General features: G+C 69.5%; 45 protein-coding genes, 2 tRNA genes and 3 pseudogenes. 17 read left to right on the forward strand and 33 right to left on the reverse strand.

Features of this window, described 5'->3' with window-relative positions; genetic code table 11:
• From DZF91_RS18160 to DZF91_RS18180, 5 genes are all read right to left on the reverse strand, one after another.
• A partial coding sequence (locus tag DZF91_RS18160; protein WP_147341198.1) for an AMP-binding protein occupies positions 1-822 on the reverse strand: 822 nt, incomplete at its 3' end.
• A gap of 559 nt (positions 823-1,381) precedes the next feature.
• Complete coding sequence (locus DZF91_RS18165; protein WP_117358650.1) at positions 1,382-2,053, reverse strand: DUF1444 domain-containing protein; 672 nt, start codon at positions 2,051-2,053, stop codon at positions 1,382-1,384.
• A gap of 46 nt (positions 2,054-2,099) precedes the next feature.
• Positions 2,100-3,641 (reverse strand): cobyric acid synthase, encoded by a 1,542-nt coding sequence (locus DZF91_RS18170; RefSeq protein ID WP_117358651.1) that lies wholly within the window; start codon positions 3,639-3,641, stop codon positions 2,100-2,102.
• Positions 3,638-4,588 carry a cobalamin biosynthesis protein gene (locus tag DZF91_RS18175; protein ID WP_117358652.1) on the reverse strand — a complete coding sequence of 317 codons (951 nt, stop codon included), beginning with the start codon at positions 4,586-4,588 and terminating at the stop codon, positions 3,638-3,640. Before DZF91_RS18175 ends, DZF91_RS18170 begins: the two co-directional genes overlap by 4 nt.
• A complete protein-coding gene (locus DZF91_RS18180) occupies positions 4,572-5,408 on the reverse strand; it encodes a phosphotransferase enzyme family protein (RefSeq protein WP_235834386.1) in 837 nt (278 codons plus the stop codon). The genes DZF91_RS18175 and DZF91_RS18180 overlap by 17 nt, the downstream gene beginning before the upstream one ends.
• 84 nt (positions 5,409-5,492) lie before the next feature.
• Between DZF91_RS18180 and DZF91_RS18185 the strand changes: the two genes are divergently transcribed.
• Together DZF91_RS18185 and DZF91_RS18190 are read left to right on the forward strand one after the other, a co-directional pair.
• Positions 5,493-5,569 (forward strand) — tRNA-Arg (locus DZF91_RS18185).
• Between the two features lie 277 nt (positions 5,570-5,846).
• Positions 5,847-6,845, forward strand: a pseudogene (locus tag DZF91_RS18190) (IS630 family transposase); the annotation flags it as partial.
• Between the two features lie 104 nt (positions 6,846-6,949).
• Here DZF91_RS18190 and DZF91_RS38965 read toward each other — a convergent pair.
• The 5 genes and pseudogenes from DZF91_RS38965 to DZF91_RS18210 form a co-directional block, all read right to left on the reverse strand.
• Complete coding sequence (locus DZF91_RS38965; RefSeq protein WP_147341199.1) at positions 6,950-7,594, reverse strand: helix-turn-helix domain-containing protein; 645 nt, start codon at positions 7,592-7,594, stop codon at positions 6,950-6,952.
• A 111-nt stretch (positions 7,595-7,705) separates the two neighbouring features.
• Positions 7,706-8,245 (reverse strand): transposase, encoded by a 540-nt coding sequence (locus DZF91_RS18195; RefSeq protein ID WP_158587970.1) that lies wholly within the window; start codon positions 8,243-8,245, stop codon positions 7,706-7,708.
• A 145-nt stretch (positions 8,246-8,390) separates the two neighbouring features.
• Positions 8,391-9,652: pseudogene (locus DZF91_RS18200) on the reverse strand (IS701 family transposase).
• A 47-nt stretch (positions 9,653-9,699) separates the two neighbouring features.
• Positions 9,700-10,395 carry a RibD family protein gene (locus DZF91_RS18205; RefSeq protein ID WP_117358655.1) on the reverse strand — a complete coding sequence of 232 codons (696 nt, stop codon included), beginning with the start codon at positions 10,393-10,395 and terminating at the stop codon, positions 9,700-9,702.
• Entirely contained in the window at positions 10,392-11,261 is an 870-nt protein-coding gene (locus DZF91_RS18210) for a hypothetical protein (protein WP_147341201.1), read from the reverse strand. The genes DZF91_RS18205 and DZF91_RS18210 overlap by 4 nt, the downstream gene beginning before the upstream one ends.
• A 209-nt stretch (positions 11,262-11,470) precedes the next feature.
• Here DZF91_RS18210 and DZF91_RS42700 point away from each other — a divergent pair, with 209 nt between their 5' ends.
• From DZF91_RS42700 to DZF91_RS18230, 5 genes are all read left to right on the forward strand, one after another.
• Positions 11,471-11,593, forward strand: coding sequence for a hypothetical protein (locus tag DZF91_RS42700; RefSeq protein WP_268915952.1), 123 nt, complete (start codon positions 11,471-11,473; stop codon positions 11,591-11,593).
• Between the two features lie 9 nt (positions 11,594-11,602).
• Entirely contained in the window at positions 11,603-12,793 is a 1,191-nt protein-coding gene (locus DZF91_RS18215) for a cupin domain-containing protein (RefSeq protein WP_117358657.1), read from the forward strand.
• The gene (locus DZF91_RS18220; RefSeq protein WP_117358658.1) at positions 12,793-13,698 is read left to right on the forward strand and encodes an aldo/keto reductase; all 906 of its coding nucleotides are present in this window, start codon (positions 12,793-12,795) and stop codon (positions 13,696-13,698) included. The genes DZF91_RS18215 and DZF91_RS18220 overlap by 1 nt, the downstream gene beginning before the upstream one ends.
• Before the next feature lie 349 nt (positions 13,699-14,047).
• Positions 14,048-14,530, forward strand: a complete 483-nt coding sequence (locus DZF91_RS18225) for a hypothetical protein (RefSeq protein ID WP_147341202.1) — start codon at positions 14,048-14,050, stop codon at positions 14,528-14,530.
• A gap of 560 nt (positions 14,531-15,090) precedes the next feature.
• The gene (locus tag DZF91_RS18230; RefSeq protein ID WP_117358660.1) at positions 15,091-16,005 is read left to right on the forward strand and encodes a phosphotransferase enzyme family protein; all 915 of its coding nucleotides are present in this window, start codon (positions 15,091-15,093) and stop codon (positions 16,003-16,005) included.
• Between the two features lie 278 nt (positions 16,006-16,283).
• On the opposite strand, the gene DZF91_RS18235 is transcribed toward DZF91_RS18230, so the two are convergent.
• On the reverse strand, positions 16,284-16,847 hold the full coding sequence (locus DZF91_RS18235; protein ID WP_147341203.1) for a hypothetical protein: 564 nt from the start codon (positions 16,845-16,847) through the stop codon (positions 16,284-16,286).
• A 690-nt stretch (positions 16,848-17,537) separates the two neighbouring features.
• Here DZF91_RS18235 and DZF91_RS41205 point away from each other — a divergent pair.
• Positions 17,538-17,675: pseudogene (locus tag DZF91_RS41205) on the forward strand (IS5/IS1182 family transposase); the annotation flags it as partial.
• A gap of 191 nt (positions 17,676-17,866) precedes the next feature.
• The gene (locus tag DZF91_RS18245; protein WP_147341204.1) at positions 17,867-18,136 is read left to right on the forward strand and encodes a hypothetical protein; all 270 of its coding nucleotides are present in this window, start codon (positions 17,867-17,869) and stop codon (positions 18,134-18,136) included.
• A gap of 799 nt (positions 18,137-18,935) precedes the next feature.
• On the opposite strand, the gene DZF91_RS43180 is transcribed toward DZF91_RS18245, so the two are convergent.
• Together DZF91_RS43180 and DZF91_RS43250 are read right to left on the reverse strand one after the other, a co-directional pair.
• Positions 18,936-19,193 (reverse strand): RHS repeat-associated core domain-containing protein, encoded by a 258-nt coding sequence (locus DZF91_RS43180; protein WP_117358663.1) that lies wholly within the window; start codon positions 19,191-19,193, stop codon positions 18,936-18,938.
• A 102-nt stretch (positions 19,194-19,295) separates the two neighbouring features.
• Complete coding sequence (locus tag DZF91_RS43250) at positions 19,296-19,691, reverse strand: DUF7919 family protein (protein WP_456236650.1); 396 nt, start codon at positions 19,689-19,691, stop codon at positions 19,296-19,298.
• Between DZF91_RS43250 and DZF91_RS18255 the strand changes: the two genes are divergently transcribed.
• Both DZF91_RS18255 and DZF91_RS18260 read left to right on the forward strand, forming a co-directional pair.
• Positions 19,680-20,957: an MFS transporter gene (locus tag DZF91_RS18255; RefSeq protein WP_158587971.1), complete on the forward strand. Its 1,278-nt coding sequence runs from the start codon at positions 19,680-19,682 to the stop codon at positions 20,955-20,957. The two genes, DZF91_RS43250 and DZF91_RS18255, sit on opposite strands and share 12 nt — an antisense overlap.
• Before the next feature lie 190 nt (positions 20,958-21,147).
• The gene (locus DZF91_RS18260; protein ID WP_117358665.1) at positions 21,148-21,471 is read left to right on the forward strand and encodes a MazG nucleotide pyrophosphohydrolase domain-containing protein; all 324 of its coding nucleotides are present in this window, start codon (positions 21,148-21,150) and stop codon (positions 21,469-21,471) included.
• A 316-nt stretch (positions 21,472-21,787) separates the two neighbouring features.
• On the opposite strand, the gene DZF91_RS18265 is transcribed toward DZF91_RS18260, so the two are convergent.
• Together DZF91_RS18265 and DZF91_RS18270 are read right to left on the reverse strand one after the other, a co-directional pair.
• Positions 21,788-22,789 carry a transcriptional regulator gene (locus tag DZF91_RS18265; RefSeq protein ID WP_147341205.1) on the reverse strand — a complete coding sequence of 334 codons (1,002 nt, stop codon included), beginning with the start codon at positions 22,787-22,789 and terminating at the stop codon, positions 21,788-21,790.
• Between the two features lie 1,012 nt (positions 22,790-23,801).
• Positions 23,802-24,311, reverse strand: a complete 510-nt coding sequence (locus DZF91_RS18270) for a winged helix-turn-helix transcriptional regulator (protein ID WP_117358667.1) — start codon at positions 24,309-24,311, stop codon at positions 23,802-23,804.
• 71 nt (positions 24,312-24,382) lie between these two features.
• Between DZF91_RS18270 and DZF91_RS18275 the strand changes: the two genes are divergently transcribed.
• Together DZF91_RS18275 and DZF91_RS18280 are read left to right on the forward strand one after the other, a co-directional pair.
• Positions 24,383-25,147, forward strand: coding sequence for a class I SAM-dependent methyltransferase (locus tag DZF91_RS18275; protein ID WP_117358668.1), 765 nt, complete (start codon positions 24,383-24,385; stop codon positions 25,145-25,147).
• A gap of 223 nt (positions 25,148-25,370) precedes the next feature.
• A complete protein-coding gene (locus tag DZF91_RS18280) occupies positions 25,371-26,033 on the forward strand; it encodes a DUF6461 domain-containing protein (RefSeq protein WP_117358669.1) in 663 nt (220 codons plus the stop codon).
• 340 nt (positions 26,034-26,373) lie between these two features.
• Here the strand turns inward: DZF91_RS18280 and DZF91_RS39880 are convergent, their stop codons facing one another.
• The 6 genes from DZF91_RS39880 to DZF91_RS18300 all read right to left on the reverse strand — a co-directional run bounded on the left by DZF91_RS39880 (position 26,374) and on the right by DZF91_RS18300 (position 29,376).
• On the reverse strand, positions 26,374-26,526 hold the full coding sequence (locus DZF91_RS39880; protein WP_158587972.1) for a hypothetical protein: 153 nt from the start codon (positions 26,524-26,526) through the stop codon (positions 26,374-26,376).
• Positions 26,523-26,969 (reverse strand): hypothetical protein, encoded by a 447-nt coding sequence (locus DZF91_RS18285; protein ID WP_117358670.1) that lies wholly within the window; start codon positions 26,967-26,969, stop codon positions 26,523-26,525. The genes DZF91_RS39880 and DZF91_RS18285 overlap by 4 nt, the downstream gene beginning before the upstream one ends.
• Positions 26,966-27,340 carry a PadR family transcriptional regulator gene (locus tag DZF91_RS18290; protein ID WP_235834387.1) on the reverse strand — a complete coding sequence of 125 codons (375 nt, stop codon included), beginning with the start codon at positions 27,338-27,340 and terminating at the stop codon, positions 26,966-26,968. The genes DZF91_RS18285 and DZF91_RS18290 overlap by 4 nt, the downstream gene beginning before the upstream one ends.
• A 270-nt stretch (positions 27,341-27,610) precedes the next feature.
• On the reverse strand, positions 27,611-27,745 hold the full coding sequence (locus DZF91_RS42705) for a hypothetical protein (RefSeq protein WP_268915953.1): 135 nt from the start codon (positions 27,743-27,745) through the stop codon (positions 27,611-27,613).
• Between the two features lie 17 nt (positions 27,746-27,762).
• Positions 27,763-28,200 (reverse strand): DUF4265 domain-containing protein, encoded by a 438-nt coding sequence (locus DZF91_RS18295; protein WP_158587973.1) that lies wholly within the window; start codon positions 28,198-28,200, stop codon positions 27,763-27,765.
• 216 nt (positions 28,201-28,416) lie between these two features.
• Complete coding sequence (locus DZF91_RS18300) at positions 28,417-29,376, reverse strand: DMT family transporter (protein ID WP_117358672.1); 960 nt, start codon at positions 29,374-29,376, stop codon at positions 28,417-28,419.
• Between the two features lie 26 nt (positions 29,377-29,402).
• On the opposite strand from DZF91_RS18300, the gene DZF91_RS18305 reads away from it, so the two are divergent.
• Positions 29,403-29,945 (forward strand): CGNR zinc finger domain-containing protein, encoded by a 543-nt coding sequence (locus tag DZF91_RS18305; RefSeq protein ID WP_117358673.1) that lies wholly within the window; start codon positions 29,403-29,405, stop codon positions 29,943-29,945.
• A gap of 72 nt (positions 29,946-30,017) precedes the next feature.
• Here the strand turns inward: DZF91_RS18305 and DZF91_RS18310 are convergent, their stop codons facing one another.
• Positions 30,018-30,812 (reverse strand): SDR family NAD(P)-dependent oxidoreductase, encoded by a 795-nt coding sequence (locus tag DZF91_RS18310; RefSeq protein WP_117358674.1) that lies wholly within the window; start codon positions 30,810-30,812, stop codon positions 30,018-30,020.
• Between the two features lie 136 nt (positions 30,813-30,948).
• Positions 30,949-31,590 carry a TetR/AcrR family transcriptional regulator gene (locus DZF91_RS18315; RefSeq protein WP_117358675.1) on the reverse strand — a complete coding sequence of 214 codons (642 nt, stop codon included), beginning with the start codon at positions 31,588-31,590 and terminating at the stop codon, positions 30,949-30,951.
• A 55-nt stretch (positions 31,591-31,645) separates the two neighbouring features.
• Between DZF91_RS18315 and DZF91_RS18320 the strand changes: the two genes are divergently transcribed.
• Positions 31,646-33,136 (forward strand): MFS transporter, encoded by a 1,491-nt coding sequence (locus DZF91_RS18320; RefSeq protein WP_199486715.1) that lies wholly within the window; start codon positions 31,646-31,648, stop codon positions 33,134-33,136.
• Positions 33,137-33,211: 75 nt separating this feature from the next.
• Here the strand turns inward: DZF91_RS18320 and DZF91_RS18325 are convergent, their stop codons facing one another.
• The 4 genes from DZF91_RS18325 to DZF91_RS18335 all read right to left on the reverse strand — a co-directional run bounded on the left by DZF91_RS18325 (position 33,212) and on the right by DZF91_RS18335 (position 36,729).
• Positions 33,212-34,147: an NADP-dependent oxidoreductase gene (locus tag DZF91_RS18325; RefSeq protein WP_199486716.1), complete on the reverse strand. Its 936-nt coding sequence runs from the start codon at positions 34,145-34,147 to the stop codon at positions 33,212-33,214.
• A 9-nt stretch (positions 34,148-34,156) separates the two neighbouring features.
• Positions 34,157-34,759 carry a TetR family transcriptional regulator gene (locus DZF91_RS18330; RefSeq protein WP_117358677.1) on the reverse strand — a complete coding sequence of 201 codons (603 nt, stop codon included), beginning with the start codon at positions 34,757-34,759 and terminating at the stop codon, positions 34,157-34,159.
• A complete protein-coding gene (locus DZF91_RS42710; protein WP_268915954.1) occupies positions 34,759-34,881 on the reverse strand; it encodes a hypothetical protein in 123 nt (40 codons plus the stop codon). The genes DZF91_RS18330 and DZF91_RS42710 overlap by 1 nt, the downstream gene beginning before the upstream one ends.
• Before the next feature lie 87 nt (positions 34,882-34,968).
• Entirely contained in the window at positions 34,969-36,729 is a 1,761-nt protein-coding gene (locus DZF91_RS18335) for a B12-binding domain-containing radical SAM protein (protein WP_117358678.1), read from the reverse strand.
• 364 nt (positions 36,730-37,093) lie between these two features.
• Here DZF91_RS18335 and DZF91_RS18340 point away from each other — a divergent pair.
• Positions 37,094-37,181 (forward strand) — tRNA-OTHER (locus DZF91_RS18340).
• Positions 37,182-37,302: 121 nt separating this feature from the next.
• Here DZF91_RS18340 and DZF91_RS18345 read toward each other — a convergent pair.
• The 6 genes from DZF91_RS18345 to DZF91_RS18370 form a co-directional block, all read right to left on the reverse strand.
• Positions 37,303-38,646 (reverse strand): glutamate-cysteine ligase family protein, encoded by a 1,344-nt coding sequence (locus tag DZF91_RS18345; RefSeq protein ID WP_158587974.1) that lies wholly within the window; start codon positions 38,644-38,646, stop codon positions 37,303-37,305.
• Between the two features lie 573 nt (positions 38,647-39,219).
• Complete coding sequence (locus DZF91_RS18350) at positions 39,220-39,690, reverse strand: hypothetical protein (protein WP_199486717.1); 471 nt, start codon at positions 39,688-39,690, stop codon at positions 39,220-39,222.
• Positions 39,691-39,830: 140 nt separating this feature from the next.
• Positions 39,831-40,712: a M56 family metallopeptidase gene (locus DZF91_RS18355; RefSeq protein WP_117358680.1), complete on the reverse strand. Its 882-nt coding sequence runs from the start codon at positions 40,710-40,712 to the stop codon at positions 39,831-39,833.
• Complete coding sequence (locus tag DZF91_RS18360; protein ID WP_117358681.1) at positions 40,709-41,158, reverse strand: BlaI/MecI/CopY family transcriptional regulator; 450 nt, start codon at positions 41,156-41,158, stop codon at positions 40,709-40,711. The genes DZF91_RS18355 and DZF91_RS18360 overlap by 4 nt, the downstream gene beginning before the upstream one ends.
• Before the next feature lie 82 nt (positions 41,159-41,240).
• The gene (locus DZF91_RS18365) at positions 41,241-42,500 is read right to left on the reverse strand and encodes a hypothetical protein (RefSeq protein WP_117358682.1); all 1,260 of its coding nucleotides are present in this window, start codon (positions 42,498-42,500) and stop codon (positions 41,241-41,243) included.
• Positions 42,497-43,024 (reverse strand): SigE family RNA polymerase sigma factor, encoded by a 528-nt coding sequence (locus DZF91_RS18370; protein WP_117358683.1) that lies wholly within the window; start codon positions 43,022-43,024, stop codon positions 42,497-42,499. The genes DZF91_RS18365 and DZF91_RS18370 overlap by 4 nt, the downstream gene beginning before the upstream one ends.
• A 428-nt stretch (positions 43,025-43,452) precedes the next feature.
• Here DZF91_RS18370 and DZF91_RS38970 point away from each other — a divergent pair.
• Positions 43,453-44,053, forward strand: a 601-nt coding sequence (locus DZF91_RS38970) for a tetratricopeptide repeat protein (protein WP_147341206.1), incomplete at its 3' end; no start/stop codon positions are given.

Consider the following 44,053-nt stretch of genomic DNA (forward strand, 5'->3'; position numbering starts at 1 on the left):
CGGCTCGCCCGCCGACGCCGCCGCGCGCAGCGACCCGAACGCGCGCCGCACCCCGGCCGCCCGCTCCGGCGCCGCGACCAGCCGCGCATACCAGGTCGGGACGGTGAACAGCAGGGTCGGCCGGTGCCGCCGCGCCTGCTCCGCCGCGCCCTCCACGCTCGGCTGCGCCGCCCACAGCACCGCCGCCGCCCCGCAGAACATCGGGAACAGCACGGTCGCGCCGAGCCCGTACGGGTAGCACGCCTTGGCCAGCGAGAACACCACGTCCGACCGCCTCATCGCGAGCGCCCGGTCCCCCATCGCCGCGAAGTACGCCGCCGCGTCGGCGTGCCGGTGCACCGCGCCCTTGGGCTTTCCGGTCGTCCCGGACGTGTACTGGACGTAGGCCGGATCGTCCGCGTCCACCGGCACCGCCTCCGGGACGGACGCGGGCTCGTCGGCCAGGTCGTCCCCCGTCAGGACCTGCACCGACCGGAACCGCCCGGCCAGCTCGGGCGCGCAGACCACCGCGCGCGGCTCGGCGTCCGCCTGCACGTAGGCGTGCTCCCGCTCGCCCTGCTCGGGCCCCGCGAACACCGCCACCGCCCCGATCCGCAGCGTCCCGAACAGGGCCGCGACCAGCGGGACCGAGTCGGGCAGCGCGAGCAGCACCCGGTCCCCGCGCCGGACCCCGGCCGCCCGCAGCACCCCCGCCGCCCGCGCCGCCGCGTCGTGCACCTCGCCGTGGCTGATCGTCCTGTCGCCGGCGTAGAACAGGGGCCGGTCGCGCCATCCGCGGGTGTCGGCGCGACGGGCCAGCACGGACGCGAGGTTGCCTTCCATGTCGTGTCTCCTTCCGCCTGGGAACGACAAGCGGAGGCTACGCCGGGTAGGCATACCGACACGGCCGGTTCATGGCGTTTCGGTCTGAGTCGGTCCGGAATTAGGTCATACCTACAGACGCCCCACCCTGCCCACCCTTGCCCCGGAACGCCGCAGTATGACGCCGCCTCACGGGCCCCGTCCGTCCGGGTTTCGGCCGTCAACCCGTCCGAGACCACCCGGTATTCGGCCCACCCCCACCGCCGTCCGGCGCACGGTTTCGGCCCCTTCCGAAGCCACCGGACACCGACCCCGGCCACCCGCGCGGGCGGACGTGGCGGCCGGACGACGGCACGCGAACGCCGCCTACCGGAGCGGGCGGCGCAGGCGGCACGCGCAGACCCCGCAGGTCCGCGCAGGCGGCACACGCAGGCCGGGCGCAGGTGGCACGCGCAAGCCGCGCAGGCGGCACACGCAGGCCCCGCAGATGGCGCGCGGACGGCACGCGCAAAACGGTCGCGCGCAGGCGGACGTCCCTACCGGGACCGGGTGGACGGCCCTACCGGAGCGGCCGACGGGGTCAGGCGGGGAGGGGTTCCCAGCCGGTGGGGCGGCGGACCAGCAGGTCGCGGGTGAGGAGCGAACCGGCCGGGACGTCCCAGCTCGCGGGGACGTCCGGCTCGGCGGAGCGCTCGGCCGCCCAGACCTGGTCGACCGCCCAGCGCAGCTTCGCCAGCCCGTCCGGATGCCCGGTCCCGGTGGCGACGAAGACGTCGCGCGCGGGGGCGGCGACGACCAGGTCGCCCTCCACGTCCTGGGCGAGCTTGTCGCAGAAGCCCTCGTCCAGCAGCAGGCTCGCCTCCAGCCCGCCGCGTCCGGACGGGTCCTTGGCGTCGGCGGAGCCGAGCGTCACGGTGACGGCGCGCGCGTCCGGGTACCAGCCGAAGCCCAGCTCCGGACGCAGGTCGCGCAGGTTGATCGACGCCTGGCGGGCCAGGTCGCGCGGGTCGATGCCGAGTTCGGCGCAGTGCCGCCGCGCGACGTGCTCGTAGCGGCGGCCGGCCCCCGCGCCGGGCAGCGTCACCGTCCCGGGCTCGGCGGGCAGCTCCAGCGCGTACGTCACGTACACCTCGGCCGCGAACGGCTCGCGGATCGGCTCCTCGCCCGGCGGCAGCGGGAACTCCAGCTGCACGTCGCAGGGGACCTTCGCCCTCATGAGCGGCACGACGAGTCTGCTCCGCGGCTCGGTCACCGGCGAACCTCCTTGCACGGCGGGGTCGGCTGGACACGCAAGTCGATCACCTTACCGGGACGTCCGGGTCCCGGGGGCGGGACACGAGGTCCGGCGGGCCGGCGGGCGGGACGACGGGGAGTCCCGCGGGCGCGCCGTGCTCCAGCAGCGCCATGATCGCGGCGGTGTCCAGGTGCTCGTCCACGAGGTCGGCGACGGTGTCGAGGGCCTGCTCGCGGAGCGCGGCGAACACGACGTCGGACGCGGGCGTGAAGTCGCGTCCGGCGCGGGCGGCGACGTCGGCGAGGAACGCCCGCCGGAACCCGTCGTTCTCCAACGCGCCGTGCCACGTCGTGCCGTAGGTGGCGCCCGCGCGGCAGCCGTCGAGGAACGGCTCCCCGCCGTCCACCGCGACGATCCCGTGGTGGATCTCGTACGCCCGGACGGGCTGTCCGTATGCGGTGCCGGACGGCCGTCCGAGCGTCTTCTCCGGCCCGAAACGCACGGTCGTCGGCAGGAGCCCGAGCCCCGGGACGGTGCCCGCGCCGGACTCGTACGCGTCCTCGATCGTCCGGGCGAGCATCTGGTGCCCGCCGCAGATCCCGAGGACGGGCCGGCCCTCGCGCGCCCGCGCGGTGATCGCGTCGGCGAGGCCGCGCTCGCGCAGCCACGCCAGGTCGGCGACGGTCGCCCGCGAGCCGGGCAGGACCACCAGGTCGGCGTCCGCCAGCTCCCCCGGCGTCGTCACATACCGGACGACCACACCGGGTTCGCAGGTCAGCGCGTCCACGTCGGTGAAGTTGGAGATGCGCGGCACCCGGACGACCGCCACCCGCAGCGTCTCCCGCCCGACCGGCGGCGCGGCCTGCGCGCGCGGACCGTCCAGGGCGAGGGAGTCCTCGGCGTCCAGGTTCAGCCCCGGCCGCCACGGCAGCACGCCCAGCGTCGGACGGCCCGTCAGCGCCGCCAGCTGCGCGAGGCCGGGCGCGAGCAGCTCCGCCGCGCCCCGGAACTTGTTGATCACGAACCCGGCGACCAGGGCCTGGTCGGCGGGCTCCAGCAGCGCGAGCGTGCCGAACAGGGACGCGAACACCCCGCCCCGGTCGATGTCCCCCACGATGATCACCGGCAGGTCCGCGGCCCGCGCGAGGCCCATGTTCGCCAGGTCGCCGCGCCGCAGGTTGATCTCCGCCGGGCTCCCCGCACCCTCGCAGACCACGACGTCGTGCGCGGCGCGCAGCTCGGCCAGGCTGTCGAGGACGACCTCGCGCAGCCGCTCCTTGTGCGCGCCGTACTCCAGCGCGTCCACCTCGGCGACCGGACGCCCGAGCAGCACGATCTGGCTGCGCCGGTCGCTGCCCGGCTTCAGCAGCACGGGGTTCATCAGCGCGGACGGCTCGACCCCGGCCGCGAGCGCCTGGGTGTACTGCGCCCGCCCGATCTCCGCGCCGTCCGCGGTGACCATCGAGTTCAGCGACATGTTCTGCGCCTTGAACGGCGCGACGCGCACGCCCTGCCGCGCCAGCCACCGGCACAGCCCCGCCGTCAGGACGCTCTTCCCCGCGTCCGACGTCGTCCCGGCCACCAGCAGTGCCCCGCCGCGCGTCATCGTCCCGTCCGATCCATGGTCTCCCGTATCCCCGCGATGCCGGCGCACAGGACGGCCGCCGCGGCGGTCACCCGTCCCGAGATCCTCACCGCGCGCCGGATGTCCGCGACCTCCGGCGACCGTCCGTCCCCCAGCTCGGGCCGCTTCTCCACCTGCCCGCCGTAGTTGTTCGCCCCGCCGAGCCGGACGTCCAACGCACCCGCGAAGGCCGCCTCGCAGCGCCCCGCGTTGGGGCTCGGGTGGGACGCGCCGTCCCGCCGCAGCACCCGCCACGCCTCGGCCCGCCGTCCGCGCGGCGCGCACGCCACCGCCAGCAGCCCGGTCAGCCGCGCAGGAACCCAGTTCACGGCGTCGTCGAACCGCGCCGACGCCCACCCGAACCGCTCGTACCGCGCGTTGCGGTACCCGACCATCGCGTCCAGCGTGTTCGCGGCCCGGTAGGCCAGCAGCCCCGGCACCCCGGCGACCGCGCCCCACACCAGCGGCGCGATGGACGCGTCGGAGGTGTTCTCGGCGACCGACTCGACCGTCGCCCGCGCCAGCTCGTCCGCTCCTAGCCCGGCGGGATCACGCGCGCACAGGTGCCCGAGCCGTCCCCGCGCCGCCTCGAGATCACCGTCCTCCAGGTAGCCGCTCATGACGCGTCCCTCACGCCCCAGCGACGTCCCGCCGAGGACGGCCCACGTCGCGAGCGCCGTCACCCCCGCACGCACGAGCGGCCTCTCCCGGACGCCCCGCTCGACAACACAGCCCCCAGCGACCGTCCCGCCCACCAGCACCGCGGTGTACACGACCCCGCGCGCACGAGAGTCGGCGTACACCTTCTTCTCCAGCGCGGAAGCGACCCGTCCGAACGCCGCCACCGGATGCCCACGCCTCGGATCACCCAGCACGGCGTCCAGCGCCACCCCGGCGAGCAGCCCCACGGCCCTAGACGAGACGCGCATCGAGCTCATCCCAGTGGACGTCCAGCCAGTCCTGAGCCCGGCGGATCCGCGCCCCCGCGCCGCCCCGCCACAACCGCGCCCAGGCGCCGCCGCTCTCGGCCCGCGCCCTCATCGCCCGGTAGGACCGCTCGAACCGCAGCCGCGCCGCCGGCAGCAACTCCCGCCGCTCCCCCGCCGAAAGCCCGTACGCGTCGGCGAAGACCCGCATCCGCCGTCCCGCGTCCACGTCGTACAAAAGATCGTCCCGGTCGGCGGGATCGGAGATCGGCGCCCAGTGCCGCAGCGCCGTCACCACGTCGTACATCCGCGTCGTCGGCCGGGCGAGATCGAAGTCGATCAACGCGACCGGCACACCGTCCCGGAAGACCACGTTCTCCGGCGTCACGTCGCAGTGCCCGATCAGCTCCGGCGGCCCGTCCAGGTTCGACGCCGCCACGTCCCACGGATCGTCCGGCCGCGTCCCGTACGACACCACGGCCTCGTGGTACCGCCGCAGCAGCCGTCCGACCCCGGCCAGCGCCTCGTCGCTCACCGCCCACCCGGGCATCGGCCGGTGCGGACACTCGCCGTCCACCCAGCTCAGGATCTCCCGCCCGCGCTCGTCCACCCCGAGCATCCGCGGCGCCCCGTCGAACCCGACCGCCTCCAGATGCCGCAGCAGCCCGTGCACCGCGGGACTGTGCGCCCCCATCACCCGCCGCACGGTCTCCCCGGCGCGCACCACGCCCTCGGTGACATCCCCGCCCTCGAGCGGCACCTCGATCTCCAGCACCACAAGCCAGAACGATATGACCTGTTCGCCCATCCCCAGGCCGTCCACGCCCCGAACCCCCCCAAGGTGACCACACCCCCCGGCCCGACAGTGCGAACACCCCCCGCCTCGCTCTAGACTCCTCTTCCACAAGCGCCCATAGCTCAGCCGGATAGAGCAGCAGACTTCTAATCTGCCGGTCGGGGGTTCGAATCCCTCTGGGCGCGCCACCCACTGACCAGCCAAATCCCCACCCCAGTCAAGATCAACTCCCGCCTACTTCGCCCCGGTTCGCCGCCATGGTTGCTCCGTGGTCGCTCGGCGGCCATCCAAGGCCCCGACCGCACCCGCTGTGACCCACGCCACCCCACGCGACCCGCCACACCACACCACGCCCGTAGGGCCATCTGACGGGCCCGGCGGGAACCCGAACCCGCCCCCACACGTTCAGTCGTGTAAGCGCACGTCAGCCCCGCCGGGACGGCACATCCGGGCGGGCCGACGGGGTCGTCGCAGGCGTTGGTGTTGCGGGCCCGGATCGTGTTGCTGTGCGCTGAGGGCGAGACGATCGCGCGGGTCGCCGAGCGGGTCGGGGTCTCGCGGAACACGGTGTCGAAGTGGCGGTCGCGGTTTCTGGCCGACCGGCTGGACGGCCTGGCCGACCAGACGCGTCCGGGGCGGCCTCGCACGATCACCGATGCGCAGGTAGAGCGGGTGGTGACCGCGACACTGCAGGACACTCCGGGGTCCGACACGCACTGGTCGACTCGGTCGATGGCGGCCTCGACGGGGATGTCACAGTCGACGATCTCGCGGATCTGGCGGGCGTTCGGCCTCAAACCCCGCATCGTCCAGACCTGCAAGCTGTCGAGCGATCCGCAGTTCGTCGACAAGGTCCGCGACGTGGTCGGGCTGTACATGAACCCGCCCGACAACCCGCTGGTGCTGGCGGCGGACGAGAAGTCGCAGATGCAGGCGATCGACCGGACCGCCCCGATCCTGCCGATCATGCCGACCACCCCGGCCCGGATGACCCACGGCTACATCCGGCACGGCACCACCAGCCTGTTCGCCGCGCTGGACCTGTCGTCGGGATCGGTAATCGCCCAGCACTACCGCCGGCACCGCCACCAGGAGTTCCTGCGGTTCCTCAAACTCATCGACGACGCCGTCCCCAAGGACCTGGACCTGCACCTGGTGCTGGACGACTACGCCACCCACAAGACCGAGCCGGTCAAGAAATGGCTGATCCCGCTCCCGCGGTTCCGCCTGCACTTCACCCCGACCAGCTCGTCCTGGCTCAACCTGGTGGAGCGCTGGTTCGCCGAACTCACCAACCGCAAACTCCGCCACTCGGCCCATCGCAGTGTCGTCGAACTCGAACGCGACGGCTGGATCAACTAGTGGAACAAAGACCCCAAACCGTTCGTCTGGACCAAACCCGCCGACGACATCCTCGAAACCCTCGCCGCATACTGCCAACGAATTAACGACTCAAGACACTAGCGAAAATTCTGTCCCCGCCCGGACCTGTCCATGTAACCGCGACGGTCGGTGGCGCTGCTTCTACCACCGGAGCATAAGTTTCCAGAATTCTTCTACACCTTGCACTATGATTCCGCCTCTTCAATCAACTGCTGCATCTGCCCCAGATTAAGAGCTCGAGCCTCCCAAACCATCTCGGCAACATGGTTGAGTATTGGATCCTGCACCACGTCAGCGAGAGCAATTCCGGTCAACGCTGACATCTGCCTTACGGGCAACCCAAGCGCAACACTGCTCCCGACGAGAAATTCGGAAGTCAATTCCCTATCCCCCCTCTCGATCCGAGAAATGGTTGATGGTGAAATATACAGAGCCCCTCCAGTCGTCCGGTGCAGCATTTTAGCCATCGCACTTAGGTCCATATTTCGGACCTCAAACAACTGCACAATAAGGGAAGGTATAGTTGTCTGACCACTTTCACCATAAGAGCTAATTTGAGATAGACCTTCCACTACTTCCAGCGGAAAAGAGCGTACTCGCCTGCGCAGCTGGAGTATTCGATCAAGCGATAGGCCCATAGAAATGCCCACCAGGACGGAAATCCATGGCCTAACCCTCTCATCCATCGGAAGTAGCAGGTCTTCAGGAATTTTAATACCGGCAATCAGCAATAGGTCGACCTCATGAAAATTTAGAACAGGGGCAATTTGACGCACGATCGCCGAACTTGGCGTTTCACCTTCCAACACTGCCCGGAGCTCTACTTCCAACACTCCAGACAAGCACGATAGCGACCGCGCGTCCAGTTCACTGCACGCCATCAGACGTGGCAACACTTTCGAGAAATTCAGATACATAACGAACCGTTCCCTGGCCGTGCATTAGTCCCTCCCCGACTCAAATCGGTTAAAGTAATCCCATTTAGCTCCGCTCATATCCACACCGTGCCGAGAAAATACAGTCCGAGCAACATCCTCCAGGGGCATGTATCCATCGGCATTATAAGGCCAATAATGCCCAGAGAAATGTCGCGAGGAAGACCGCTCGGCGGTGAGGCAGGCGGTGATGGGATCGGGGCGGTACTGGATCGTGCGTAGTCCGTGGCGTAGTGCGCGCATGAGGTGGTCGGGGCTGGTGAAGTGGGTGTTGGCTTGGCTGCTGCGGCGTAGCAGGAACCAGATTCCCTCGACCGGGTTGAGGTTGGGCGCATAGGGAGGCAGGCAGACGACGGTCAGCCAGTCGCTGGCTTCGATGATGGCTCGCAACTGACCGGTCTCGCCCGGATCGGGGCGAGACATATGCGCGCCAGCAGCGCCGACGGCGTCGTTCTCGCACGACGTGCCCGGACGGCTCAGTCTGACGTACCTCAGTCGGGGGTTCGAATCCTCCTGGCCGTGCCACCCTCTGAACTGCGACAACACAAACGCAGTCGTGATTGAGTCCTGTCGACTTTGCCGGGCCGCCCCCGTCATCACGACGGAGGCGGCCCGGCGGTTTTCCGCGTTCTCCGCCTAGTACTACAGCCTGATTTTGTGATGTGGGAGCCAGCGTCGCCAGTAGTGGCTGCTACGGGCTCGGGTCTGGTGTCGGCGGCGTTGTGTGGACCAGGCCAGGACGAAGTCCACGGGGCGGCCGGGGGTGGTCAGGTGTGCCAGGAGACGGCGGATCTCTGCTGGTGAGAGGCGGACCAGGCCGTTTGTGCTTTTGGGGCGTGGGCGGCGGTGACGGCGAGGTAGGCGTGGGCGAGCATCGCCAGCGTGATGTGCCGGTGCCAGCCGTCGAAGCGGCGGACCTGATACTGGTCCAAGCCGACCTCGTTCTTGGCCGACTGGAAGCACTCCTCGATCGCCCAACGTGCTCCGGCGACACCGACCAATTCCTCCAGCGCGGTGCCGGCGGGGCCATGACACAGGTAGTAGGCCAACTCGAGTTCACCCTTGGTGTCTGGGATCAGGCTCCGGCGCACCAGGAGCCATCGCCGGTAACCGGGCTCGGCCTCAAAGTGCACATCGGCCAGCGCCCAGTCATACATCCTCGGGCCCTTGGCGCCGTTTCCGCAGGACAGACGCTTCCATGCCTCAGGCGGAGCGCTAGCAGCCACCGTGTCGGCACGCACATCCCCGGCACGCAGACTCATCGCGACGCTCTGGCTCTTGGGCACCGCGACCACATAGTTCACCCGGCGTTGCTCCAGGAAGCGGCGGAACTTGAAGTCCATCCCATACGCCTCGTCGGCAGTCGCCCACGACGCCGACACTCCGGCGTCCAGCGCCCGGGCGAGCATCGCCTGGGCCAGTACCGGCTTGGTCGCGAACTCGATACCGGCGGGAATGCCAGCCTGGCCGCAGCGCGCCGGGTCGGCCAGCCAGGACTTGGGCAGATACAACTCGGCATCGATCAGCGCCCGCCCCAGCGGAGAGGCGAAAGCCAAGAACACTCCCAGCTGGCAGTTCTCCACCCGGCCCGCCGTGCCGGAGTACTGGCGCTGCACCCCGGCCGACTTGGCGCCCTTCACGGGCGAACCCGGTCTCCACGATCAGCACCGCGTCCCGGTGCCCGAGGTTCTCCACCACATAATCGCGCAGGTCATCGCGCATCCGGCGAGGGTCCCAACGGGCACTGGTCAGCAACCGCTGCATCCGCCCCGGCGACAGATCACCCGCGGCCTCGGCCAACTGCCAGCCGTTCTTGCGTTCTACCGGCGCCAGTAAACCCCTCACATACGCCCTCGCCTGCCGCCGCGGCTCCACCCGCCCGAACCGGTCAACCACCCGCGCCAACAACGCATCCAGCCCCGACACCCACACCTGCAGATCATCAGCAGCCACCACACCCCGAAACTACAGACCCCACATCACGAAATCAGGCTGTAGTACTAGGCCACGACTGATTTCTCGGTGGTCATCAGGTAGCGGGCGAGGATGACGTCGCCGATGGGACGGACTTCGGCCAGTGCCATCCGGTTGGCAGAGTGGTGATGGAAGACGCCTGGGCCCACAAAGCGCGGGGCGTTGGTGTCGCCGACGAAGAACGGGGCGATCACGAGCTGGAGTTCGTCGGCAAGGCCGGCGGTGAGGAACTGGGTGTGGACGGTTCCGCCGCCCTCGACCATGAGTCGCTCCACGCCGCGGGAGGCCAGGTCGTGAAGGATCGCGGTCACCTGGACCGGGTCGCCGGCGTCGACGACGGTGGCGACCCCGCCGAGCGTGTCGCGGCACTTGTCGACCGCCGGGGACGCGCAGTACACGATCTTTTCGACATCGCCGGCGGTGAAGAACTTGGCGGCCGGGTCAAGGTCGCCGCGTGCGGTGAAGGTGACCTTGATGGGGCTTTCCGGCAGGCCGCGCTCGCGGCGTCCCTGGCGGCGGGCTTCGCTGCGGACCAGCAGGCGTGGGTTGTCCTGGCGGATGGTGTTGGCTCCGACCAGGATGGCGTCGACGCTGGCTCGGACGTCGTCAACGCGGTCGAAGTCTTCGTCATTGGACAGCAGCAGACGCTGGTCGGTCGCGTCGTCGATGTATCCGTCCACCGACGCTGCACACGACAGCAGCACGTACGGGCGTTCACTCATGTGAGATCTCCATGTTCGTTGGTGATCAGCTGTTCGACGATCCGGACGAAGTCCTCAGCCGGGTCTGTGGTGACGTTGAGGGCAGTGAAGTCCTGCTCGGAAATCCAGGACCGTAGACGTGGATCCTGAGCGGCGCGGTGGTAGAAGCGGCGTGCCGTCCCACCCGAGCCCGGTAGCGGGATGACTTTCTTGCCGACGGCCAGAGCGAGGTCGATCTCGGTTTGGGTGCCGGCGGCGCCACCGAGGACCAGGACGTACTCGGCATCGTGGATGACGTTGCGGTGTCCGAACAGTCCGAAGGCTTGGGCGATTTCAGGTGGGCGGTACTGGTCGGCGATGTAGGTCACGACCTCGATACCGACCCCGACGGGGCCGTGGCTGACCTGGTAGCCGTTGCTCATGACGAGCCTGGCGAGGCACCGGATGGCCGCGTTGATCACGCTGGCGTCGGTGTCGTGCGCACGGCTTCCGCAGATCGCCACCTTCACACCTCGTGCGGGTTCGGCTTGTTCGGTGGGGCGCGGGCTGCGGTCGTGCTGGGCGGTCCGCAATGCCTCGGGGTTGGTCGGCGCGAGGCCGAGCAGGAGGCGGGCCTGGTCGGGCATTTGTAACCCGTCGGCGATGCGGGTGAGGACTTCGATGTCGGAGACACGGCCTTGGCGGACACCACGGATCCAGTTGGAGATGTCGGATCGGTCGTGCTGAGTCAGCAGTGCCAGTTGGGTCTGGGTGCAGTGGGCGAAGGTGTCCAAGAACAGGCGGAGAAGGTCGGCCACGTCCCGGCAGGCCAGGGCACGTTGGATGTCTTCCCGGCCCCAGAACGCCACCGGGACACTCCCCGGATCGAACACCTTGCGTTTGGTCACGTCGGTCGCGCCTTCGGCTCACACGTGGTCCCGCCCGCGAGCGTAGCGCCGTCAGCCCCAGGCGCAATCCCAAACGGTTGACGGGTCCCGTGGACTGGTTCCACGGGCTGTGGCCACGGGCTCGTTCACTGGGCCGAACGGCCGAATCACCGGAAGGTAGGGCTCAGTAGGCAGCGTCACAAGGTGTGGCGGGCCGGGAAGGAGTCCTGATGGACGCCCAGAACAGCGGGGGCCTGGTGGTGGCCGTCGAGAAGATCGTCGCGGCACGCGGCAGGGCGACCCAGCCGTCGGACGGCGGCTCGTCCGGCAAGTCCGACATCAACGACGGCTGACCGAACCTCATGATCGACGATCTCATCGTCGAGGTCCTGGGCGGGGACGACTTCCTCGCCCAGGACCTGGGCCGCGCGCACCGCGTCTACCCTGCTCCCAAGGATGAACAGGACCGCTTCGCTGGCCTGCTCACCTGGAGAGCGCTGAACCAGCTCCTCGATACCCACCGGTTGGAGCCGCCCCGGTTTCGGCTGGCGATCGATGGGACCACGGTTCCGACCTCGGAGTACTGTCAGCGCCGCACCTACCGGCGGATGCAGCCATGGGAGGCTCCCCAGCCGCATCTGGTCGCCGAACAGCTCCGCGCCGGTGCCACCCTGGTCCTGGACGCGATCGAGGAAATGCACCCGCCGATCCGCAACCTGGTGTGCGGACTGGAGCGGCACCTGCGGACCGGTGTGCAGGTCAACTCCTACGCCTCGTGGACGGCCACCGAGGGCTTCGGCGTGCATTGGGACGACCACGACGTCATCGTCCTGCAGATCTCCGGCGCCAAGCGGTGGCGCATCTACGGACCCACCCGGCCCGCGCCGATGTACCGGGACGTCACCTTCGAAGACCAAGCACCCAGTGAACCCATCGACGAGTTCACCCTGCGCGCGGGAGATGTGCTGCACGTCCCCCGCGGCTGGTGGCACGCCGCCGCAGCCTCCGCCGGCAAACCGTCCCTGCACCTGACCTGTGGCCTGGCCACCCACACCGGAGTCGACCTGCTCGCATGGCTGGTCGATGAGCTCCGCGCCGAGCACGCCATCCGCCAAGACCTTCCGCGGCCAGGCGACCAGCACGGCCAAGACTCCTGGCGGGCCCAGGCCGCCAAGCTCGTGCAGGAGCGCCTGAACGACCCGAAACTGATCAGTGCCTACTTCAACAGCCGCGACGCCGCCTACGGCGCACATGGCGGCTTCTCGCTCCCCCACGCCGTCGCCGAAGCCCTGCCGACCGACCCGAGCCTGTCGGTGCAACTGGTGACCCCACGCGCCGTCACCCGAACGGGCGGCGACACGGTCACGCTCGAGGCAGCGGAACAACGCTGGATCCTCGACCAGCGCGCCGCGCCTGTCCTGCGCATTCTCACCACCGGCCAGCTCACCACGCTGGGCTGCCTCGCCGAACGATCCGCAACCCCTCTGGAGGACATCGCCGGCCTCATCGATCAGCTGCTTCGGGCCGGGGTCTTGGCCGTGTGGGAGCCGTGATGGCGCTGCTCGGCTTGGGAACCTACCGCTGCCGCGATGTGTCCGCCGCTGCCCAGGCGGCCATCGCGGCAGGGCTTCCCCTGATCGATACCGCACCCGTCTACGCTCACGGCACCGCCCAAACCCACCTGGGGCGCCACCTGATCAACCATTCCCAGGTGCGGGTGTCGAGCAAGGTCGGGCACATGACCCGTTCACAGGCAGCCGCCGCGCGAGTCGCGGGCGTCGTCACCGTCCAGCAGGCCGAGCGCGGGCACTGCCTCACGCCCGACTACATCGACCATCAACTGGCCCAGAACCTGGCCGAGCTTCGGCGAAGTCGGCTGGACCTGCTCTATCTCCACAACCCTGAGCACGACATCCACACCGACCGGCAGCATCTCATGCACCAGATTCGTGATGCGTTCGAGGCCTGCGAACGAGCCGCCCACCAGGGCCGCATCACCGGATACGGCATCGCTACCTGGAGTGGCTTCTCAAGCAGCGCCTTCACCGTCCCGGAACTGCTCGCCGCTGCACGGCAGGCCGCCGGCGGCCCCGACCATCACCTCGCCGCAATTCAACTTCCGGTCAATCTCGTGCAGCTCGCCCCGCTCTCCCAGTCCCTGAAGGGAGGGGGCCCCGTCGCGCAGGCAAGCCATGCGGGACTTGAAGTTTGGGCGTCCGCGCCGCTCAACGGTGGTGAACTCACCACCTTGGTCAGCCAAGAACTGGCCGAGCTGATCGGACCAGGGCTGTCGCCCAGCGGAGCCGCACTGACCGTGGTCGCCTCCACCCCAGGTATCACCGGCGCCCTCCTCTCGGCCTCGACTACGGCACACTTGCAGGACGCACTCGTCACCTTCCAACGCCCACCGCTCCAGCCCGAGCACCTCCGGGAGATCTGCCGTGTTCTCCGAACCTGACGACCCCGCCGTTCGAGAACGCATGCACACCGCCTTCACCACCGCAGCCGGCGAACTCCACTGTGCTCGGCTCCCAGAGGCCCCATGGGCATGGGGGCACGGCGGTCGTACCCTGGGCACCGCCGTCCTCGACGGCCCCAACAAAGCGTGGCTCCGTGTCATGGAGACGCTGGCGCACAAGCGCGGCGGCAAGCTCTGGACCGGTACCGCCCAAGCAGCCGACGCCATCCCCACCGGCATCCCACGCCCCCGACTCCTCCGCAGCCACGAATGGACCCGCGGAGACCACGCCTACCGCGCAGAACTCACCACCTACGTCGCGACGCCAGTGTGCTCGACCACACCCGCCTTGACCGCTCCCCTTGAGCTGCCCGACTCATGGTTCGGACGCCTCCGCGAAGCAGTGGAGACCCTGTCTGCTACCCCCGCACCGCCAGGACGCGGCCCAGTCATCACCCAGGACTACGTCCACCGCGCCCTACCCCGCTACGTCGGGGCGGCAGAAACAGAGACCACCGTCCACCGATGGAGCCTGGCCCACGGCGACCTCCACTGGGCCAACATCACCGCACCAGAACTCAACATCCTGGACTGGGAAGGCTTCGGCCCCGCCCCCCACGGATTCGACGCAGCCCACCTCCACGCCTACACCCTCCCCACACCCGACATCGCCGCCCGGGTACGGGACACCTTCGCCGACACCCTGCACACCGACGAGGGCCGACAAGCCGAGCTCATCGTGGCCGCGATCATCCTCCAAGCCGCCGACCGCGACCCCGTCCACGCCCACCTCGCCCCGCTGCTCAAAGAACACATAGCTAACCTCCGCTGAAACCAGGCTTGGGCGCTCATCCGCCCGACCGAGCGGGCACATACCTTGACGCGTGTCCGAAAGCGGGCGGAGCCCTGTCCTCTGGGTACGACTGGGCTCAAGCCCGACGTTCTCAGCAAAGGCCAGGACACCCAGCTCGCCGCAGTACCTGCCGCCACTCAGGCCTGGTGTCCACCGATACGTCGTCGAACGCGCCGTTGGCCTACTCCACTGGTTCCGACGCTTGCGCATCCGTTGGGTCACCCGCGACGACATCCACCAAGCCCTCACGACACTGGTCGCAGCCATCATCTGCTGACGACGTCTCGTCCGCTACGTAGCCGAGGGGCTGGATGCCTGCGTGGCCGGTGGAGTGGATGTTAGCCGGCACCTGCGTGCTCGCTAAGCAGGCGTTACTGGGCCTTCCGCCCGAACACCGAACCTCCATCGTGTTCGTTCGCGCCCGAGACGTCCGCCGCGCCATCGCCTCAGGCCTCCGCCCGTCCCTGGGAACTGCGTAGGTTGGATGAGGTACTCGGCCCCCGAACCCACCGTTCCTGACGGCCAAAGCGAAAGGCTCCATGGCTGAATCACTGGCCGGCGCCCCCAGCCTCGCCGACCGCGCTCAACAGATCCTGCACACCGCATGCCAAACCGTCGGGCTGGACCACCGTGGTGCTGAACTCCTACGGCTGCGCAGCAACGCCGTCTACAAGCTCAAAGACCCGATCATCGTGCGGATCGCCACCGCACCCACCGCCGCCGAGTGGCTGCCCGCCGTCCTGGCCGTCACGCGCTGGCTCGACCAACACGGCTTCCCCACTGTCCGACCAACCGACCACATCACCGACCAGCCGCTGATGTGCTCTGGCGTCGCCGTCACATTCTGGGACTACGTGCCGGCCAGCGACCTCCCCTCCACCACCAGCGAACTCGGCCGCCTCCTACGCGACCTGCACGCCTTCCCCACCCCACCGATCGCGCTCCGGCGCCTAGTCGATCCGTTGGCCAGCCTCCGCGCCAACCTCCAGCAGCATCCCGACAACCTCACACCCAGCGAACGCGGATGGCTGAGCCACCACATCACCGACCTCACCGAGCAGTGGGAGCAGCTGCCGTTCGTCGGGCCTCCCGTCCTCCTGCACGGCGACGCCTGGATCGACAACCTGTTCCGCCACCGTGATGGCCATGTCATCCTGGGTGACTGGGACAGCGTCGCCCTCGGCCCCCGCGAATGGGACCTGATCCACAGCCACCACGGCCAGACCCGCTTCGGCCTCAACCAACACGACGTGGACGCCTTCACCACCGCCTACGGCCACGACCTACGCGCATGGCCCGGATACGAGACCCTCCAACGCATCCGCGACCTCTACGCCGTCAGCATCCACATCCGCAACGCCCACGGCGACCCCTTCTCCCACCAAGAACTCAGGCGCCGAATGCGCTCCCTCATCGAAGGCACCACCGACCGCTGGTACATGAAACCCACCTGACCGCGAAGCACCCAGGCTCACCCTGAACCTTCAGTGCCTGGGCTCCCTCGTTTCACGGCCACGTGACCTGAAACGACCTGGCGGTCATCTGGGAAGGATCACCTCGCCCTCACCTCATCCGCCGGAGTTTCCGGTGCCGCGCCGTGGAGTTGTTGGATGGTTCCGTATGCGCGTCACTCGCCCCGTGTGCGATCCGAGGGCGAGCGATCTTGGCGTCCGGAACAGATGAGCGCAGTCGCGGCGCGGCACTGTCACCGCAACAATGCTCCCTGCCGCAGCTACCGGTCGTGTACCTCGAACTGATCCACCCGACGGATGGACGGGAAGTCGTCCGGGAAGATCGGACAACGGATCTTGCGTTCCATCACACCTACCAGGAAGTCCACAAAGGTGCCATGGAAGTGCCACCAGTCCCCGCCGTCTGTGACGACAATGTCCCACCGCTCGGGGTCGGTGTCTGTGGTCAGCCAAAGGCAGGAATCCCCGTTCTGGGTCGCGCCCCAATGCAGGAGACCACCTGGCTCCGGAAAGATCGGGAAGCGGGGCGCTTCGCTGGACTGGCCGTAATCGTCCACGAGGTAGATGCTCTCGGAATCGGCCGTCAAAACCCTCAGAGGTTCGAGCGCATCTCCAATGCCAGCGAGCATGGCATCAGCGTCAGGACCGGGGCTGAATACGCCGAGGAAGTTATCGAACTCCAGATTGTCGTAACGATCGAACAGGCGTTTGTAGTCCATTGGAAAACGCAGCCCAAACGCTCTCTCCACCGCCGCCCAGTCCACTGGAGAAGGCGTGATCACTGGCGGTCCGATGATGACCTCGAGATCGGCGAATTCTGCCATTATACACCCTGCCTCTCGGCCTGCTGATTAGGCATTTATCAATGCTTGTACCCGGCATGCCGTGCCGATCTCACCCTCGTGCGATGATGCGGATTCCATCGGGAACAAGATTGCCTCTCCTGCAAACAGGGATCGACCAATAATCGACCCCCTGTCCCTGTTTGACAGCCTTTCGAAACCGCCCCCTCGATAGTCCGCATGTTCGGCGTATTCACTGGATCGTGGATACATGTTACCGCATTTTCGAAAATTTTACCCGAGCCGCCGAGCTGATCCCGAGAAGGTGACAGCGTGCATACTTGTACTTATAGCGCTCCTCAGACGGGTTGGTGCTACGGGGGCCCGGGTGAGCTTCGACGTGACCGCCTCGGCCCCGTCGTGCGGGTTGCACTGTGGGCTGTTATGTCGGGGCCCCAGACGGCCACCCGGTCCCTGTTCACTCGCCTAGAAGACCGCCCCAGCCAACGATTGGACATCAGAGAAGACAAAGGACCCCCGAGCACCAACCGCACGCAGAATCCGCCGACCGTTTTCGCAGGTCAGAATGGGAACGAGTCTCTGCCAACACTCATTTGCGGCCCCCATCTGTGGGCTCGACCTGCGGCGAGGTCCTCAGCCGGCTCTCGGCCTCAGCTCGACTCGACCCCGCTTGAACCTCGTTTCATTTGGCTGGGCCGATAGTGTTTCGCCGTGACGATGGTGGAGCGTCTGGTTCCAGATGAGTCGTGGGAGTTGTTCGAGCGGGTGGTGCCACCTGCACCGACACGTCCGAACGGAGGCGGTCGTCGCCGTGCCGGTGATCGCGAGGTGCTGGCAGCAGCGATGTTCTCAGACGGCGTCTGACCTTCGCTTGACTCGGTTCACTCAATCCGGGCCGCACCAGGTCACATCTCACCTGGGCCACTCCTCTGGCATTTGTGGCTGCCCATGGAACCGCCAGTGATCCGCCCATTGGTCGCCGGACCGTGCTCGAGACCAGAGGGCGCCCGTTCCACCGCTTCCCTCATCCGGAGGACGCCATGACCATCGATCAGGGCACCGCATACCGTTCCGGCGGCGTGTTGGACGCTCTCGAGTCCGCTTTCGCGCCCCTGACCAGCGGGCCCGTCCCGCTCGCCCTGGACGGCACGCTCCTGGGGCAGGAGGTGCCCAGTCGCCCGTTCCCGCTCAGCGAGCTGATCGGGCTCTTGTACGACCGCGCTGATGGCCCCGCGGTCTTACCGAGGACCCGTGACACGATCTGGCGGGCGCTGGTCGACAAGGCCCGCACAGGCGCCCCGCCTGGGTGACCGGGTGCTGCGGTGTCGCGCTGCCCGGTCTGAAGGCCACCGCCTCCCGCGCGGCGGGCCGACACGGCTGCGGCTCACATCGATGGTGCGCAGGCCCTCCAGGAACACCGTGACGATTGGTCCGCACTCTGGATGCCGACCCGACCGACGACGTCACCTCCGAGAATCTTGATTGGTGTTTCTTTGGCCGGGTCGGTGGGAGTGCTGCGCGTGTGGCGCTGGCACGCGTTTGGCGGCCTTGCGCGCCCGGCAGATCACGCTCTAACAGGAGAGTGCTCGCCGAGATCACGGACTTCGACCTGCGCCTGATCCCCAGAGGGGGAGAGGCCGTCCACGCCCGGATCATCATCTTATGTGATGGCCGCCCCCGTTTTCGCTACTGACCCAACCGGAATAATCTGAAATCCATCTCTGACTGCCGATTCGACTGATTAAAATTACCGCCGCCCTCGATTGCTGCAATTGCTCACGAGTAACCCAAAGATGGATATGGCAATCGCGGCCGATCCAATAATCAGAGGTACACAGAAAGCGCGATCGAGCATATTTTGCAGGTAGGAAATGAGTGAGATTGCAAGCAATACCACTCCGGCGAGTGCAGCAACCTTCAATGCACATCGTTGCTATTTGTTGAATTTCACATTCCTCCACCTCGGGGCGGCCGGAGCCGCCCCGAGGTCTTCGGTGAGTCTAGGCTGCTGCCTCTTGAGTTAGCCAGCCAAGTACAAGGCCGGCGCTTCGGTAGCCGAGACAACCCCCTACAATTCTGTCTTTCATGCTTGATCCGCCAAGATAGTCGTCAGTGAATCCTGTAGCGCATCCACCGATTCCCCCGGCGAGGGCCGGGCTTCCGGTCAGGGCGAACGTCATCCCCCCCGAAAGCGCTGCCAGCCCAGGCGGCAGTCCAGTTGCTCCTGATGTCTTTCCCGCTGGAATCGGTGTAATTGATCGGGTTGTCGGCTGCGCAGGCATAGCGGTTGCCGCGCTCTACATTGCCGAGGAAAACGAGAGAGTCCCGCTGTGTGAATCCTCCGAGTGCGGGGACGTAGTAACGCATTCCGAGCGGAAGTTCACGGCCGTCGTGAGTCGAGCCTTCGGACGGCGATGTCGAGCGAAAGGGGGGTGATCGGCAAAGCCGTCCCGTCGAACCACTGAACGGTCAGCGGGTGTTTTTAAGCGTGTCTGATCTGCACGGTCTCGACCGCTCGGAGAGGCGTTTCCAGGTTGGGTCTGATCGCTTCCCGGTTGGTTGTACTGGTTGTTGCGGCTTCTGGGGGACTGCAGTGAGTTGTGGTTGAGAGTCAGGTGAGCGAGTCCGGCCAGGTGTCGGGGTCGTCTGGGTCCAGGACGCTTGCGCCGTCGGGAAGCCAGGGGAAGGCGATCGCAGTCGATGGCCGTTCACGTTCCAGCGTTTGGTGGCCCAGTCCTCCACGTCCGCGTTCTGCACCACTGTGGTGAACTCGGTCGGGGGCTGGTAGTTGTGGGCGGTGATGTAGTGGTTGATCAGGGCGGGAGCCGGATTACGCGCCGAGTCTCGGGCCTGGTGCGTGCCCAGTCCTCTCGGATCACCGCGCCGCTGCGCACCTCCCGCGGGTACCGGCGCTACTACGCCTCCATGGTCGCCAACGCCCTCGGGTCGGGGATCGCGACGGGCGCGGTCTCGATGACGATCCTGGACACCGGTGGCGGGGCGACCGGGATCGCGATGCTGCTGTTGGCGCAGGTCGGGACGCAGGTGTTGTTGATGCCGGTGTCCGGGGCGGCTGCCGACCGGGTTCCGCGCCGTCTGCTGCTGGTCGGGTCGCTGGTGGTGTTCGGAGTGATCGGCGCTGCCCAGACCGTACTGGCCGCCACCGATACCGCGTCGGTTGCCGCGTTGGCGGTGCTGGGGGCGGTGACGTTCGCGGTGTCGTCGTTCATCCTTCCTGCCCAGGAAGGGGTTGTTCGGTCGCTGGTGAGCCTGGAGCACCTGCGGGAAGCGAACGCGTTGGCCAAGCTCACCCGCTACAGCGCGACGATCGTCGGTCCGTCCGTCGGCGGAGTGCTGGTCGCGGCGTTCGGAACCTCGGTCACCCTCGGCGTCGACGCGGTGTCCTACTACGCGGCGGCCGCGCTGATGGCGCGGGTGCCGGTCCCGGCCTTGAAGCGGTCCCCGACCATGTTCCGCACCGATGTCGCCGAGATGTGGACGATCGCGGTCTCCAGGCGCTGGTTGTGGGTGAACGTGCTGGCGGGTGCGTTCGGCGTCGCGTGCTGGCACATCGGCTACGGCATCGTCGGCATCACCTACGTCCGCGCCCACCTCGGAGGCCCGGCCGCCTGGGGCGCCGTCGCCAGCTGCCTGGGCGGCGGGATGGTGGCGGGCGCGGTGGTCAGCCTGGTGTGGCCGCCGGTGCGGGCCGGGTGGCGCAACAACCTGGGCTGCGTACCGATGCTGCTGCCCGACGCGCTCATGGCGTTGCGGGCGCCGCTGTGGGCGGTCGGCGCCGGGGTCGCAGCCGCGGCCGCGGGCATGTCGATCGCGGCGGTCGCCTGGCGCGCGATCCTGCAGCAGGAGTTCCCCGACGCCCAGCAGGGGCGCGTGTCGGCGGTGGCGTGGACGGGAGAGCTCGTCATCGCGCCGCTCGGCTACCCGGTGGTCCCCGTCCTGCTGTCTGCGTTCGGGACCCGGGGAACACTCGCCGTGTGCAGCGCCGGGATGGCCCTGGGCGCGCTCGCGCCGCTGACCGTCCCGTCCTGCCGACGACTACGCCTCCACACCACCACTTCGAAGACGGTCCCCGCGGCGCGAACCGACGGCGCGGGCCGGAACGACCGGTGACCCGCCGCCACACGTTCCCTGCACGCCCCCGGCCCAGGCGAGAGGAATTTGAGTGGCCCGGTACTTGGGCGACGATGGGTGGGTGAGCTGCAGCCCGGCGGCCGATGGGTCACGCGTCCGCCGGTTCCGGCGCTCCCCCGGTCACCCCCCATCACGCGCCTCACCTGCACCGACTAGTCGGAGACACATCGTGCAACTTCGCGAGATCCAGAAACGTGCTTGGGACAACAAGGTCACCCAAGGCTTCAACACGACCGACCTGAACCTGGAATTCGCACTCGCCCACGCCGAGCTGTCGGAGGCGTTCGAAGCCTCCCGCAAACAGCCCGGCAACCTCGGTGAGGAGCTCGCGGACGTGCTGCTGTTCCTGGTGTCGATCGCCGAGATGCGCGGCGTCGACCTGGACACCGCCGTCGAAGCGAAGCTCGCCAAGAACGCGGCCCGCGTCTACCAGCGCAACGACACCGGCATCCTGGTCAAGACCGAAGAGACCATCGCGGCCGAGCGCGGCTGAGAAACGGATGCGGCATGTCGTGGACGCGGAGATGGCCGACGATGCCTATGGCGGCACCGGAGCATCCATCCGCCATGACCGTCGGCCGAGGCTGCCCGCACACGTCGCTGCTCGAGGCGGGGCGTTGAAGGCTGCGGTCAGGTAGAGCTCGCCGACAGCCTGCCCGGCGTCATCATCCCTTCTCCTGCCAGGCCCAGCGGCGGAAGGGGTATCGCATCTGAGGCGCCGGCGCCGCTACAGCGGACCACCGCGCGTCATCTCCAGGAAGTCCTTGACCACAGGTACCCGTCGGTGCTCGCGGAACTTGACCCGCAGGTCAGCAAGCGCGGCGCTCCCGCGCGCGGAGGTCACGCCCCCCCATGTGGCCGACGGCGCGGCGGGCCACCAGGACTGCTGCGTCGAGGTCGTTCAGCGCGAGGTACGCCTCGGCGTTGCGGGCTTCGTAGATCGCCGCTCCGCGTGGGTAGGCCTCTCCGTCGTAGGCTTCGCTGCGGCTGAACATAGCGGCCTGTCCGAAGTGGTGAAGCGCTTGGTCGGGGCGGCCGAGGTTCAGGGCGGAGCTGCCCAGCAGCTGGTGGATCTCGCCGCGGTTGACCCAGTACAGCGAGGCCAGGTCCTCGTTCAGGGGGACCGCTTTGTCGTAGGCGCGCAGTGCGGCGTTGGCGGCATGGTCGGAGGCGCGGGCGTCGTGGGCGCGAGCATAGGCGCGGCAGGCGCGGGCGTGCAGCATGGCGGTCATCCGGGCCGAGCCGGTGGCGGTCCCGTAACGGTGAGCGGTCTCCACCAGGGACGTGGCCGCTTCTGGCTCGCCTGTCGAGTAGCACTTGATCGCCCAGAAGGCGCACGTGTTCGCCAGGACCTCGGAGTTGCCCGATCTCAGTGCCAGTTCGGCTGCGGTCGTAAAGTGCCGTTCCGCGGTGTGGGGTGCGCCGTTGTCGTAGGCGGTCCAGCCTGCGGCGCGTTGGGCGTCGGCGGCGGCCGCCACCAGGCGACGCTCGACCGACTCGCTGTAGGACGCCGACCGCAGCGTCCCGGTGATCATCTCGTACTCGCGGACGGCTCCGGCGTAGACGCGGCCCGATCCCACCTGGTCGTCCATGTGGCGTAGCACGTCGAGCCGCTGCTCATGGCGACGGACGTCGCTCGTCCCCACCCGGCGTCTCGCCGTGGCGCTCACGCCGGGTGTGGAAGGGAAGCCCAAGGCGGCTGAGCCGCTGATCATCGAGAGGAGGATGAAGCGTCGTCGTTGCACGAGGTCACTAGCCCTTTCGTGAGCGTCGGGCAGAGATACCGGTGCCTGGCGCGCGAACAGGATCACCGCGGGGACTGCTTGCTCGCGCCACCTGGGTCAGCCGGGCTGGATGACGTCGAACGCGGGCACGTCGAGCAGGTCGGCGAGAGCCGGCTGCGTGTGCCGGTAGGGAACGGTGCCGTGGTTCCACTGGTCCAGTTTCTGCCGATGGGCCTCAAGCCCGCCATAGCCGAGGCGATTGGTTGTTTCCGTGCCGCACCGGTCCAGACTGTGACCGCATGAGAACTGTCAGTGTCGACTGTGAGGATGCGGTTGCAACCGCCCCACGCATGAGGAGGTTGACCCCAGGTCAGGGCCTGGTCCGGGGGTCCCATTCGGCGAGCGCGGCCCTGCTCCGCCCCTGACGCACCCGATCAACCACCCGCTGGGGGCGGAGGAAGAGATTCCCGCACTTCGGCGGCCAAGGACCTCGGAGGTCAGCCCAGTCACCGGAGCTTTACGTGCATGACGTCCCCGGCATGTGCTGCGGCTGGGCCCGCCATCACCCGCACCGGACGCGCGAGCACCTTGTCAGCGCTTGAAATAATCCCCGCCGCCCCGGAGGTCATCACCAGAACCGAGCATCCGGTGTTCACAAAAGCCTCCCTTGAGATCCACAGGCCAGTCAGAATGATGTCTCGAGATGGAGTCCCCACTCAAATTTCGCATCATTGCATTCCACTGGCCCCTGGAATTCACAGGATCGAGAGAGTGCCTTTTCTTTGAAGGCGGCACCTCTCCCCCGAAGTGTCGCCTTGATGGTGGAGCCGCCAACTAAAGACTGTACCGCGATGGTTTATATCGGCGCCTGGGCGAAGTTCGGCGAAGTACTCCTCGCGGGCCGCGGATGCGGCAAGAAAGAGACAACGGGGCGAGTGCGGCGATTTGGCGGCCTTGCGGAACAACTTCAAGCAGTCGTCAGCGCCCTGAGGCATGGCCAACTCCCGGGAAGAGGGGGCTTGGCATCGGGCCATAATCACGCCCGTACACATGTACGGGCGTGTCCAGAGGCGAGGCGAAGGCTTCTGCTTGCCCGAGGTCAGCGGGGGTGTTGATCGCGGGCGGCGATGAGGGGGCCGATGACGTGGGTACCGGGGCCGATGCGGCCGCCAGGGCCGGGAAGCTGGGTGGTGTTGTCGGCGGTGAGCTCGTGGCCGCAGTGAGCACAGGTGGTGACGGCCTCGGTGTCGTGTCCGCACTCCAGGTGGTGGATGCGCACGGGCGGGCCGGACTCCCCGCACCAGCGGTCACCCCATCGCATGAGGGCGAGCAGGACGGGATACAGCTCCTTGCCCTTCTCGGTCGCCAGGTAGTGCTCGCGGGGTGGATGGTCCTGGTAGCGCTCGCGGGTCAGCACACCCTCCTCCACCAGGCGGGAGAGCCGGGCGGCCAGGATCTTGCGCGAGATGCCCAGGTCTCGGGCGAGATCGTCGAAACGTGTAACACCCACCAGGACGTCCCGCATGATGAGCGCCGTCCATGCGTCCGCGAACAGGTCGGTGGCGCGCGCGATCGAGCACGCGACGTCGGCGAGCGGAGTCCTGGTCACCCCCCGAGATTACCTGAGTTCCCTTAGGGGACTAATGTCAGTTCCCTAAGGGAACCCACGAGGAGGGTGTCATGGAACCGACCATCGAACTGGACTCGGATGCGGCCGGCGTCATCGACGGGCGCCACATCCGGGCCCTCACCTTCCAGGACGTGCGGCTGGAGTACGTGAGTTCGGTGCTGCGCCGACTCGGGATCGACCCGGCCGGGCGTACCGCTCTGGTCGTCGGCAGCGGACGCGGGCTGCTCGCCCGGGGGCTGGCCGGGCTCGGCATGGACGTCGTCGCACTGGATCCGTCCCCGGAGGCGACCGCGATCGCGCGGGAGGCGGACGCGGAGGCCGCCGAGTACGTGACCGCGCCCGCGGAGAATCCCGGATTCGCCGACGCGTCCTTCGACGTCCTCTTCTACGCCGACACCTTCGAGATCACCGACGATCTCGACGGCGTCGTCGAGCAGGCGGCCAGACTGCTGCGGCCTGACGGCGTGCTGTTCTATGACACCGTCAACCGGACGCCGGTCTCCCGGTTGATCTACCTGGGCGCCTTCCAGGCGTTGCCACAGACCCGGATCATGCCGCGCGGTCGCTACACCGCCGCGCGGTTGCGGACTCCCCAGGAGGTCGCGGCGGCGTTCGCCGCTCACGGGCTACAGAACGAGGACGTCTGCTCCTTCAAGCCCGCGAACGTTCTCGACCTGGTCCGGGCCGTCGTCGCACGTCGGAAGGGAAGGATCGACGACGAGGCAATCCCGGCAATGACGGGCTTCGTGCTCGAGCCGAATGGCAAGCCGATCGTCACCTATCTCGGTCACGCTCTGGCGCGCAAAAACGCATGAAGCTAGCGAACTCCGTCCATGGCTTGTGGGCGCTCTGAGCTCACCTCAGCCAACCTCCGGAAACGTGTACCTTTCTGGGCTTCCCGGCGACCTGGGGCGATCGCGTCCAGAAACCCCCGTCCAGGCCGGTCGCTCTACTTTGGGGCCGGGGCCACGTTCGGGAGGAGGACGCCTCTTCCGGTGACACGCCACCTCTGTCGTACCCGACGGGCGCAATCCCGCCATGACCGCCGCGATATCCCCGTTCCGCTGGCTCAGCGGGAACTCCGCCCTGGGAGAGATCTTCTGCGTCTCGTTCTTCCGCGGCCTGACACCGGCCGAGGTCCTGCGGCGTTTCGGCCCCGAGGGCGCGACGAACCGGGCCATGAACATGCGGGACCTGTGGGAGCTGGTCGACGAGTACACCCACCTCTCCCGGGGCGGCAACGGCGGCGGGTACGTCGGGGTCCTGCAGGCCGGCGAGTGGAGCGTGGCCCTGGAACCGCTCGGCTGGTACGCCGTGCTGAACCAGTTCTGGCTCAGGCTTTCGCGCGGATGCGAGATGGTGGCGGTCTCGCGGCACGACTACGCCGAGGACGACTTCGTGCACGTCATCGACGGTGAACTGTTCACCCGCTTCAGCCCTCGACAGTCAACCCACCGATGGGGCCGTGTCCCGGACGCGCTCAACCCGGCCTTGAGCAGAGCCGGGCTCCCCACCGAGGATCTGGACGGGGTGGTATCGGCGGCGTGGGACCGGAGCTATGGGGATCGGATCGCGCGCGCCTTCGCGGTGGCGGCCGAGGTCACGGGCGTGACCTTCACCCGTGAGCTGCTCGATGGGCCGCTCCTCGTCGGTCCAGTCGACCAGTCTCCCCTGTCGGGACCGCAACCCGAGAACGTGTAACCACGACCCAACGGGCCAGCCCGCCGGCCCCCTCCTCGAATTCGTTCATTCGGCCGTTCACCAACCGGTGCCGTCAGACGAACGATCGCTCAGCAGTCACAGGCTTCGCGACCCCGCTCAGGTACTGGTCACCGCGCAGGCGATGCACTCCAGGCCGATCCGCCCGGAGCACCTGGAGGAGCCGGCCCCGCAGCGCATGCGGGCACGATGCTCACGTGCTGATCCTGGATCCCCGTCACGGTTATGGAGTACTTGCAGCAACTGGAGCGCAAGTTCGACATTCTGCTCAAGCGGGCACTGCGGCAGCGCACCCCAGTGGTGCATGGCAGGGCCTGGAAGATCACTTCCAGGCGATCGTGAGCAGCAGATGGTGGGGCAGGAAGTCGACGGTAAGCCAAACGATCAGCGACGCGATCACTCCGTAGAAGACCGCGCCCCAGCTCGTGGTGGGGTCGGGGCGGGTCCATCGGCGGTTCCCCCGGTGCGGGTTCATGCGCGTTCGCTCCTCTTCCAGCGCAGGATCACGGTCAGCTTGGCGATGCTCACGCACTCGGCGCACACCCACTTCGCGCGGGACCGGGAGGTCGGAAGATCCCACAGGTAGGCCCGCTGTTCTTCGAGGTAGTCCAGCCGCTGAGGCAGCAGGAACATCAGCGCGACCGCCCCCAGGACGGCAATGCCCCATCCACGTCCATCGCGCGACTTCGCCTTCGACCGCCCCCGCGAGCAGACACCAGACAAACCGGAAAGCCAGCGGTCCCCTCTGCCGCGCCAGATCATCAGACGGACGGCCACTATCAGCGCCCTCCGCTCCGTTCTTTTCCGGAGAACGGTCGTCCGGACTGCCACATCGATGTGCCTGGACATGTCCTCCAAGGCAGAGAGCATCGCCGCTCTTATAGAGAGGATCCCTGCGAGGTCGGTGTAGACCATCATGAGGCGGCCCGGGGAACGTGCCGCGTCCGCCGGGGAAGAGCTCCCTCGGCGGCGTGTTCTGCCATCGCGTGGGCCAGCGCGAGCGGAGCCCTCTCGGCCCCCTTGGACGTGAGTCGGAAGTAGCGGCGGCGCGGTCGGCCTTCGGCTTCGGCGGTCTCGTCGTCCTCCCAGTACCGCTCGACCCAGTCGGCACGACGCAGCCGCTCCAGCAGCGGAAACAGGGTGCCGTTCGGCAGGCCGGAGAGGTTCGCGAGCTCAAGACCGTAAATGCCGTGCGTGAGCGCCGTCGGGATGCGTTCGCCGTCGGGACCTCGGCCGAGCAGGATCCGGAGCACCGTCTGCGTGTGCTCGGTCATCTTCGGATCGGTCATACCACTGAATCTACCTAGGTCGAAGCCATCCATCTACCTAGGTCGAGAACTTTCCGAAGAGGTTCTCCGGGGGCTCCCCCGTGCCCGTTCATACGGCGACCGAGAGCCACGGCGGTTGATGCGTGCGCGCGGCGCGACGGCCACGTGTGCGCGTGTACGGGCACGAGACCGGCACGGGCGTCCGCCGTCCGCGTGCGTTGGTCGTCGTCGCCCGGTGTCCCGCTTCTCGGAGCGTTCACGAGGCTTGGTTCTGGATTGTCGGGAAACCGTCTAATCCTCACTGAGCATGTCCAGATGCGACGCAGCTTCTTCGACGCTGACGCGCCGCTCGCGCCAAGGTTCTGCCGAGATCGACTGTGGGCGGGCCGGGTAGCGCAGATCACGGTCCTGAAGCGACAGCGCCACCAGAGCTTGGTATCCCTCTATGGTTCGCAGTCGTGCAGGTTGGAGATCACACCCTCGTCGAACTCCCAGAGTCCCCGTGACTCCCCTTCGTCCAAAGCGGCGCGCACAGAACCATAATTGACCTCGCCGGGAATGTCCGCGGAGATCATTCCATCGTACGTGGTCTCATGAATATTGACGCCAAGGCGATCGAGCTCACGTCTGAGTTCGTTCTCAGGCTCCCGACCGGCCGCCCGAAAGAAGATCACGCGTACTGTCGAATGGCCGCTCGGCTCGATCAGGGAATCGACCCACACCTGCTCCGGCGACCCATGATGGACGACACGGACGACATCCCCGACCGCCAGCCGGTGGGCGAAGACAGGCGGGGACGCGAGTTCGTACCGGTGATCACCTCTGGGTCTTGCCTCCAACTCCTCGAAGGCGACCGGCGGCCAGCCGCCCTCGACGGTCAATCGAACGTGCACCTTTGACGCATTCATCATAGGAGCGCGGATCCTAGCGCGATACGTCAAACATGTTCAAGCCTTGTCTGCATTACTTGCACGGGCGACAACGTTTGCCTATTTGCTGGGTCTCCTCGCGCTTCCAAAGAGTTATTGGCCAGGTTGCAGGCATCGGGTGTTGCGGCGACAGAGGGGGATTACTCGCCGACACCGGGTCGCCCGATTTCATGTGCTTGGCATTTTGGCAGGTCGTTGGGCTGCCCAGGCGATGGTTATTCCGGCTACCAGGACGGCGCCGCCGGCGAGGCTTGCCGAGGACAGGTGTTCGCCGAGGAGGACGAGGCCTCCTGTGACGCCGACCAGGGGTTCCAGGAAGAGCAGGAGCCCGGCGCGGGTGCTGTCTATGCGGGCGACGGAGAAGTTCCACAGGAGGATGCCCGCCACGCTGGTGCCGAGGGCGAGGAAGGCCAGTTCACCCCAGGCCGCGGGCGCGATGGAGGTCAGGCGTTGCGGAGTGAGGGTGCCGGCGAACAGCAGGTAGGGGACGGCGCCGATCGTCGTGGAGATGGCGGTCGCGGTGCCGGCGCCGTGGGTGGTGCTGAGCGGGCGCAGGACGATCGTGTACGCGCCGAACAGCAGCGTCCCCAGGAGGACGAGTGCGATTCCTTCGAGGGCGCGGGTGCCCGAGTCGCTGGGCAGGGCTTCGGGACCGGCGATGACGGCGACGCCGCTCAGGGCGACGGCGGAGCCGGCCCAGGCCCAGCGGGGCGTGCGGCGGCCGAGGAACAGGCGGGCCAGCAGCAGGATGCACACCGGTTCGGTGGCCAGGACGAGCGCGGCCGTGGAGGCGGGGAGCCACTGGACGCCGAGGGCCACGGGCACGTTGTAGCCGACAGTTCCGAGCAGGCCGCCCGCGATCGCGCGGAGGAGTTCGGCGCGGTCGAGGCGGCGTAGTCCGCGCACGCACCAGGGGAGGCAGACGAGTGCGGCCATCAGCGCGCGCAGGACGGTCAGCGGCAGCGGCGCGAGCTGGGTGACCGCCGCTCGGGTCGCCACGGGAGCGAGCCCCCACATGACGACCGCGGACAGGCCGCTGATCGTCGCGAGCATGGCCGGCCGCGCCGCGCTGGGAGGCCGCGCGGCCTCGATGGTGTTCACGACGTCCGTCGTCGGGGGCGAAGTCATGGCACCAACGGTGCTGTAATGACCTTGTGCAGTTCAACACTTACACGACGGCCGGGGCCATCGTCGCGGCGGAACTCGTCAACCAGCCCTCGGCCTCGGCGGCCTGGATGTCCGATCTGCTGGAGCGCTACAAGATCTACCGGCCGACCCTGGACCAGGCGGCGGCGGAGGAACTCCGCGACTGGGCCGACGGGCTCCGGCTGGCCTTCGAGACGACCGGGGCCGAGCAGGCCGCCGCGGTGGACGCGCTCTTCGTCGCCGCCGACTGCCGTCCCCGGCTGGTCACCCACGACGACCTGCCCTACCACCTGCACTACGCGCCGCTGGACGCGAAGGTCACCACACGGGTCAAGGCCCTCACGACCGCCGGGCTCGCCCAGGTGATCGCCGACGGCGCGGCTGGACGGCTCGGCTGCTGCACGCGCGAGGGCTGCGACATCGTCTTCGTGGACACCTCCCGCAACGGGCGGCGCGCGTTCTGCAGCGTGCGCTGCGCGAACGCGGTCAACGTCCGGCGTCACCGTGCCCGGCGCCGCTACGGCGACCCGGTGCCGGCGAGCGGCAGGTGAGCCGGTTCCCGGCTTCGCGCGCTCCGGCCTTGTGTTGAAGATCACTGCCGACGGTGAAGGGACCGCCCCCGGCTACGGCAGGATGGCGTCGACGTAGCCGCCGTCCACGCGCAGTGCGCCGCCGGTGGTGGCCGAGGCGTACTCCGAGCTGAGGTAGACGACCATGTTGCCGATCTCCTCGGGTTCGATCAGGCGCTTGAGCAGGGAGTTCGGGCGGTGTTCGGCCATGAAGCGGCGCTGCGCGTCCTCCCAGGGCAGATCGCTGCCGACCAGTTCACCGACGAAGTTCTCCACGCCCGCGGTGTGGGTCGGCCCCGCCAGGACGGTGTTGACGGTGACGCCCGTCCCGGCGGCGGTCTTGGCGTAGCCGCGCGCCACCGCAAGCAGCGCGGTCTTCGTCATGCCGTAGTGCACCATCTCCTCCGGGATGACCACGGCGGAGTCGCTGGCGATGAACTGCACCCGTCCCCAGCCCCGCTCCATCATGCGCGGCAGGTAGAGGCGGGTGAGCCGCACCCCGGACAGGACGTTGACCTCGAAGTAGCGCCGCCATTCGTCGTCGTCGATGTCCAGGACGGGCCGGGCGCCGAAGATGCCGAGGTTGTTGACGAGGATGTCCACCTCCGGCACCTGGTCGTGCACGGTCCCGGCGCCCTCGGCGGTGGCGACGTCGGCCGCCACTCCGCGCACGTCCGTTCCGGGCGCGTCCGAGCGCAGCGTTTCGAGGGCGCGGGCGACGCTTGCGTCCGAGCGTCCGTTGACGACCGTGGTCGCCCCGGCCCGTGCCAGTCCGGTGGCGATGGCGAGGCCGATGCCCTGGGTGGAGCCGGTGACCAGCGCGGTCCGTCCCTTGAGATCGATGTCCATGGCGGTGATCGTTCCCCTCCCCGGCCCGGGTCAAAGACCAGGTGGGGGAACGCTTGCCGGACTCGGCGCGGCCCGCGAGGCGCGGCGCTCCCCTCCGACTGCTCCGCTCCTACCGCTCGCCTCCCACCGCCCCCGCCTACTGTTCGGCGTGCTCGCTCCGCCAGTGCTCGGTGGCGACGCCGGCCATGATCACCGAGACGACGGACTCGGCGAGGTCGGGCGTGATGGGGAGGTGTCCGAACAGGACGCGGTAGTAGGTGGTCGAGGCGAGCATGTCCAGCAGGAGGTCGATGTCGGCGTCGGGCCGGATGTCGCCGCGGTCGATCCCGCGGCGGAGCGCCTTGGCGGTGGTGGCGCGGCGCGGGTTGAAGAAGACGTCCAGGAACTCCTTCTCCAGCTCCGGGTCGTCGGCGAGGTCGGCGACGACCGCGGGCAGGGCCTTGCGGCCGATGGTGGTGGTGAAGGCGTCGCTGAGGGTGCTGATGCCGGCGATGAGGTCGCAGTGCGTGCAGCCGGTGTCGGGCGTCGGGGTGGTGCCGACGGTGGCGGCGAGGGCGCCCACGACGAGGTGCTGGCGTGAGGGCCAGCGGCGGCGGATGGCGGGTTTGCTGGTGCCGGCGCGGGTGGCCGCCCCCTCCATCGTGAGGCCGCCGTAGCCGACCTCGTTGAGGATCTCGATGACCGCCCGGGGGACCGCGTCGTCGATGCGCGGGTCACGGGGTCTCCCGCCGCCGCCGCGGGCGGCGTTGTTCGAGCTTCCCCTTGTCGTCTGGACCATGGACAGAGTATACGTATTGCATTCCGTTCCGGAACGAAACGTAATGGAGCCTGACATGGCCCACTCCCCCGGCGAGCCGACGCCCCGGTCCGCCGCCCCCGATCCCGTCCCCGACCCCAGCCCCTCCGCCGCCTCGGCCGCCTCGGCCATGGACGTCCACACTGGTGACAGCGTTTTCGGCGGCGCCTATCGCGCGCTCACCCTCGGCGTCCTGCTGTCCGTCGGCGTCGTCGCGTTCGAGTCGCTCGGGGTGGCGACCGTGCTGCCCGGCATCGCCGACGACCTCGACGGCCTCGGCGCCTACGGCTGGGGGCTGTCCGCGCTGATGCTGGCCAACATCATCGGCACCGTGCTCGCGGGACGGGTCGCCGACCGGCTCGGCCCGTGGCGTCCCATGGCCTTGGGGACGCTGACCCTGGCGGCGGGATGCGTGGTGGCCGCCGCCGCTCCCACCTGGCCGCTCTTCCTGGTCGGCCGGTTCTGCCAGGGCCTGGGGGTGGGCGCGGTGATGGCCACGGCCTACACCGTGATCGGCCTGGCCTACCCCGAACGCCTCCGGGCCCGGATGTACGCGCTGCTGTCGTCCGCGTGGACGATCCCGTCGCTCGTCGGCCCGGCCGTCGCCGGCACGCTGGCCGACCACACCACCTGGCGTGCGGTCTTCCTGGCCATCCTGCCGATCATCGCGGTCGCGGCCGTCCTCACGCTGCCTCCGCTGCGCGCGCTGCACCGGCCGGACGGCACGGACGTCCCCGCCCCCGCGCTTCCGTGGTGGAGGCGTCCGCTGGGCGCATCCGTCCTTCTCACCCTGGGCACCGGCCTCTTCCTGCAGGCGCTGCTGTTGACGAACGCGGCCCTCGTGCTCGCCCTGGCCGTCATCGGCATCGCCGTCATGGTGCCCGCGCTCCGCTGGGTGACGCCGGAGGGGACGCTCGGCGCGCGGCCCGGCCTGGGGGCGGGCGTGACCGTCCGGGCCCTGCTGTGCGGGGCCTACTTCGGCACCGAGGCGTTCCTTCCGCTCGGCCTCCAGGACCTTCGCGGGATGGACGCCACCATGGCCGGGCTCGGACTGTCGGCGGGGGCGATCACCTGGGTCGCCGGGTCCGCCCTCCAGGCCAGGCGCGACGCCCGGGGCGCCGGACGCGTCGCCGCGGCCATCTCCGGCTTCGCCGTGCTCCTCGCCGGAGTCGTCCTGATCGCGCTCACGACCCTGACCGACTTCCTCCCCGGGTGGACGGCCGTGCTCGGGTGGGCCATCGGGGGCCTGGGGATGGGCGTCGGCTTCAACGCGTCCACGACCGAGACCCTGGGACACGTGCCCGCCGAACGGCAGGGTGAGGCGAGCGCCGCGCTCCAGCTCGCGCAGACGTTCGCCACCGCCGTGATCGCCGGACTCGGCGGAGGGGCCATCGCGCTCAGCGAGAACCACGGGACCTCGCTGCGCACCGCCCTGCTCGTCGTGTTCGTCCTGACCGGTCTGCTCGCGGTCGGCGGAATGCTCATCTCCCACCGGCTCCGTCCCGCGGCGAACCGGTCGACAAGCTGACCCCGGCCGCGGAGTCCGGTCGGCGAACCGGTCAACGGGCTGACCCCCGTCCGCGGAGTCCGGTCGGCGAGCCCGTCAGTCGAACTGGAGGACGAACCGACCTCGGATACCGGGCCGTTCGAGCGAGCGGTGCGCGTCGGCGGCTCGGGAGGCGGGCAGGCGGCCGGCCACGCGGACGGTGAGCCGTCCGTCGGCGGCGAGTTCGGCGAGGCGGTCGAGTTCGTCCGCGGCCTCGGCGTGGTCGCGGACGAAGACCGGGGCGACGCGGATCCGGCCGGTCCCGTCGCCCCGGTAGCCGCGGAGGGTGACGACGGTGCCGCCGTCCCGGACGGCCGGGAGCACGGCGGCGTCCAGCACGGCGGTGTCGAGGAGCCCGTCGACGCCGTCCGGGTGGCGGCGGCGGACGGACGCGGCGAAGTCGTCCCCTCGCGGCACGATCTCGTCGGCTCCGCACGCGCGGACGAACGGCTCGTCCCGCGGGGCGGCGTCGGCGACGACGCGCAGGCCGGCCAGCTTGGCGAGCTGGACGAAGTACCCGCCGACGGTGCCCGCGGCGCCGGTGACGGCGACCGTCGCGCCGGGCTCGAGGGCCAGCGTGTCGAGGGCGAGCCGCGCGGTGAGGCCGTTCATCGGGACGGTCGCGGCCTGGACGTCCGTGAGGCCGGCCGGGATCCTCGCGGCCGACCGGGCCGGGACGACCACGTCCGCCCGGTAGCCGCCGTGTTCGCCCGAGGGCACCACGATGGCCATGACGGCGTCCCCGACCGTGAACGCGCGGCCGGCGGCGGGGCCGGTCTCGGTGACCACGCCGGCCACCTCCATGCCCGGCACCCGCACCGCGTCCGCCCCGTCCTGGCGCGGACGTGAGCGGACCATCGCGTCGGTCGGGTTCACCGCGGCGCCGGTGACCCGGATCCGGATCTGGCCGGGACCGATCGGCTCGGCCGCCAGGTCGAGCTCACCGAGGGCGTCCGGCCCGCCCGGTTCCGTCACTCCGATTGCTTTGACCACGATGGTTCGTCACTCCTTGTTCTCAGGTGTCTGGAGACCGTCGAGCAGCAGGCTGCACACCTCGTCGAGCTCGGCGGCGATGCCGGGGTCTCCCCATTCGGCGGCGTGCGCGAGGTGGTTGAACTTGGCGGTGGCGTGGAAGACGACCCGGGCGGTGGACTCCGCGTCGTCGGTGCGGAAACCGCCGTCGGCCGCGCCGTCGGCGATGATGGCCGCCAGCTGGCCCAGGAGGTCGGTGACGTGCTCGGTCGCGACGGTGCTGTGCGCGGCGGCGAGGCTCTCGTAGGCGGCGAACAGCTCGGGATCCTCGCGGATCTTGGCCTGTTTCATGGCGAGGACGGCGTGCAGCCAGGCGCGCAGCCTGCGCGCCGGCGGGACCGCGCGGTCGGACGCGATGACGGCGAGGGCGTCGCGGTTGCCGTCGAGCCAGCGCCGGGTGACGGCCTCGCGCAGCGCCTGCTTGGACGGGAAGTGCTTGTAGACGGCGGCGTGGCTGACCCCGAGCGCCCGCGCGACGTCCACGACGGTCGCCTTGTCCGGCCCGTGGCGGCGCAGGATCTCTTCGGTGGCCGCCAGGATCGTGTCCGCGTCCAGCCGGGTGCGGGCGGGCATCAGTGCCCGCCTCGTGCAGTCTCGCCGTCCGGGAGCGCGACGATGCCGCGGCTGAACGGTGTCGTGATGCCCTGCCCGGCGGCGACGGCGACGACGCCGGAGCCGGGTGCCCTGTGCCTCATGGGACGAACGCTAGGCGGTCAGGTAACAGATTTCAAGATCTGTAACTTGTAGATCGATGTCGTCCTTGGGAGGCGCCCCGCCGCGCGCTACGAGCGGAGCGCGGCTTGTTCGTCGGTGGCGCGGAGGCGGGCGGCCACCTGCGTCGCGTCCTCGTAGGACGTGAGAGTGGTGCGCATCCCGAGTTCGTCGCGCAGGGCGCTGGTGACCTTGGACAGCCCGCGTTTGAGGTGGCTGGCCGGGACGGACGGCTCGGCCGGACGGTGCGCGCGCAGCAGGTCGGCGGCGGCGCGCAGTTCGGGGAGGGTGTAGCGGCCACGGTTCGTCCACCAGGGCACGGTGGAGGTCACCTGGTAGGCCCAGTGGCGGCGGCACGCCTCTTCGAGGAGGTCCCGGATCGCTTCGACGCGCTTGCGGCTGAGTCCGCCGGTCGTGTAGCGGAACTGGTCGCGGTTGAGGTTGAGGAGCTGGTGGTCCTCCTCCGCGACCTGGACGCCGGGCAGCTGCCGCAGCGTGGCGACGCGTTCGTCCGGGGCGCGGCGGGTGAGCCGGTAGCGGCCGGACTTGATGGTCAGGATGTGCTCGCCGTACTCCTCGAGGAAGGAGAGCCAGCGCAGGGAGCGGTTGATCGGCTCACCGGGCACCCCGACGATGATGAAGACGTGCGTCTGGATTCCGGCGTCGTGGAGGTTGCCGAGGATCCTTCCGTAGTTCGCCGGATGGTTCCACGGTTTCGATTCCTGGCGGAGCGTGTCCGGGTCCAGGGACTCCAGCCCGAGTTGGACCGCGCCGCATCCCGCCTCGGCCAGCGCGTGGCACTTGTCCGGGTCGAGGAGTTGGTCGCTCGCGGTGAGGTAGCACTGCCAGGTGGCCCGGTGGCCGATCCGCGCGAGTTCACGGCCGATTTTCAACTGCCTGGGAATGGTGAGGTACTCGTCGACGAAGTCCACGCGGGACGCGCCGAGCGCGGCGATGTGTTCGGCTACGCGCCGTTCCGACATCACCCGGGGTTTGTGCAGGAAAGTGTCGCTGCCCGCGGCGATGGAACAGAATCCGCAGCGCATCGGGCAGTTCGACATCGTGTAGAGAGGCGGCACGAAATCGGGGCTCCACTGGCGGATCCCGCGGTCGAAGACCGGGGTCGGGAGCATTTCGTAGTCGACGGGCGCGAGGGTGCGGGGCGTGACCCGCACGGTGTCCCCGTCCCGCCACACCACTCCCGCGACGGTGGCCGGCTCCGCCCCCTCGACGAGTTCGACGACGGGCCGGAACCCTTCGGCGTAGACGATGGCGTCCCAGTGGTCGAAGAGCGCGGCGAACCGCGGGTCCCGGTAGGCGTTCATCGTCCGCGCCCAGTAGTTGCCGCCCATGAACAGCCGCACTCCGGGCAGCCTCTCGCGGACGAGGGCGGCGAGGACGCAGGCGCTGACCAGCTGCCGCTCGTCGGCGACGCTGATGCCGACGATGTCGGGGTCGGCCGAGCGGATGCGGGACAGCTCCACCTCGGCGAAGTAGTCGTGGAACACGTGCTCCCGGCGGCGGTCGAGCACGGCGAGCAGCTCCCCGACGTCGCCCTTGAAGACCCGCGAGTCGCAGGTGACGTTGTTGCGGGCGACGGAGAAGTCCTCGAACGTCGAGGGGACGGCCGCCGACACGCGCTCGAAGAGGACGCGGGTGTCGTACCGGTCCAGGACGGACGCGTGCGGGTCGCGGATCGTGTCCAGCCCCCGGGCCACCGGGTCTCCCCCGTGCCGCCGCAGCACGTGTTCGACCGCGTCGATGTGGCCGTAGTGCTGGACGACGTGATGACCGCGCTCCTCCAGGAGGCCCGCGAGGTAGGCGATGCCCATCGGCAAATGCCACACACTCGATGCCGGCGGATAGGTCAGATAGACCGAACGCTGCTCTCGCGTCAAAGCCGTCCCCTCCGCCGATGCCATCGAACGAAGATTCGCTTTGATAGAAGCAGCCCGGCCAAATCCTGGCAAGGGGTCGTTCCGGCTCCCGAGAGGAAACGGGTCGAGGTGGCCACTACCGGCAATTCATGCCCGCTCGACCTTGGACTTCTGTGCGATGAGCTTCGGAAATCGACTCGTGTGCCTGGCGGGCTCTTCCACCGCCGGACGGACGGAGGTACCGTCCTCTTCAGCGGACCGGAAGCGAAGATCGGAAAAGGACGAAGATCGAAAGGGAGTTTCCGTTTCGCGGCCACAAGCCGGGGTGGCGGAATTGGCAGACGCTCCCGACCTTCGGGCCGGGTGTCCCCCATGGGGGCGTGAAGGTTCGAGACCTTCCCCCGGCACCGTTCACACCAGTATCGAGACCTTCTCGGGCCACACGTCACACGGCGACGGAACACGGCGACGGAAACTTTCGCCGGGCGACAAGTCACACGGCGACAGGGACTTTCGCCGGGCCGCGTGTCAGACGCGGTACGCCGCCACGTAGCGTCTCGGGTCCTCGCGCAGGTCCGTCCGCCAGCGGTGCGCGCACTGTTCGGCGAACGTCCGGCCCGTGGCCAGCACCTCGTCCAGCGGGTCGAGGTACCCCGGCGCCTCCGGACGTTCCAGTCCTGCGGCCACGCGCCGTGTCAGGCCCTCTCGTGCCAGGCTGACCAGTTCGGCCGCGAGGTCGTGCACCCGGTCCCCGCCCAGCCGGGTACGCAGCCCTTCGAGAGGCAGGCGGCGGCTCACCTCCCGCTGCTGGTCGAGCGTGTAGTGGCGCAGCAGGTTCCATGCCGCGTCGCGGGACGGCCGGTGGTAGGTGAGGCCCGCCCAGAGGGCCGGCACCGCGCTGAAGTGGAGGTGCGGAGGCCCGTCCGCGGCGCGCAGTTCCAGGGTTTCGCGCACCCGGACGTGCGTCCAGATCTGGCCCAGGTGGGCCGTCCAGTGGTCGAAGTCCGGGCGTGAGCCGTCGTCGAAGCCGTCCGCCAGCGCCGAGGCGAACGACCGGCCTCCCCCGCGCCGGAGCCGCCCCGAACCGTTCCGGTAGTAGAGCACGGGGATGTCCAGCGCCCAGTTCACGACGTCGTCGAAGCCCGTCATCCCGCTCAGCGCCGGAACCACCGGACCGCAGCGGCACGGATCCGTCCGCGTCCAGTTCAGGGAACGGCGGGAGAGCACACCGTCCGCGCGGCCCTCGTGCAACGGCGCGTTGACGAACAGGGCGGCCACCACGGGAGAGGCCGCCGCATGCAGACGCAGCTTCTGGACGAAGTCGTCCTCTCCCAGATGGTCCAGGTGCACCTGGGTGGACGTCGAAAGGGCCAGGATCTCGGCGCCGCCGCTGCCGTCCGCGCCGAGGCCCGCGAAGTGGGTGCGCATGATGGGGCCACGCGCCAGCGGCACCCAGGAGACCGTCCCGAGGCCGTCGAAGGGCAGGTGCGCGCCCGGCAGCAGGGCCAGACCATGGCGGCCGACGATCTCCGACAGGGCCGCCAGCCGCTCCCGGACGTCGGACACCGCGCTCACCACGTCGTCGGCCGGGGGCGCCGAGTACTCCAGCTGGCCGCCGTGCTCCAACCCGACGAGACCGCCGTCCGCCAGCCGGACCGCCACCAGCGCCCCGCCGTCGTACAGCGGTTCACCGCTCCACTCCTTGAGGACGGCGGCCAGCACCGCCCCCATCCCGTGCTCCCCCTCGTACGGGGCGGCACGGCCGGTCTCCGGGTCCACGACCCCGCACTCGATCTCCAGCCCGATCCGTTCGGCCGTCGCCGGCCTGAACAGCGCACCCAGGTCCTCACGCCGCAGCGGACTCTCCCCCACCCGCACCCCTCCCTCTGCCTCACCCATTCCCGAACGACGTCATGACCACTACCTCGGCAACCGATCAACGCGTCAACACAGGGAGTACCCGGACCTCCGGCGCACCATCGTTCACACTTTTCACAACGGCTCTGACCTGCGACGATGCGCGCCAGAAGGCTCCTGCGGGAAGGTGTCGTCCGCGGAATGCGCGGGCCATCACGGCTCTCACCCGGAGCCGCCCGCCCTCCGGTGGCATGGACCCGAGTTCGGGTTCGGATGGTCTCGCTGGTTTCTCGACTCAAGGCTTCGCCCCTGGCCGCTTCACAACAGGGCCCAGGGCGGCGGTCGAGCAGGGCGCTACGAATGCCCGTGATTTCGCCGGCTTCGCTGTCGTCGCGAGCCGGCGCGTTCTGCTGCTGCGCCGATCTTCCGGCGCCAGTGCGGGACGAGAGGTCGGGCGGGCCGTCCTCTCGTCCGGCTTGCCGCCGTCCCACCCCGCCGACGAGGACACGGCCGGAACCCGCCCGGTCATCGGGGGCGGGGTGGCAGTCGTCCGGTCCTGGGACGGGGGCGGTGGGCGGCGTGGTGGCCCTACCAGTCGCCGTCTCCGCTGTCTCCGTCGGAGAAGTCGTTGAACTCGTTGGTGACGTACTCGTTGTTGGTGACCTCGTAGACGACCTGCTGCGGCTCGTCGTCGTCGAGCATCTCGTTGATCAGCGCGCCGCCGACCAGGCCCGCGGCGCCCGCCGCGGCCACCCCTCCCCAGCCCGGGCCGCGGCGCTGCCCGTCGTGGTGGTGGTCGTCGTGGTGACGGTGGTGGTGGTCGTCGTGGTGGCCGTAGCCGGGCTGCGGGTAACCGGGGGCAGGGTAGCCGGGCTGGGCCGCCGGATAGCCGGGCTGGGCGGGGTAACCGGGCTGCCCGGCGGCCATCTGCTGCTGGTGGACGGCCCAGCGCTGCGCGCAGGCCGGGCAGGCGGTCACGTTGCGGGCCGCGCCCCACTGCGGCGTCCACAGGATGCTCTGAACGCCCGGACCGTGGGCGGCGTCGAAGAAACACGTCATGGAGACAACTCCCGGGTCGAATGAGTTACGACAAGTGTCGTAGATGATCGGAAGTTGATCAAGTCGATCTCGCCGGGCCGACCGGCGGCCGGCCCCTCGGCCGCCCCCAGGCCGGCCTCCCGCCGACCGGCGGTCCGCCGTCACAGGAGCGGCAGCCCCAACGCCTGGTCGAGTTGCAGCGCGGCGGCGGCCAGCGGGCCGGTGGTGAGACCGCTGCTCAGCAGGGCGACCGGCCCGGTGACGGAGTTCGACCTCGGCGGCGCGGTCAGGAGCGCGCGGACGCGTTCGACGGTCTGGGCCTGGGCGAAGGAGGGCAACCCGTCCGGGCCACCGGCCGGTGCGGCGGCCAGCGCGACCTTCGCGATCGTGCGGGCGACCAGGGCGCGATCGCCGGTCGCGGCGGCGGTGTCCTCGTCGGCCCAGCGTTCGAGCGCCAGGCGCAGGCGCGCGTCCAGCGGGCGCAGCGGCGGCAGGACGGCGGCGGTCAACGCCCCGATCAGCAGGTAGCGGTGGTGGGCGTGCCGCAGGTGGGACTCCTCGTGCCGGAACACGACCGCCAGTTCCGGACCGTCCAGCAGGCGGAGCAGGCCGCGGGACACCAGCACGCCGCCGTCGCGCCGGCCCGGGACGGCCACGGCCAGCGGCTCGTCCACGTCGAGCACCCCCCGGGCCAGGCGTCGCGCGCGCCGGGTGGCCCGCGCGGAACGGACCAGGACGAAGGCGATCGCGACGCAGGCACAGGCGAACAGCAGCAGTGCCGGGACGCCCAGCTCGGCCGGGACCGGCTGGTCGTCGCCGAACAGCATCCACTCGGGCAGCCGGTCGGCCGTGCCCGGGGCCAGCGTGGCGCCGTAGTTCACCGCGACGAACAGGACCGTCCCGACGGCGGAGGTGGTGGCGGTCGCCGCGACGGTCACCAGGATCCGCGCCGTCCACGCCGGGTGCAGCGGCACACGCAACCGGCCGAGCGCGAAGGCCAGCGGCAGCGTGGCGGCCACCGGCAGGAAGGTGAACGGGTTCATCCCCCGCCTCCCCGAGTCGCGTCCCGCTCGGGCCTGGCGGCAGCGGCCGGGGTCGGCTCCGAGGGCGCGGGCAGGGGTGCGGACGCGGCCTCGGGGCCGTCGTCCAGGACGGCGCGCAGGATCCGGGCCTGCTCGCCCGTCAGGGTCTCCACGAAACGGCTGAGGGCGTGCCGCTGGTCGCTGGCGAAGCGCAGGTGCTCGTGCATGCGCCCGGCGACGACGTCGGCCTCGTTCACCGTCAGCCGGTACTCGTACTGGCGCCCGGCCCGCACCCGCCGCACCATGCCCTTGCCGTGCAGCCGGGTGAGGATCGTGTTCAGGGTGGTGTGGGCGGGCGGCGCGCCGCCGAGCCGCGCGCGCAGGTCGGCGGTGCTGATGAAGGCGTCGGCGGACGCGAGGACCGCCAGCACCTCGGCCTCCAGGCGCCCCAGCGGACGTCGCGCCACGCTTCACACTCCCCACCCCGCGCGCACCGGTCGAACATGCCCAGGCTAGCCCGGCGCCACGTCGCCCGCGACGGGTGTTCCGTCAGGGGAGGAAGCCGCCGAAGACCGTCATGGAACGGGACGTCCGGATACTGAAGCTCCTGCCGGTCTCACGGGCCTCGCCGGTCGTCAGGTCGACGATGACGCCCTGGGAGGCGTGAGGAGGCATCCCCTCCGTGCCGCTCGGGTCCCGGGACTTGTCCCGCACGGTGAAGTACGTCGTCGGCCCCACCCATGCCTGCGCGCCGCCCACGCCGCTGAGCCGCCGTTCCGAGGCGATCTCACCGGTACCCAGGTTCACGAGGACGGCCGTGTCCATGCCCGAGTTGAAGGTGAGCAGCGTGCGCCCGTCCGGCGAGAGGGCGTTGCCGTTGATGCCGCGCAGGTCGACCTTCGGAGCGACCCGGACCCTGGCGCGCACGGCGCCGTCCTGGCCGGAGACCGTCAGCGGCTTCTCGCGGTCCCAGATGTCGCCCTGCACGATCGTGGACGCGTCCCGGCTGACGCCGATCACGGTCCCGGCCTGCAGGGCCGTGGCGGCTCCCGTCCGCGTGTCGACCAGGGACGCCCGGGCGCCGGGGTTCGCCTGCGAAGACAGCGCGAGGTGCGTGCCGTCGCCGGAGAACATCATCTGGGGGACGTCCGTCGGAGCCGTGGGCGGCCCCACCGGTGTGACCTTCCCCGAGGACAGGTCGCGGACGACGAGCCTCTGGTCCTTCGCGCGCTGGTAGGCGATGCGCCACCCGTCCGGGCTGATCGCCAGCGGCGTGTCGGCGCTCATGTAGTCCCTCGGCTTCACCGCGCGGGAGCCGACGCCGTCCGGCAGCCGCCACTGCTTCCCGGACCGGCCGACCAGCCGCCACTGGGCGCAGGCGCCCGAGGCGCTCGCCGCCCCCTTGGGACGCAGCCACCCGCAGTGGTCGAGGAAGCCGTACACGACGGGTTCGACCTTGCCGGCCGGGAGCGGGCCGGGCAGCACGCCCCGGGGGTTGAGGATCTCGCCGGGACGGGTGGCCAGGGGCGCGTCGGTACGGGTGGCCAGGGGCGCGTCGGGCCGCTCGGCCGGTCCCGGGTGGTCGGCGCCGCCCCCGGCCGTCGCCGTCCCGACGAGGACCGCGGCGGCGGCGGTCAGGGCCGTCGCGGACGGAACGGCGATGAGGCGGAGGCGCCGGCGCCGGCGGGCGGCGGTCAGGACCCGGGCGGCGTTCACCCGGGTCGGGGCGTCCTCGGCCAGCTCGTCCAGCGCGCCGCGCAGCCCGTCATGCAGCCCGTCATGGAATGTGTCGTGCGCCTGGGGGCTCATCGCACCACCTCCGGGATCTCGGTGTCGGTCAGGAGTTCGGCGAGCCCGGGTTCGAGGGCGCGCAGCCGCGCGAGGGCGCGGTGGGTCTGGCTCTTCACGGTGCCGACCGAGCAGCCCAGCAGCGTCGCGGTCTCGTTCTCGGAGCGGTCCTCGTAGAAGCGGAGGACGATCAGCGCGCGCTGCTTGGCCGTCAGCCTCCCGAGCGCCTGGCGCAGGAGGACCGACCGGACGGTGCGGTCGGCGATGTCGGGATGGCCCGCCGGCTCGGGCGGCGCCGCGCTGGGAAAGACGTGTTGGCCGCGCCGCCTCCACCAGTTGAGGTGCTCGTGGTACAGGATCTTGCGTACGTAGGTCTCGGGGTCCCCGGCGGCCGACACGCGCCGCCACCGCGGCGCGAGCTTGACCAGGGCGGTCTGCACGAGATCCTCCGCGCGATGCCGGTCGCCGGTGAGCAGGAACGCCGACCGGAGCAGCGCCGGTCCCCGGGCCGCGACGAACTCGGGCAAACCCTCGTAGTGCACCATCCGCCTCCTTGTCGCCCGTATACACACCGGGGAGGCGGCGAAGGTTGGCACCCCGGAGGAGATTCTTTCGATCGTGCCGGAGCTTCTGGGCGGCCGAGTCCTCCGCGGTCGAGACTTGCCCGGACGGTCCGTCGGCGAGGTTGGAGGACCATGGGGCAGAGCCCGGTCCCCGGGCAGGCGCCGCCCCCGGACGCCGCGGCTCCGCCCGGCGGGCCGTCGGTCGAGGAGCTACTGGCCGGCGTACCGTCCGAGGGGCGCGCGGTGGCGCTGGTCGAGTACCTCAAGCCGCGGACGTCGGGCGACTCGCTCGCCTGGCTCGCGCGGATCGCGGACGCACCGGCGTCGAGGCGCCGGACGCCGACGACAAGAGCCGCAACCTGGCGCTCACGGCCATCTGGTTCGCCGACCATCTCGACGGCTCGGCGGAGATGCTGCTCAGCCTGTCGGAGACGATGAGGGCGAGCGGCGAGGGCGACCCGAACGTCCACTACCGGCGGGCGGCGGCCCTGCGGCGGCTGGGACGCTACGACGAGGCGCTGGTGGAGATCGACCTCGCGATCGAGCCGATCGGCGTCGGCAGCATGCTGGTGCGCGAGCAGTACGCGCAGGAGCGCCGCGCGATCAGCGACGCGCGCGACATGCGCCGGCAGGCCGAGGGCGTCCGCCCGGCGGACGGCGGACGGCGGCCGGCGGACGGTATTCGGCGCGCCGCGGAGCCCTGCTGCGAGCAGCCGTCAGTAGATTCTGCGCATTCCTTGGCGGCGGGTGTTATAGGCCTCGGAAAAGCCGCGCCGAGGTCCGGACAAGTCAGTTCGCACGCCACTCCCAGGGGTACCGGTCCGAACCGAAAAGGACCACATCGGGTAATTGAACCCGATATTTCCCGAGGAGGACGATCTGTAATGCGTCGAACGAAGCCGCACACCACCGGGCGCCCGTCCGTTCCCCCGCCGTGGCGGGGCCGCGTCAGGCGCGCGGCCGTGCCCCTCGCGGCGCTGGCCACCGTGCCCGTCGCGGCGCTGGCCACCG

The sequence above is a fragment of the Actinomadura logoneensis genome (assembly GCF_003428695.1).
GTDB lineage: Bacteria > Actinomycetota > Actinomycetes > Streptosporangiales > Streptosporangiaceae > Spirillospora > Spirillospora logoneensis.

Bases quoted from the DNA above. Each gene is read 5' to 3' on its own strand.
- DZF91_RS18285 (WP_117358670.1), bottom strand. From the start codon at position 26,969: ATGATGGTCTACACCGACCTCGCAGGGATCCTCTCTATAAGAGCGGCG.
- DZF91_RS18280 (WP_117358669.1), top strand. From the start codon at position 25,371: ATGACCGCCGCGATATCCCCGTTCCGCTGGCTCAGCGGGAACTCCGCC.
- DZF91_RS18245 (WP_147341204.1), top strand. From the start codon at position 17,867: ATGACCATCGATCAGGGCACCGCATACCGTTCCGGCGGCGTGTTGGAC.
- DZF91_RS18215 (WP_117358657.1), top strand. From the start codon at position 11,603: ATGATCGACGATCTCATCGTCGAGGTCCTGGGCGGGGACGACTTCCTC.
- DZF91_RS18275 (WP_117358668.1), top strand. From the start codon at position 24,383: ATGGAACCGACCATCGAACTGGACTCGGATGCGGCCGGCGTCATCGAC.
- DZF91_RS18320 (WP_199486715.1), top strand. From the start codon at position 31,646: ATGGCCCACTCCCCCGGCGAGCCGACGCCCCGGTCCGCCGCCCCCGAT.
- DZF91_RS18300 (WP_117358672.1), bottom strand. From the start codon at position 29,376: ATGACTTCGCCCCCGACGACGGACGTCGTGAACACCATCGAGGCCGCG.
- DZF91_RS18170 (WP_117358651.1), bottom strand. From the start codon at position 3,641: ATGACGCGCGGCGGGGCACTGCTGGTGGCCGGGACGACGTCGGACGCG.
- DZF91_RS18330 (WP_117358677.1), bottom strand. From the start codon at position 34,759: ATGCCCGCCCGCACCCGGCTGGACGCGGACACGATCCTGGCGGCCACC.
- DZF91_RS18290 (WP_235834387.1), bottom strand. From the start codon at position 27,340: ATGACCGATCCGAAGATGACCGAGCACACGCAGACGGTGCTCCGGATC.
- DZF91_RS18310 (WP_117358674.1), bottom strand. From the start codon at position 30,812: ATGGACATCGATCTCAAGGGACGGACCGCGCTGGTCACCGGCTCCACC.
- DZF91_RS18175 (WP_117358652.1), bottom strand. From the start codon at position 4,588: ATGCGCGTCTCGTCTAGGGCCGTGGGGCTGCTCGCCGGGGTGGCGCTG.
- DZF91_RS39880 (WP_158587972.1), bottom strand. From the start codon at position 26,526: ATGAACCCGCACCGGGGGAACCGCCGATGGACCCGCCCCGACCCCACC.
- DZF91_RS43180 (WP_117358663.1), bottom strand. From the start codon at position 19,193: ATGCGTTACTACGTCCCCGCACTCGGAGGATTCACACAGCGGGACTCT.
- DZF91_RS18220 (WP_117358658.1), top strand. From the start codon at position 12,793: ATGGCGCTGCTCGGCTTGGGAACCTACCGCTGCCGCGATGTGTCCGCC.
- DZF91_RS18235 (WP_147341203.1), bottom strand. From the start codon at position 16,847: ATGGCAGAATTCGCCGATCTCGAGGTCATCATCGGACCGCCAGTGATC.
- DZF91_RS18335 (WP_117358678.1), bottom strand. From the start codon at position 36,729: ATGGGCATCGCCTACCTCGCGGGCCTCCTGGAGGAGCGCGGTCATCAC.
- DZF91_RS18365 (WP_117358682.1), bottom strand. From the start codon at position 42,500: ATGAGCCCCCAGGCGCACGACACATTCCATGACGGGCTGCATGACGGG.
- DZF91_RS18355 (WP_117358680.1), bottom strand. From the start codon at position 40,712: ATGAACCCGTTCACCTTCCTGCCGGTGGCCGCCACGCTGCCGCTGGCC.
- DZF91_RS18205 (WP_117358655.1), bottom strand. From the start codon at position 10,395: ATGAGTGAACGCCCGTACGTGCTGCTGTCGTGTGCAGCGTCGGTGGAC.
- DZF91_RS42700 (WP_268915952.1), top strand. From the start codon at position 11,471: ATGGACGCCCAGAACAGCGGGGGCCTGGTGGTGGCCGTCGAGAAGATC.
- DZF91_RS18315 (WP_117358675.1), bottom strand. From the start codon at position 31,590: ATGGTCCAGACGACAAGGGGAAGCTCGAACAACGCCGCCCGCGGCGGC.
- DZF91_RS18370 (WP_117358683.1), bottom strand. From the start codon at position 43,024: ATGGTGCACTACGAGGGTTTGCCCGAGTTCGTCGCGGCCCGGGGACCG.
- DZF91_RS18230 (WP_117358660.1), top strand. From the start codon at position 15,091: ATGGCTGAATCACTGGCCGGCGCCCCCAGCCTCGCCGACCGCGCTCAA.
- DZF91_RS18350 (WP_199486717.1), bottom strand. From the start codon at position 39,690: ATGACGTGTTTCTTCGACGCCGCCCACGGTCCGGGCGTTCAGAGCATC.
- DZF91_RS42710 (WP_268915954.1), bottom strand. From the start codon at position 34,881: ATGAGGCACAGGGCACCCGGCTCCGGCGTCGTCGCCGTCGCCGCCGGG.